General features: G+C 60.7%; 59 protein-coding genes (1 of these 59 only partly in view). 6 read left to right on the plus strand and 53 right to left on the minus strand.

The genetic code is table 11. The annotated features are described in order from the left end of the window. Window positions 1-65 precede the first annotated feature (65 nt). Window positions 66-956: an AraC family transcriptional regulator N-terminal domain-containing protein gene (locus ACW9HX_RS18440; RefSeq protein WP_457381695.1), complete on the minus strand. Its 891-nt coding sequence runs from the start codon at window positions 954-956 to the stop codon at window positions 66-68. Window positions 957-1,147: 191 nt separating this feature from the next. Here ACW9HX_RS18440 and ACW9HX_RS18445 point away from each other — a divergent pair, with 191 nt between their 5' ends. Then, entirely contained in the window at window positions 1,148-2,200 is a 1,053-nt protein-coding gene (locus tag ACW9HX_RS18445) for an NAD(P)-dependent alcohol dehydrogenase (protein WP_457381696.1), read from the plus strand. Between the two features lie 4 nt (window positions 2,201-2,204). Here ACW9HX_RS18445 and ACW9HX_RS18450 read toward each other — a convergent pair whose 3' ends face one another. From ACW9HX_RS18450 to ACW9HX_RS18495, 10 genes are all read right to left on the minus strand, one after another. Continuing rightward, window positions 2,205-3,014 carry an IclR family transcriptional regulator gene (locus ACW9HX_RS18450; RefSeq protein WP_457381697.1) on the minus strand — a complete coding sequence of 270 codons (810 nt, stop codon included), beginning with the start codon at window positions 3,012-3,014 and terminating at the stop codon, window positions 2,205-2,207. A 60-nt stretch (window positions 3,015-3,074) separates the two neighbouring features. After that, a complete protein-coding gene (locus ACW9HX_RS18455) occupies window positions 3,075-4,385 on the minus strand; it encodes an MFS transporter (RefSeq protein ID WP_457381698.1) in 1,311 nt (436 codons plus the stop codon). A gap of 173 nt (window positions 4,386-4,558) precedes the next feature. Further along, window positions 4,559-5,707 carry a galactonate dehydratase gene (gene dgoD / locus ACW9HX_RS18460; RefSeq protein ID WP_007950849.1) on the minus strand — a complete coding sequence of 383 codons (1,149 nt, stop codon included), beginning with the start codon at window positions 5,705-5,707 and terminating at the stop codon, window positions 4,559-4,561. 47 nt (window positions 5,708-5,754) lie between these two features. After that, entirely contained in the window at window positions 5,755-6,375 is a 621-nt protein-coding gene (locus ACW9HX_RS18465) for a 2-dehydro-3-deoxy-6-phosphogalactonate aldolase (RefSeq protein ID WP_457381699.1), read from the minus strand. Window positions 6,376-6,394: 19 nt separating this feature from the next. Then, a complete protein-coding gene (locus ACW9HX_RS18470) occupies window positions 6,395-7,384 on the minus strand; it encodes a 2-dehydro-3-deoxygalactonokinase (RefSeq protein ID WP_457381700.1) in 990 nt (329 codons plus the stop codon). A 148-nt stretch (window positions 7,385-7,532) separates the two neighbouring features. Beyond that, window positions 7,533-8,027: a hypothetical protein gene (locus tag ACW9HX_RS18475; protein ID WP_457381701.1), complete on the minus strand. Its 495-nt coding sequence runs from the start codon at window positions 8,025-8,027 to the stop codon at window positions 7,533-7,535. Beyond that, on the minus strand, window positions 8,020-8,760 hold the full coding sequence (locus ACW9HX_RS18480) for an alpha/beta hydrolase (protein ID WP_457381702.1): 741 nt from the start codon (window positions 8,758-8,760) through the stop codon (window positions 8,020-8,022). Before ACW9HX_RS18480 ends, ACW9HX_RS18475 begins: the two co-directional genes overlap by 8 nt. Window positions 8,761-8,766: 6 nt before the next feature. Continuing rightward, window positions 8,767-9,261 (minus strand): PAAR domain-containing protein, encoded by a 495-nt coding sequence (locus tag ACW9HX_RS18485; protein WP_074688083.1) that lies wholly within the window; start codon window positions 9,259-9,261, stop codon window positions 8,767-8,769. After that, on the minus strand, window positions 9,258-9,920 hold the full coding sequence (locus ACW9HX_RS18490; protein ID WP_457381703.1) for a hypothetical protein: 663 nt from the start codon (window positions 9,918-9,920) through the stop codon (window positions 9,258-9,260). The genes ACW9HX_RS18485 and ACW9HX_RS18490 overlap by 4 nt, the downstream gene beginning before the upstream one ends. 159 nt (window positions 9,921-10,079) lie before the next feature. Further along, window positions 10,080-10,559 carry a GNAT family N-acetyltransferase gene (locus ACW9HX_RS18495; RefSeq protein WP_041475599.1) on the minus strand — a complete coding sequence of 160 codons (480 nt, stop codon included), beginning with the start codon at window positions 10,557-10,559 and terminating at the stop codon, window positions 10,080-10,082. 111 nt (window positions 10,560-10,670) lie between these two features. On the opposite strand from ACW9HX_RS18495, the gene ACW9HX_RS18500 reads away from it, so the two are divergent. Further along, window positions 10,671-11,324 carry an HD domain-containing protein gene (locus ACW9HX_RS18500; RefSeq protein ID WP_457381704.1) on the plus strand — a complete coding sequence of 218 codons (654 nt, stop codon included), beginning with the start codon at window positions 10,671-10,673 and terminating at the stop codon, window positions 11,322-11,324. A 231-nt stretch (window positions 11,325-11,555) separates the two neighbouring features. Then, window positions 11,556-11,894: a hypothetical protein gene (locus tag ACW9HX_RS18505; RefSeq protein WP_134827740.1), complete on the plus strand. Its 339-nt coding sequence runs from the start codon at window positions 11,556-11,558 to the stop codon at window positions 11,892-11,894. Here the strand turns inward: ACW9HX_RS18505 and ACW9HX_RS18510 are convergent. The 27 genes from ACW9HX_RS18510 to ACW9HX_RS18640 all read right to left on the minus strand — a co-directional run bounded on the left by ACW9HX_RS18510 (window position 11,888) and on the right by ACW9HX_RS18640 (window position 36,594). Further along, on the minus strand, window positions 11,888-12,817 hold the full coding sequence (locus tag ACW9HX_RS18510) for a PfkB family carbohydrate kinase (RefSeq protein WP_457381705.1): 930 nt from the start codon (window positions 12,815-12,817) through the stop codon (window positions 11,888-11,890). The two genes, ACW9HX_RS18505 and ACW9HX_RS18510, sit on opposite strands and share 7 nt — an antisense overlap. After that, window positions 12,810-14,276, minus strand: coding sequence for a purine-cytosine permease family protein (locus tag ACW9HX_RS18515; RefSeq protein ID WP_305835954.1), 1,467 nt, complete (start codon window positions 14,274-14,276; stop codon window positions 12,810-12,812). Before ACW9HX_RS18515 ends, ACW9HX_RS18510 begins: the two co-directional genes overlap by 8 nt. Before the next feature lie 220 nt (window positions 14,277-14,496). Further along, window positions 14,497-15,495 (minus strand): ADP-ribosylglycohydrolase family protein, encoded by a 999-nt coding sequence (locus tag ACW9HX_RS18520; RefSeq protein ID WP_457381706.1) that lies wholly within the window; start codon window positions 15,493-15,495, stop codon window positions 14,497-14,499. After that, entirely contained in the window at window positions 15,492-16,205 is a 714-nt protein-coding gene (locus ACW9HX_RS18525) for a GntR family transcriptional regulator (protein WP_457381707.1), read from the minus strand. The genes ACW9HX_RS18520 and ACW9HX_RS18525 overlap by 4 nt, the downstream gene beginning before the upstream one ends. Window positions 16,206-16,488: 283 nt before the next feature. Then, the gene (araH, locus tag ACW9HX_RS18530; RefSeq protein ID WP_085697229.1) at window positions 16,489-17,457 is read right to left on the minus strand and encodes an L-arabinose ABC transporter permease AraH; all 969 of its coding nucleotides are present in this window, start codon (window positions 17,455-17,457) and stop codon (window positions 16,489-16,491) included. A gap of 12 nt (window positions 17,458-17,469) precedes the next feature. Beyond that, window positions 17,470-19,014 (minus strand): L-arabinose ABC transporter ATP-binding protein AraG, encoded by a 1,545-nt coding sequence (gene araG, locus ACW9HX_RS18535; protein WP_007950823.1) that lies wholly within the window; start codon window positions 19,012-19,014, stop codon window positions 17,470-17,472. 56 nt (window positions 19,015-19,070) lie between these two features. Beyond that, a complete protein-coding gene (locus ACW9HX_RS18540; protein WP_457381708.1) occupies window positions 19,071-20,075 on the minus strand; it encodes a substrate-binding domain-containing protein in 1,005 nt (334 codons plus the stop codon). Window positions 20,076-20,218: 143 nt separating this feature from the next. After that, window positions 20,219-21,037: an SDR family oxidoreductase gene (locus tag ACW9HX_RS18545; RefSeq protein ID WP_457381709.1), complete on the minus strand. Its 819-nt coding sequence runs from the start codon at window positions 21,035-21,037 to the stop codon at window positions 20,219-20,221. Between the two features lie 270 nt (window positions 21,038-21,307). Then, window positions 21,308-22,183 carry an SMP-30/gluconolactonase/LRE family protein gene (locus ACW9HX_RS18550; protein ID WP_457381710.1) on the minus strand — a complete coding sequence of 292 codons (876 nt, stop codon included), beginning with the start codon at window positions 22,181-22,183 and terminating at the stop codon, window positions 21,308-21,310. A 25-nt stretch (window positions 22,184-22,208) separates the two neighbouring features. Beyond that, a complete protein-coding gene (locus ACW9HX_RS18555; RefSeq protein WP_457381711.1) occupies window positions 22,209-22,925 on the minus strand; it encodes a FadR/GntR family transcriptional regulator in 717 nt (238 codons plus the stop codon). A gap of 103 nt (window positions 22,926-23,028) precedes the next feature. Continuing rightward, window positions 23,029-23,589, minus strand: a complete 561-nt coding sequence (locus tag ACW9HX_RS18560; RefSeq protein WP_457381712.1) for a DUF1285 domain-containing protein — start codon at window positions 23,587-23,589, stop codon at window positions 23,029-23,031. A gap of 15 nt (window positions 23,590-23,604) precedes the next feature. Continuing rightward, window positions 23,605-24,210 (minus strand): DUF4823 domain-containing protein, encoded by a 606-nt coding sequence (locus ACW9HX_RS18565; protein ID WP_457381713.1) that lies wholly within the window; start codon window positions 24,208-24,210, stop codon window positions 23,605-23,607. Window positions 24,211-24,331: 121 nt separating this feature from the next. Next, on the minus strand, window positions 24,332-25,300 hold the full coding sequence (locus ACW9HX_RS18570) for a GTP 3',8-cyclase MoaA (RefSeq protein ID WP_457381714.1): 969 nt from the start codon (window positions 25,298-25,300) through the stop codon (window positions 24,332-24,334). A 137-nt stretch (window positions 25,301-25,437) separates the two neighbouring features. Further along, on the minus strand, window positions 25,438-26,076 hold the full coding sequence (locus ACW9HX_RS18575) for a TetR/AcrR family transcriptional regulator (protein ID WP_007950805.1): 639 nt from the start codon (window positions 26,074-26,076) through the stop codon (window positions 25,438-25,440). Between the two features lie 341 nt (window positions 26,077-26,417). Next, window positions 26,418-27,203: a TatD family hydrolase gene (locus ACW9HX_RS18580; RefSeq protein WP_457381715.1), complete on the minus strand. Its 786-nt coding sequence runs from the start codon at window positions 27,201-27,203 to the stop codon at window positions 26,418-26,420. A 15-nt stretch (window positions 27,204-27,218) separates the two neighbouring features. Then, window positions 27,219-27,575, minus strand: coding sequence for a PilZ domain-containing protein (locus tag ACW9HX_RS18585; protein ID WP_085710925.1), 357 nt, complete (start codon window positions 27,573-27,575; stop codon window positions 27,219-27,221). 42 nt (window positions 27,576-27,617) lie between these two features. Continuing rightward, the gene (locus ACW9HX_RS18590; RefSeq protein ID WP_457381716.1) at window positions 27,618-28,601 is read right to left on the minus strand and encodes a DNA polymerase III subunit delta'; all 984 of its coding nucleotides are present in this window, start codon (window positions 28,599-28,601) and stop codon (window positions 27,618-27,620) included. After that, window positions 28,594-29,226, minus strand: a complete 633-nt coding sequence (tmk, locus tag ACW9HX_RS18595; RefSeq protein ID WP_457381717.1) for a dTMP kinase — start codon at window positions 29,224-29,226, stop codon at window positions 28,594-28,596. Before tmk ends, ACW9HX_RS18590 begins: the two co-directional genes overlap by 8 nt. A 19-nt stretch (window positions 29,227-29,245) precedes the next feature. Next, on the minus strand, window positions 29,246-30,427 hold the full coding sequence (gene mltG, locus ACW9HX_RS18600) for an endolytic transglycosylase MltG (RefSeq protein WP_457381718.1): 1,182 nt from the start codon (window positions 30,425-30,427) through the stop codon (window positions 29,246-29,248). Window positions 30,428-30,430: 3 nt separating this feature from the next. Continuing rightward, window positions 30,431-31,246: an aminodeoxychorismate lyase gene (gene pabC, locus ACW9HX_RS18605; RefSeq protein ID WP_457381719.1), complete on the minus strand. Its 816-nt coding sequence runs from the start codon at window positions 31,244-31,246 to the stop codon at window positions 30,431-30,433. After that, window positions 31,246-32,490: a beta-ketoacyl-ACP synthase II gene (fabF, locus tag ACW9HX_RS18610; RefSeq protein ID WP_007908259.1), complete on the minus strand. Its 1,245-nt coding sequence runs from the start codon at window positions 32,488-32,490 to the stop codon at window positions 31,246-31,248. The genes pabC and fabF overlap by 1 nt, the downstream gene beginning before the upstream one ends. A gap of 108 nt (window positions 32,491-32,598) precedes the next feature. Then, window positions 32,599-32,835, minus strand: coding sequence for an acyl carrier protein (acpP, locus tag ACW9HX_RS18615; protein ID WP_003175607.1), 237 nt, complete (start codon window positions 32,833-32,835; stop codon window positions 32,599-32,601). A 196-nt stretch (window positions 32,836-33,031) separates the two neighbouring features. After that, window positions 33,032-33,775 (minus strand): 3-oxoacyl-ACP reductase FabG, encoded by a 744-nt coding sequence (gene fabG / locus ACW9HX_RS18620; RefSeq protein WP_007950790.1) that lies wholly within the window; start codon window positions 33,773-33,775, stop codon window positions 33,032-33,034. Window positions 33,776-33,791: 16 nt separating this feature from the next. Further along, the gene (fabD, locus tag ACW9HX_RS18625) at window positions 33,792-34,730 is read right to left on the minus strand and encodes an ACP S-malonyltransferase (RefSeq protein WP_114884744.1); all 939 of its coding nucleotides are present in this window, start codon (window positions 34,728-34,730) and stop codon (window positions 33,792-33,794) included. A 125-nt stretch (window positions 34,731-34,855) separates the two neighbouring features. Beyond that, window positions 34,856-35,866, minus strand: a complete 1,011-nt coding sequence (plsX, locus tag ACW9HX_RS18630) for a phosphate acyltransferase PlsX (RefSeq protein ID WP_074688106.1) — start codon at window positions 35,864-35,866, stop codon at window positions 34,856-34,858. 4 nt (window positions 35,867-35,870) lie between these two features. Further along, window positions 35,871-36,053 (minus strand): 50S ribosomal protein L32, encoded by a 183-nt coding sequence (gene rpmF, locus ACW9HX_RS18635; RefSeq protein WP_003179396.1) that lies wholly within the window; start codon window positions 36,051-36,053, stop codon window positions 35,871-35,873. 13 nt (window positions 36,054-36,066) lie between these two features. After that, window positions 36,067-36,594: a YceD family protein gene (locus ACW9HX_RS18640; RefSeq protein WP_003204262.1), complete on the minus strand. Its 528-nt coding sequence runs from the start codon at window positions 36,592-36,594 to the stop codon at window positions 36,067-36,069. A 106-nt stretch (window positions 36,595-36,700) separates the two neighbouring features. Here ACW9HX_RS18640 and ACW9HX_RS18645 point away from each other — a divergent pair, with 106 nt between their 5' ends. Further along, window positions 36,701-37,279 carry a Maf family protein gene (locus ACW9HX_RS18645; RefSeq protein WP_457381720.1) on the plus strand — a complete coding sequence of 193 codons (579 nt, stop codon included), beginning with the start codon at window positions 36,701-36,703 and terminating at the stop codon, window positions 37,277-37,279. Window positions 37,280-37,327: 48 nt separating this feature from the next. On the opposite strand, the gene sppA is transcribed toward ACW9HX_RS18645, so the two are convergent. Genes sppA through rluC form a run of 3 tightly spaced genes read right to left on the minus strand, consistent with a single transcriptional unit; the run spans window position 37,328 to window position 39,953 of the window. Continuing rightward, entirely contained in the window at window positions 37,328-38,317 is a 990-nt protein-coding gene (sppA, locus tag ACW9HX_RS18650; protein ID WP_457381721.1) for a signal peptide peptidase SppA, read from the minus strand. Window positions 38,318-38,341: 24 nt separating this feature from the next. Then, complete coding sequence (locus ACW9HX_RS18655; protein ID WP_457381722.1) at window positions 38,342-39,004, minus strand: HAD-IA family hydrolase; 663 nt, start codon at window positions 39,002-39,004, stop codon at window positions 38,342-38,344. After that, window positions 38,991-39,953 (minus strand): 23S rRNA pseudouridine(955/2504/2580) synthase RluC, encoded by a 963-nt coding sequence (gene rluC / locus ACW9HX_RS18660; protein ID WP_025113008.1) that lies wholly within the window; start codon window positions 39,951-39,953, stop codon window positions 38,991-38,993. Before rluC ends, ACW9HX_RS18655 begins: the two co-directional genes overlap by 14 nt. Before the next feature lie 697 nt (window positions 39,954-40,650). Between rluC and rne the strand changes: the two genes are divergently transcribed. Next, window positions 40,651-43,887: a ribonuclease E gene (gene rne, locus ACW9HX_RS18665; protein WP_457381723.1), complete on the plus strand. Its 3,237-nt coding sequence runs from the start codon at window positions 40,651-40,653 to the stop codon at window positions 43,885-43,887. Window positions 43,888-43,955: 68 nt separating this feature from the next. Here the strand turns inward: rne and ACW9HX_RS18670 are convergent, their stop codons facing one another. The 12 genes from ACW9HX_RS18670 to ACW9HX_RS18725 all read right to left on the minus strand — a co-directional run bounded on the left by ACW9HX_RS18670 (window position 43,956) and on the right by ACW9HX_RS18725 (window position 55,415). Continuing rightward, the gene (locus ACW9HX_RS18670; RefSeq protein WP_457381724.1) at window positions 43,956-44,552 is read right to left on the minus strand and encodes a nucleotidyltransferase family protein; all 597 of its coding nucleotides are present in this window, start codon (window positions 44,550-44,552) and stop codon (window positions 43,956-43,958) included. Further along, on the minus strand, window positions 44,549-45,526 hold the full coding sequence (locus ACW9HX_RS18675; RefSeq protein WP_457381725.1) for an XdhC family protein: 978 nt from the start codon (window positions 45,524-45,526) through the stop codon (window positions 44,549-44,551). Before ACW9HX_RS18675 ends, ACW9HX_RS18670 begins: the two co-directional genes overlap by 4 nt. Beyond that, window positions 45,526-47,847 (minus strand): molybdopterin cofactor-binding domain-containing protein, encoded by a 2,322-nt coding sequence (locus ACW9HX_RS18680; RefSeq protein WP_457381726.1) that lies wholly within the window; start codon window positions 47,845-47,847, stop codon window positions 45,526-45,528. Before ACW9HX_RS18680 ends, ACW9HX_RS18675 begins: the two co-directional genes overlap by 1 nt. Beyond that, complete coding sequence (locus ACW9HX_RS18685) at window positions 47,844-48,314, minus strand: (2Fe-2S)-binding protein (protein ID WP_096820949.1); 471 nt, start codon at window positions 48,312-48,314, stop codon at window positions 47,844-47,846. Before ACW9HX_RS18685 ends, ACW9HX_RS18680 begins: the two co-directional genes overlap by 4 nt. 246 nt (window positions 48,315-48,560) lie before the next feature. Beyond that, a complete protein-coding gene (gene murB, locus ACW9HX_RS18690; RefSeq protein WP_457381727.1) occupies window positions 48,561-49,580 on the minus strand; it encodes a UDP-N-acetylmuramate dehydrogenase in 1,020 nt (339 codons plus the stop codon). Beyond that, complete coding sequence (locus ACW9HX_RS18695; protein WP_457381728.1) at window positions 49,577-50,041, minus strand: low molecular weight protein-tyrosine-phosphatase; 465 nt, start codon at window positions 50,039-50,041, stop codon at window positions 49,577-49,579. Before ACW9HX_RS18695 ends, murB begins: the two co-directional genes overlap by 4 nt. Further along, window positions 50,041-50,805, minus strand: coding sequence for a 3-deoxy-manno-octulosonate cytidylyltransferase (kdsB, locus tag ACW9HX_RS18700; protein ID WP_064383500.1), 765 nt, complete (start codon window positions 50,803-50,805; stop codon window positions 50,041-50,043). Before kdsB ends, ACW9HX_RS18695 begins: the two co-directional genes overlap by 1 nt. Continuing rightward, window positions 50,802-50,987 (minus strand): Trm112 family protein, encoded by a 186-nt coding sequence (locus ACW9HX_RS18705; protein WP_003174668.1) that lies wholly within the window; start codon window positions 50,985-50,987, stop codon window positions 50,802-50,804. The genes kdsB and ACW9HX_RS18705 overlap by 4 nt, the downstream gene beginning before the upstream one ends. 24 nt (window positions 50,988-51,011) lie before the next feature. After that, entirely contained in the window at window positions 51,012-52,022 is a 1,011-nt protein-coding gene (gene lpxK, locus ACW9HX_RS18710) for a tetraacyldisaccharide 4'-kinase (protein ID WP_457381729.1), read from the minus strand. Then, window positions 52,022-52,450 carry an ExbD/TolR family protein gene (locus tag ACW9HX_RS18715; RefSeq protein WP_007950767.1) on the minus strand — a complete coding sequence of 143 codons (429 nt, stop codon included), beginning with the start codon at window positions 52,448-52,450 and terminating at the stop codon, window positions 52,022-52,024. Before ACW9HX_RS18715 ends, lpxK begins: the two co-directional genes overlap by 1 nt. Further along, complete coding sequence (locus tag ACW9HX_RS18720; RefSeq protein ID WP_162803506.1) at window positions 52,447-53,082, minus strand: MotA/TolQ/ExbB proton channel family protein; 636 nt, start codon at window positions 53,080-53,082, stop codon at window positions 52,447-52,449. The genes ACW9HX_RS18715 and ACW9HX_RS18720 overlap by 4 nt, the downstream gene beginning before the upstream one ends. Window positions 53,083-53,171: 89 nt before the next feature. Next, window positions 53,172-55,415, minus strand: coding sequence for a DNA internalization-related competence protein ComEC/Rec2 (locus tag ACW9HX_RS18725; RefSeq protein ID WP_457381730.1), 2,244 nt, complete (start codon window positions 55,413-55,415; stop codon window positions 53,172-53,174). Between the two features lie 154 nt (window positions 55,416-55,569). Between ACW9HX_RS18725 and ACW9HX_RS18730 the strand changes: the two genes are divergently transcribed. Next, window positions 55,570-55,980: the 5' portion of a DUF2062 domain-containing protein gene (locus ACW9HX_RS18730; RefSeq protein ID WP_457381731.1), read on the plus strand. Its footprint extends 108 nt past the window's final position; 411 of the gene's 519 nt are visible here — the first part of the coding sequence; its start codon is at window positions 55,570-55,572; its stop codon lies beyond the right edge, outside the window.

The raw sequence follows: 55,980 nt of genomic DNA on the forward strand, positions 1-55,980 counted from the left end.
AGCATATCTGTCAACTGACACACTGCATTCGCGAGCAAGCCCGCTCCCACAGGTACTGTGGCAACTCAGGCAGCGCGCTCATCCCCGGGGCTGCGTTCGAAATAGCGCTTGTACTCGCGACTGAACTGCGACGTGCTCTGATACCCCACCCGGTGCGCAACCTGCGCGACACCCAGCCCCTCGGCGATCAATAACGTCTGCGCCTTCAACAAGCGCAAACGCTTCAGATACTGCACCGGCGACAGCAGCGTGCTGCGCTTGAAGTGTTCATGAAAGGTCGAAACGCTCATGTTCGCGCAACTGGCCAGCGTCTCGACGTTCAATGGCTCGGTGTAATGCGCATGCAGATGACTGATCGAAGCCGCCACCCGGGCAAATTGCCCCTGCTGTTCCACCAATGCCCGCAGCACGTCCGCCTGGGGCCCGCGTAATGCGGTGAACAACAATTCACGCACACGCGCCGCCCCGAGAATCTGGCACTCCAGCGGATCGTGCAGGCAGCGCAGCAAGCGTTCGACACAACCGCGCATGTCATCGTCGAGCACTACCGAGGTCATCGACTCCGGTGTCTGCGCCGGAATATGCCGCCCCGGTGCCAGCCCCATGGCCAGCACCAGTTCACCGAGCAACACCCGGTCGATCGCCACCGAAACGCCGAGCAACGGTGCGTCCGGCAAGGCATAGGTTTCGCACTCGAACGGCACCGGCAATGCCTGGATCAGGTAATGCCCCGCGCCGTATTCCATGGTGCGCGGCCCCAGATACGCCAGTTTGCTGCCCTGGGCGATGATCATCAGGCTCGGCTCATAAATGTGCGGCCCACGGGCGACGTCGCAACTGGCGCGCAACACCTGCACGCCCGGCAGCCCGGTCTGGCTGTAACCATCGCGCAGTGCCAGCGGTTCGATCAGCGAAACCAGAGTGGCATTGGCATCAAGGTGACGGGTCAATTGCATCGGGTGGCTCTTCAGAAAAAATCACGGAAAAAGGGACAAAAGCATCATCGCAGATCCTTTTGCCAATGCGACCGATCAACCCCGCATGCCGGAGGATTAGGCATGACACCCGGAGGAATCGCCATGGCCGGACAGCCAGACGGCGCCCAGAATGCGCCGCCTCACTTGTCACTGCTCTTGCGAGGTTTCACATGTACACCGCCATCGGCTATGCCGCTCAAACGGCCACCACGCCCCTCGCCCCGATGAAATTCGAACGCCGCAGCCCTCGTGCCGACGACGTTGCCATCGAGATCCTGTACTGCGGCGTCTGCCACTCCGACATCCACCAGGCGCGCAACGAATGGGGCATCGCCGTTTACCCGCTGATGCCCGGTCATGAGATCGTCGGAAAAGTAACCGCTGTCGGTGCGAACGTCACCAAGCACAAGGTAGGCGATCTGGTCGGTGTCGGCTGTATGGTCGACTCCTGCCGCACCTGCGAAGCCTGCCAGTCGAACCTCGAGCAATACTGCTTCGAAGGCCCGACCATGACCTATGCCACACCCGACCGGGTCGACGGCAGCAACACCATGGGCGGCTACTCGGACAGCATCGTGGTCAGCGAGCACTTCGTGGTGCGCATCCCCGAGAAACTGGATCTGGCAGCCGCTGCGCCGATTCTCTGCGCCGGCATCACCACTTACTCGCCGCTCAAGCACTACGGCGTGAAGGCTGGCGACAAGGTCGGAATTCTCGGCATGGGCGGCCTCGGCCACATGGGCATCAAGTTCGCCAAGGCCATGGGCGCGGAAGTCACGCTGTTCACCCGCTCGGCGAGCAAGGCTGAAGAAGGTCGTCGTCAGGGCGCCGATCATGTGATCGTGTCCACCGACGAAGAGCAGATGAAAGCCGCGGCCGGTCGCTTCGATTTCCTGCTCGACACCATTCCGGTGCAGCACGACCTCAACCCGTACCTGGATACCCTGCGCTTCGACGGCGTGCACATTCTGGTGGGCCTGATCGAACCGATCGATCCGCCGGTGCATGCCGCCAAACTGGTATTGGGCCGTCGGGTACTGGCCGGCTCGTTGATCGGTGGCGTCGCCGAAACCCAGGAAGTGCTGGATTTCTGCGCCGAGCACAACATCAGCTGCGACATCGAAATGCTCGACATCCGCCAGATCAATGAGGCCTACGCCCGCATGATCGCCGGTGATGTGAAGTACCGTTTCGTGATCGATATGGCGACCCTGAAGCTTTAAACCTTCAAACCTGCACTTTTAAACCAAGTTCTGCCGAGAGCCGGGCCGTGACCCCTTTGATCAGGGGAATCAGCTCGGCCATTTTCTCCAGCGGCATATACGGCACGGTGCTGGCGATGCTGATCGCCGCGACGATGCGCTTGCTCGCGTCGCGGATCGGCGCCGCCACGCAGCGGATCGACGGTTCGTTGTCTTCCAGATCGAACGCGTAGCCGCCGGCCACGTACTCGGTCATCCGTTGCTCCAACTGCTCCCACGACTGCTGGGGATGCTGCGGCCAGAACTGACTTTTCCCACCCGCCGGCAGGCTGATGTCGTACAGACGCTGCCAGTCCTGCGGCGCATCGTCCAGCATCAGCGCCTTGCCGATCCCGGTCCGCGCCAGCGGCATGCGATGGCCAACCCGCGAGCGCATTTCCGGGCCATTGCGCCCCGGATTCTTCAACAGGTACAGCACTTCATCGCCTTCGCGAATCCCCAGGTGAACGGTGTCGCCGGTCAGCGCCGACAACTCGTCCAGATAAGGCCCGGCCAGGGTCACCAGCGGCAATTCCTCGCGTGCCTGGAAACCCAATTCGATCAGCTTCGGCCCCAGCAGATAACCCACCTGAGGCACAACGCGCAGGTAACGCTCGTCCACCAGGCAACTGGCCAGACGATGGGTGGTGCTGCGCGTGGTACCGATCAGTCGGGCAATCTCTTTGAGATCGCGGGCGCCACTGGCGACGGCCTGCACCACACCCAACCCGCGAAGCAGGGTCTGGGTGCCGGTCGGCGCGGCGTCCTTGGCGGTTTTCTGGGCGTCTTCCTGCATATCCAGCCTTTAGCGTTGAGCGAGGGAACGGGCGGCATTATGGTCGCCCGACAGGGACGACTACAACTCGATGCGCTCGACCTTGCCCACCAACAGCACGTAGGACAAAGCACCGATCAATGCCAGAACCGCGATGTAGGTAATCGCCGGCGCGAACGAATCACCGCTGGCCAGAAAGCCAATGACAATCGGCGTGGCAATCGCCGACAGGTTGCCGATGAAATTGAACACCCCACCGGTCAAGCCAAGCAGCCGCGCCGGCGCCAGTGTCGACACCAGCGACCAGGTGATCGACGCCAGCCCATTGCCGAAAAACGCCAGGGCCAGGAAAGCAATCACAAGCGGCGTCGATTCGACGAAGTTGGCGCCGATGATCGAGGTGGAAATCAGCAGCCCGCCAATGATCGGCAACTTGCGCGCGAAGCCCACGGTGCAACCACGGCGAATCAGGAAATCGGAAAAGAACCCCGAGCACAGCACGCCGATGAACGCGGCGAGAAACGGCAGCGATGCCAGCAGGCCGGACTTGATGAAGTCCATGCCGCGATATTTCACCAGGTAGGTCGGGAACCACGTCAGGAAAAACCACAGCGTCGAGTTGAGGCAGAACTGGCCGAGATAGATCCCCCACAACTTGCGTTTACTGAGGACGATGCCGAGATCGGTCCAGCTGAATTTCGCCTTCACTTTGGCGGTTTCGGCGGCGATGTCCACCAGCCCGCCACCCTCGCGGATCAGGTCGATTTCGCCTTCGTTGGCACTTTTGAAATCCCGTGGCTCGCGATACACGGCGTACCAGATCGCCGCCCAGACAATGCCCACCGCGCCGGTCACGACAAACACCATGTGCCAGCCAAACTCATGTTGCAGCCAGGCCAGTACCGGAGTCAGGAACGCCAGCCCGACAAACTGCCCGGAGGTGTAGAAACCAATGGCTGTGGCGCGTTCACACTCGGGAAACCAGGTCGTCACCACGCGGCTGTTGATCGGATATGCCGGTGCTTCCAGCGCACCGACCGCCATGCGCAGCACGAACAGCGCGATGAAACTGGCAGCGAAGCCGAGCATCACCGTGGCCAGCGACCACAACAGCAAAGCGGCGCTGTACAGGATGCGCGGCGGCACCCGGTCCACCAGCCAGCCGCCGGGAATCTGCATGGCCGCGTAGGTCCAGCCGAACGCGGAAAAGATCAGCCCGACATGCACCGGGTCGATGCCCAGTTCAGTGGTGAGCGCCGGGGCGGCAATCGACAGATTGCTGCGATCGAGATAGTTGATGACCACGGTGATGAACAGCAACACCATGATGAAAAACCGCTTGCGGCTGGGCGTGACTAACGTCGCTTGCCCGGTGAGGGTTTGCGGTTGCATGGGGAGAACCTCTTGTTATGGTTATTGAGGTCGGTCGTGAAACTTGTACTGCCCACCCTGTGGGAGCTGGCTTGCCAGCGATGACGGCGGCACATCCAACATTGATGTGTCAGATATACCGATATCGCTGGCAAGCCAGCTCCCACAGTGTTTGGTGTCGGGTCAGAAAAGACTCACCACTCGGCAAAACTGCCATCGGCATGACGCCAGATCGGATTGCGCCAGCGGTGGCCGACTGCCGCGCGTTCGATCACGTATTCCTCATTGATCTCGATCCCCAGGCCCGGGCCGTTGGGGATTTTCACGAAGCCCTTGTCGTAGTCGAAAACCCGCGGATCCTTCACATAATCGAGCAGGTCGTTGCTCTCGTTGTAATGGATGCCCAGGCTCTGTTCCTGAATGAAAGCGTTGTAGCAAGCGGCGTCCAGTTGCAGACACGCCGCCAGCGCGATCGGCCCCAGCGGGCAGTGCAGTGCCAGTGCCACGTCGTAGGCTTCGGCCATGTTGGCGATTTTGCGGGTCTCGGTGATGCCGCCCGCGTGGGATGCATCCGGCTGGATAATGTCGACGTAACCTTCGCTCAACACCCGTTTAAAGTCCCAGCGCGAAAACAGCCGCTCGCCGAGGGCAATCGGGGTGCTGGTCAGCGGCGCCAGCTCTTTCAGCGCTTCGTAGTTTTCGCTGAGCACCGGCTCTTCAATGAACATCAGTTTGTACGGGTCGAGTTCCTTCATTAGCACCTTGGCCATGGGCTTGTGCACCCGGCCATGGAAGTCGACGCCGATGCCGACGTTCGGCCCTACCGCATCGCGTACGGCTGCGACGTTGGCCAGCGCCAGATCGACTTTTTCGAAGGTATCGAGGAATTGCAGCTCTTCGGTGCCGTTCATTTTCACGGCGGTAAAACCACGGCCCACCGCTTCTTTCGCGGCCCGCGCGGTGTCCGCCGGACGGTCGCCGCCGATCCACGAATACACACGGATCTTGTCGCGCACCTGCCCACCAAGCAGATCACTGACCGACACGCCCAGCGCCTTGCCCTTGATGTCCCACAACGCCTGATCGATACCGGCCAGTGCGCTCATGTGGATCGCGCCGCCCCGGTAGAAGCCGCCGCGATAGAGCACGGTCCAGATGTCTTCGATATTGCGTGGGTCTTTGCCGATCAGGTAGTCGGACAATTCCTCGACCGCAGCAGCGACGGTGTGGGCGCGGCCCTCGACCACGGGCTCGCCCCAACCGGTCACGCCCTCATCGGTTTCGACCTTGAGGAAGCACCAGCGCGGCGGGACGATGAAGGTGGTGAGTTTGGTGATTTTCATCTGCTTGTCTCTCTTGTTAGATGCAGCGCACGCAGCGCCAAAAAATCTCAGTGAAGGGCTTTCCAGGCCGCCACGTAGGCCCTGGCATTGGCCGCCACTTGCTCAGTCGTCATGCCCGGTTTGAACAACCCGGAACCAAGGCCGAAGCCTTTGACGCCAGCGTCGATGAACGCCTGCATGTTGTCCGGGGTAATGCCGCCGACCGGCGCCAGAATGGTTCCGACGGGCAGCACCGCCAGCCAGGCTTTCACCACCGCCGGGCCCATCTGCTCGGCCGGGAACAGCTTGAGAATGTCCGCGCCCTCCTCCAATGCCGCGAAGGCTTCGGTCGGCGTGGCAACGCCCGGCGACAGATACAGCCCCGCCGCTTTCGCCGCCCGCAACACCTTGGCATCGCTGTGGGGCATGACGATCACCTGGCCGCCGGCCTCCTTCACCAAGTCGACCTGTTCCGGGGTCAGCACCGTGCCGGCACCGATCAGGCAATCGGCGGGCAAGGTCTTACGCAGGATGCGAATGCTTTCGTACGGTGCAGGGGAATTGAGCGGTACTTCGATGACGCGAAATCCGGCCGCATACAGGACTTCTCCGACAGCGGCGGCTTCCTGCGGATGCAGGCCCCGCAGGATCGCGATCAGACCGTTTTGCGCCAGTGCTTGCTTGAGCATGTCAGGCCTCCAGTCAGGGTTAACGGGATGAGGAATCGATCAGTCCGGCGGCGAACGCCAGTTGCCACAGACCACGCTCGGTGGCCTGTTCGGCCAAAGTCACCCGGGCGAAACCGCAGGCATCCAGGGCACGGCTGTAGCGGGCGCACAGCTGCGCGTTGCCGATGAGGATGATCGAAGGAAGAAGTGCGCTATTGCGTCGGCGTCGTTGCACAGCGGCCAGCGCCGTCAGTTCATGGCCGATCAGCAGGCCGGACAGATAGTCCGGTTGCGCGGTGGCGCTGAGTTCACCGGTCAGGCCCAGACTGCGGGCGCTGAACAGGGTCGACAACACGCCGATTTCGCCTTCTGCCGACAACGCCACCTGCACGCCGCGATCGAATGCCTCGGCGTCAAACATCGCGCTGTGCTGTTGGGTACGGCCGAGGATGCTGTGTTCGCTGAGCACGGCGAACACTTCGCCGGTCATGAAGGTGTCGAAACGGGTGATGCAGCCGTCGGCCACTTCCACCCATTTCGAATGACTGCCCGGCAGGCCGATCAGCAGATCGCCGCCCGCCTCGACCGGCAGATTTTGCAGAACACCGAGGACTTGGGTTTCTTCGCCGCGCATGACGTTCGGCAACGCTGAGCGCTGAATCACACCCGGCACGATGTGCACATCGACACCGCGAATGCTGCGAACGGTTTGCAAGGATTTTCCGAGATCGGCGACGTTGGCCGGCGTATCGCGGTAGGACGCTTCGCGCCAGCCCTGAGCGCTGCCGACCATACCGCAGGCAATCACCGGCAAGCCGGGTTGCGCGTCGAGCCAGTCGCCGCAGGCCTCGTCGAACGCCAGTTCAAAACCCTCGGCGCATTCACGACCGTTGATGACCCGCGGCGTCTTCGGCAACTGCATGATCCCGAACGACAGCGACCGCTGCGCCAGCACCTGCCCGCCCGCCGCGAGTTTATAAGCACGTAGGGAGGTCGTCCCCCAATCGAGCGCGATCAATTGCGCCAGCATCGCTTCACCTGTTTTGTTATTGGCAGTGAGTGAGCTGGACTATAGACCTCTCAAGCGTGAAATCTCAATATGTAATTTTACATCCCATATTTTGGGATTCGCATTCCTAGAAAATCGGACAGCGAGCTGAGCAGCAATCGCAGCTCGTTTAAAACTTATCGATCTCTCTTAATAGATCTGCCGTTGGAACTTTCATGTCCTCCGACAAATATATTTTATAGGAGTAGGAATTAATTCTGACCTTACAGACAATAGACTCTCGGCCCACTAATAAAGACCTCAATGCCTCACCTTCAATGATTTTTTCACTGGTATCGTTTTTTCTTTCGAAAAATAAAACATCCGCCCTGAAAACCGGCCCGGCACTTGAAATTTCAGGCTCGATAAAACCCTCTCCATATCTACCCGCAGAGTGAGGTGCGGGAAAATCAAAATCGCCCTCAAAAGAACACAGCAGCGTCTGGCTTATTTTTGATTTGAAAAGATTGACAACATCAACATCAGACGAAAAACGCACCTGATAAATGCCCCTATCCAAATAACGTTCAACACCTACGTATTGTAAATGAGCAATGGGCTTACCATGATTCATCGCACAGGAAGTGCAAAGCAAGAAAGCCATGCATAGAATTATATTACGCACATTTCCGTCCTTTAAAATGAGTAACAACAACCTGCATCAAAGCGTCTCTGGCCGAGATCCCACTTTGCAGGACTGATGTGTAGATAACCCAGGCGTCAGCGTGATTCACATTCACTCGTCCGTTCATATTCGGCCCGCTTTTCATATCCCATTGTTCTCCGAAATCGGCTACGAGATCGGAAAAATTCCAGTCTTTGGCATCGGCTCTGACGTTAACCCAATATTCCGCCTTCGGTTTCGGCTCCTGACGGTAGATGTTAGAAACCCCCCACACGATTTTTCCTTCGCCAACGGGATCGAGTGTAACCAGACACGGAATTCGATACCCCTTATCAGTCAATACAGCTGACAGGTGCGCACCATTCCATCCGCCCAGGCTATGCCCAATGATATATACAGGCGTGGTCAGATCAGTAATTTTTTCCAGCACATTCTTTTTCAGATCATCATCACTAATAAAATAGTTATAACCAATATGGTGGGCGTCATAATTATCAGAACAAATACCCTCAGCCTCCATATCCCTAACGAACACCTTCATGACGTCAGCAACGTTATTATTGGGGCCTGTGCCGTAATAACTTTCTTTATCACCCGCACCACCCACAAAAAACAGAACAATCTTTTTGGGAGTGATCGTGGCCTGCTTGACTGTTCCGTCCGTTTTGCAGGTCAGGTCGTGGGTCACAACCAGCCTTTTACACCCTTTCAGAGCAGGATTTTCAGCGGTCATATCTTCCTACTCCACGAACAGCTTGATCGACTCAGGCAAATGCGAACTCACCGTATGGGTAAAGCCCGCGTCATTGGTTACGCCGTGCTCAACGCTCCCATCAGCGCGTTGAATCGCGTAAGGGTGATTTGGCATGGGCTCACCAGTAATTTCGTTAATCACCTGCATACGATCATTGAAATGCACCGGCATCGGCAACAACCCGCTAAACGCCGCCCCTCCCCCGCTCTGTCCAATAATCACCGTCCCGGACCCACCGACCACGACATTGCCGTGCCCGCCGGTGCTGTCGAGCATCGCGGCGTTCAGGCCGTTGATGAAGACCGTGGCGGAAACACCGCCGGTAATCGGGCTGCCACACGCCGATTTATCGGTCATGCGCGCAGCGGGGAGTCCGTCGAAGAACACGTCCGGCGAACCGGAGACGATCGGGTTGTTGCCGTGGCCTGGCAGTGGGCAGGCGGTCGGGTCGGTGACGCGTGCAGCGGGTTTACCACTCAATTCAAAGCTCCTTGCTTCAGAGGTTCCGGGTGAGGCTGATAGAGGTCGACATCGGTCGCGGCGAAACGCCAGCGGTTGTCGACGGAATCAAACAGCGCGTGACGATGCTCGCGACTGTTCGGGGGTGTGAGGGTTTGCAGTTGTTGCCAGGCTTCGTCGGCATGCCACTTCAACTCGGCAGTTGTGGCATCGTCGAGTTGGTTGAGCCAGGCGTTGTAACCGATCAGTCGATGTTGGTCGTAGGTGGTTTGCAGCAACTCGGCCATTTGCGGGCCGAGGTCCAGATAGCGCTCGGCCGTCCAGCGGCCAGTTTCCGAGTAGACGTACCAGCCCATCGGCGACAGCACGCCTTGGTGGAAAATCGATTGCCCGGCCGGCGCGACAAATCCGCAGCACACGTGCAGGGTCAGCCAGCCTTGATGGGCATCGATGAATCCGTTCGGATCAAACGTTCGCAGCGGTATCACCCGGTAGTCATCGTAGCCCGCGCTACGCGCCATCAACTCGGCATCGAGCCGCGAGACAAACGCACGGATGGCTTTGCCGCCCATGCGGTTGACGGCGCAGAGGATGTCTACCGGTTGGTGGTTCGGGTTGTCGCTGGAGCCGAGGTTTTTGACCAGACCGTACAGGCGGATCGACGCCCGAAGTCCGCTCATCGCCGGTCACTCGTTGACGCAGCGAAGGCTCCACGGGCGTGGAGACAGAGTGCCAGAGGCATTGCAGGTGTCGTCCGTGAGCGCGCAAAAATGGCGCACAGGATGCCGGACTAGAGCGGTTTGGACAATCGAATCAGCAATCAGATCGCCACTATTTACTCAGCCTTCGGCAAACTCGCGCAACACCTTGCCATCCATGCGATACCTCACCCACTCTTCCTGCGGCTGGGCGCCGAGGGATTTGTAGAATTCGATGGCGGGAGTGTTCCAGTCCAGTACGCTCCATTCGAAGCGGCCGCAGTCGTTGGCGCAGGCGATTTTCGCGAGGTGGCGCAGCAGGGTTTTGCCGGCGCCGCCGCCCCGTTGCTCGGGGGTGATGTAGAGGTCTTCGAGGTACAGGCAGTTGCTGCCCAGCCAGGTCGAATAGCTGAAGAAGAACACCGCGAAACCGATCGGCAAGCCGTCGCGCAGGCAGATCAGGCCGTGGGCGGTGGCGCCTTCGCTGAACAGGCTGCGCTCGATGTCAGCGACACTGGCGATGACTTCGTGGCGAGCCTTTTCGAAATCGGCAAGTTCAGTGATGAACGCGAGGATTTGCGGTGCATCGCTGGGGGTTGCCGGGCGGATTTCGATCGTCATGGACGGGCCTTGTCGGAAAAAGGAAAACGCCATACTAAGGCGGCGCGCGGCGCTCGTCACATGGCAATCCAAAGATTAGGCTAGCGCCGCCGAACACTCGAAAGGACGCCCATGAACAACTTCGCTTTCTCGCCCCTTGTGGAACTCGCCACAGAACTGCTGCCCCACGCCCTGCAACCGTCGGAGGACGGCGCTCATGACCTGTCGCACCTGCAACGGGTCTGGCACAACGCGCGCACCTTGCAGGCCGAGGAAGGCGGCGATCTTGAGGTCCTGCTCGCGGCAGTGTTGCTGCACGATTGCGTGGCGGTGGAAAAGAACTCGCCACTGCGTTCGCAGGCTTCGCGTATGGCGGCGGAAAAAGCATCAACGGTGCTGGCAAACCTGAGCTGGCCCGAAGAAAAAACCAGTGCAGTGGTCCACGCCATCGAAGCCCACAGCTTTTCCGCCAACATCACTCCGACCACGCTCGAAGCCCGCCTGATGCAGGACGCCGACCGTCTCGACTCCCTGGGCATGCTCGGTGTCGCCCGCACCTTCTACATCGCCGGGCGCATGGGCAGCGCGCTGTACGACCCGCAGGACCCAGAGGCCCGGGAAAGGGACTACGACGACAAGCGATTCTGCCTCGATCATTTCCAGACCAAACTGCTGCACCTGGCCGACGGTTTCCAGACCGCTGCCGGCCAGCGTCTGGCACAGCTCCGTCATCAACGCCTGAAGGGCTTCATGGAGCAATTCAAGGAAGAAATCGGCATTGCCTGAGGGCATTACTCCGGTCAATGGCGATCCTGAGATCACCACGCTCAGACCTGAGCCCCGAGCCTGTCGTGTTAGATAGATGACGCTCAATGCTTCCGGTCAAGGAACCGCGTCATGCCTCAAGCAACACCGAAAGCGCAATGGCGAACTGAACCGTTCGTCGTTCATCCGGCACCTATGCCACCCGAGGGCAGACCAAGATCAGGTAAGGATTCCAATCACTGGAGACACACCATGATCTCGTCAAGGTTGACTGCTCTCGTTTTTGCCGCCCTGCTCTCTCCCGTGGCGTTCGCCGCGACTGCCACGGGCACCGGCCCCACCGATCCGGTCACGCCACCGCGCGCCCCTGCGATCAACAGCGCGCCGGGCATGAATACCGATGGCTCCGGCGTTCCGCTGATCAATCAGCCGCCGGCCACCGGAACCGATCCGCGCACCCAGGGCAATGACCCTGGTCGTCAGGGCGGAATGAACACGCCGGATTCCCCCACTACCCCCGACAACTCGGGCTCCGGCATCGGTTCGAAAACCACCACCGGAGGCTCGGGTTCTGAAGGCACCGGTCAGTAGGCGGAAGATTCGCGGATCAGCGCATCGACTTCGGCTGTGCCCGGTGCGGTCGCCGGGCCCCAGCGGGTGACGGCCAACGCAGCCGCGGCGTTGGCGCGTCTCGCGGCCTCATCAGCCGCCAGCCCTGACGCGAGGCCGGCAACGAACACCCCGGCATGGGCATCGCCCGCGCCGTTGCTGTCCACGGCCTGCACCTTGAAACCCGGCACATGCCGGCGTTCGCCGTGCTGATGAATCCAGCAGCCTTGCGGGCCGTCGCGCACCACCATCAGCACACCCGGCGGCAAGTGAATGGCCAAGCGGTCCAGCGCTGAATCGATGTCCGCCGCGCCAGTGAAACGCAAGGCTTCGACGCTGTTGCTGGTCCACACATCGATGCGCGGCAGCAACGCCTGCATCATCGGCGAGTCCGGCGATTCCACCAGCGGGCCCGGATCGAACACCACGTTGATCGTCTTCGGCAACGCCAGCGTCCAGTCCAGCAGCGCCTGGGCCTTACCGCTGTGCAGCAGACTGTAGCCGCTGACGTAGACATAGTCCCCCGCCTCAGCGGCGACGCTGTCCAGCTCTGCAGCCGTGACTTCACCTTCGGCGCCGATGTAGGAAATGAAACTGCGCTCGGCCGACGCATCGGTCAGCGCGACGCAGATGCCGGTGTCGCGCTCTGCGGGCTGGTCGATGCCGATGCGGATGCCTTCGGCGTGCATCGCCTGCCGCGCCAGATCGCCGAATCGGCCGTTGCCGTGGCGACCGAGATAGACCACCGACAATCCGTTGCGCACAGCGGCGGCCATCACATTGAAGCCGCCACCGGCTTCGAAACTGGCCGACTGCGCCAGCACGTCACCGCCAATTTGCGGCAACGCATCCACGGCCATGACCAGGTCGATGATGACCTGGCCGGTGTGCAACATCTTAGGCATGAGCATTCTCGGTTTGCGCAGCGCGGCGATCTTTCGCCCCGCCAAGTACGAAGTACAGGCCACCGGCGACCACAAACGTCACGATCCAGCCGAGGCCGTTGTGGCCCAGCCACGAATCGGACAGGAAGCCCTTGAACCAGACGTTCTCGGCGGTGGTGCCGATGGTGGTGAAGCTGAAGCCCAGCACGATGGCAATCGCCCACGCGCCGAATGCGCGCCACTCGATGCCGCCGCTGTACCAATAGGCGCTGCTCGGGCTGACGTCGAGCAGGTCTTTGGGGCTGTAGTAGTGACGGTGAATCAGGTCGACCACGAAGATCCCGACCCACGCCGTGATCGGCACCGCCAGCAGCGAAATGAAAGTAATGAACGGGCCATAGAAACTGTCGGCAATCAGCATGAAGTAAATCGAGCCGGCGAAGATCGCGACGATGTCGACCACCACCGCGTAAACGCGCTTGACCTTCAGGCCGAGAGTCAGCGTGGTCAAACCGGCGGAGTACACCGACAGGTTATTCGACAGCAGCAGGCCACCGAACGCGGTGATCAGGTACGGCACGGCCATCCAGGTCGGCAGCATGTCGCGGATCGCCACGATCGGGTCAGTCGCCGAGGCCAGATCGTTGTTGCCCACCGACAACAAGCCGCCGAGGGTGATCAGCAGCACCAGTGGAATCCCCGCGCCAAATGCTGCCGAAGCGACCAGGCGCACGGCCTTGACGCTGCGATGTTGATAGCGCGACATGTCGGCGCCGGCGTTGGCCCAGCCGATCCCGGTGCCGGCCGCCATGGTGCCGATGCCGATGATCATCGCGCTCATCGGCGCCGGCGTGGCGTTGAACACCGCGCTCCAGTCGATGGTCGCGCAGAGGAAGCCGCCGACCAGAATGTTCAGCGCACCGAACACGTAGGTCGCCCACTTCTGGATAACCAGCAACGTGGCGTGGCCGAGACCGGATACAGACAGGGTCAGCAGCACGAAAATCGCGATGAAGATCAGGGTCAGGACCGGCGCGCTTTTGGCTTCCACCGGCGAGCCGAACAGGATCGAGCACAGCGACAAAAGCACGAACGCCGCCGTGGTGGTGTTGACGGTTTCCCAACCCAGGCGCGACATCAGCGATACCAGCGTCGGCCCGATATTGCCGCGTACACCGAAGATCGCCCGCGACAAAGTCAGGCTCGGCGCACGACCGCGACGGCCGGCAATCGAGATGATCCCCACCACCGCGAACGAACCGGCCGCACCAAGGATCGCGACGATGATCGCCTGCCAGATCGCCAGGCCGCGAAACGCAACCAGCGTGGCGCCCAGCGGCAGGCCGAGGATGGAAATGTTGGCAGCAAACCAGACCCAGAACAGTTGCAGCGGATGGCCGTTGCACTCGCCTTCCGGCACCGGTTCGATGCCACGGGTTTCCAGTTGCCCGGCGCTTTGCCCGGCGTTCGATGAACTCATGAAAAATGCTCCTGTTTGCCTTTATTGTGGTTGTGGCAATGACGCATAACGACAAGACATCCCGCCCTTCCTGGGCCTGTCTGCGCGATCCATTGCGGGTGAATATTCAGGATTAGTGGCGCGCCCATCGCTGGCAGCCAGCTCCCACAGATTCAAGGTGAACCTTGAGGTTTGCACTGTCCCTGTGGGAGCTGGCTTGCCAGCGATGGCGTCAGTTCAATCAGCGCAAGGCCAAAAGCCCCTGCACCAACGGTTCAAGCTCCAGACCATTGACGGCCTTCACCGTCTCGATCATCGACGCCGGCCAGCTCTGCAGGCCCAGGCAGGCCCCGAGCATGGCGCCGAGAATCGCGGCGATGGTATCGGTGTCGCCACCCAGGCTGGCGGCCATGCACAACGCATCGAACGGCGTCATTTCACCGACCGCGACTTGCTGCGCGAGGGCGAACGACACGACCACCGATTCCTGCGACGCCACCGATGTGCCGATGACGTCGTACAGCAGATCCGCGAGCAACACATGATCGCTCTCGACACTGATGCTGCGCGCCCAACTGATCCGCGAGGCGATGCGTCCACCGGCTACCCAGTGTCCGTGTGCTTCCGCTTGCTGGGCGATCTGCTGACCGAGGTTCAGCGCCTCGCCCAGATCCATGCCGTTGATACCGGCCGAGACCACCGCTGCCACCGCCGCCGCACTGGAAATCCCCAGCGTGGTGTTGTGAGTGACCTGACAGGCCTGCACCACCGCCGCGATAAAACGTTCGGGGTCAGAAACATCGGCGGCAATTCCCACCGGCGTGATGCGCATCGCCGCGCCGTTGGTGGTGCCATAGCGCCCGGCCTCTTCCGGTGAATGGCCGGCGAGGATCATTTCTATTGCACGTTTGGTTGACGGGCCGAGCAAGTCCTGGGAGCCTTTGGCCTGCATCTCGGCTTCCCATTCGATCAGCCGTTGCGCGAGCACCGCCGGCTCGATTCGGCCGCGACCTTCGACCAGCAACTCGCCGACCAGAATCGCCTGTTCGGTGTCGTCGGTGATCGAGCCCTTGGGCATGTTCGCGGCAATCGGCTGCAAGGGGCCGGCGTCTTGCAGGTCGGTGATCTGGCCGAAGCGCTGCCGGATGGTTTCGCGGTTCAGGGATTGCGTCGGCATGCCCAACGCGTCGCCGAGGGCCAGGCCGTAAAACGCGCCCAGGGCACGGTCGAGGGCGGTCATTTCGATTCTCCAAATTGCAGGTGCAAACGAAAATGCACCGGGTCGAGCAGGCTTTCGACCTGCTCCATGAAGCGGCCCTGCCGGTCGTAGGTGGTACGCAACGCTTTAAGGAATACCGTGCCTTCCGCGCGCCCGAGCAGTTCGGCATCTGCGGCGTTCAGCGGTTCGGCACCGATCCACTGATCGCCGCGCTCGCCGATATAACCGTAGGCGGCCAGGGTGATGGTCAGGGAGTTATCGATCAGGCCGACTCGCGGCAGGCTTTCCAGGCCTCCGCTGGCGGGCATCAGAGAGCGTTCAAGGGACACCGCCGTGCCATCGTTGGAGCGGCGGCGACGTTCGAGAAGAATGAATTGATCGGAGCCGAAACGAGGAAGCAGATCCGCACGAGTCACGGCTTCCAGGCGCAACACGTCGGTGTTGATCATCGCCCCGCTGTCGGCCAGGGCCTGGGCCCAGCCGCTGCGCTGATCGAGCACCACACCGTCGAATGTGACGATGGAACCGACCCCGCTTTGCGTGGCGATGTAATTGCGCCGCTTCAGTTCGGCCAGCGCTTCGCGCAACGTGCCACGGCTGACGTTGAATTCCTGAGCCAACTGATGCTCGCCGGGCAACAGAAAGCCGTCCTCCATGAGGCCGCTTTCGATGCGTCGGACGAGCTCGTCGACCACCCGTTGTTTCTTGTCAAATCGTACCTGTCTAATCATGTACAAAGTGATAACCGAAAGGGTCGTAAACGGGCAAGGGATTTTTTGGTTGGGTGACGGAAGGCGAGGAAGATCAAAAGCCCCCTCACCCTAGCCCTCTCCCGGAGGGAGAGGGGACTGAATGGGGGATATTCAGGAGGTACGTCGACCTGAAAAGTCTTTGTTGAATCCATAATCGACCGGATTTTTCAGGTCGATGTACAGCGCAAGACACCTCGGTCAGTCCCCTCTCCCTCCGGGCGGTCCGACGTTTCGGGAGGGTTAGGGTGAGGGGCTCTTGATCTTAGCGTTGCTTGAGACGATCGATAACCACAGCCAACAACAAAATCGACCCACGAATAACGTACTGGTAGAACGTGTCGATATTTTTGAGGTTCATCGCATTCTCGATAATCGCCAGAATCAGCACCCCGGCTATCACATGCCGAATCATCCCGATCCCGCCACTCAACGAAACCCCGCCCAGCACGCAGGCCGAAATCACCGTCAACTCAAACCCCTGCCCGATCATCGGCTGCCCGGAAGTCATCCGCGAAGCCAGAATCACCCCCGCCAACGCACCAATCACGCCATGCACCGCGAAGATAATGATCTTCGTGCGATCGACGTTCACCCCCGCCAGCAACGCCGCTTCCTGGTTGCCGCCGATGGCCATTGTGTTGCGCCCGTAGGTCGTGTAGTTCAGCAACCAGCCGAAAAACAGGAAGCAGACGATGGTGATCAGGATCGGTACAGGCACGCCGAACAACTGCCCGTTGCCGAACACGAAAAACGATTCCTGGGAAACGCCCACCGCTTTGCCGTTGGCAAAAATGTAGGCCAGGCCACGGACGATCTGCATGGTCGCCAACGTCGTGATCAGCGCATTGACCCGCAACTTGGCAATCACGATGCCGTTGATCAGCCCGACGATCAGCCCCATCACCAGCGCCGCGCTGACGCCGAGAAACACGCTGTTGGTGTCGCGCATGACCACCGCCGCAACCACGCCGGCGCAGGCAATCACCGAACCCACCGACAAGTCGAAATGCCCCGACGCCAGGCAATACAACATGGTGCACGCAGCAATCCCGGTGGTGGAAATCGCTAGGCCCAGGCCACGCATGTTCAGCGGCGAGAGGAAGTTGTCGATCAGCAACGTGCAGGCAAGGAAGATCCCGACCGCCGCCAGCAACATCACCCAGTCATCAAGGAAGCGCCGCATATCCAGAGGTTTGCGCGCGGTCGGCAGGGTTTCGTTTTGGGTTGTCATCATAGTCACCTCTCAGTTCGCCACGCCGTCAGCGCGGTGGCGCGGCAAAGCCAGTTGCAGCAGGTTGGATTCGTTGGCCTGGTCGCGGCTGACTTCGCCACGCAGGGCGCCCTCGCACAGCACCAGAATGCGGTCGGAAATACCCATCACTTCCATCAGATCGCTGGACACCACGATCACCGAAATACCGTCGGCGGCCAGGTTATGGATGATCTGGTAGATCTCGGCCTTGGCGCCGATGTCGATGCCTCGGGTCGGTTCGTCGAGCAGCAGGACTTTCATTGGCATCGACAGCCAGCGACCGAGAATCGCCTTCTGCTGATTGCCGCCGGAGAGGAACTTGATCTGCTGCCCCGCGTGGGGCGTTTTCACTTTCAGGGCCTTGATCTGTTTGTCGGCGTTGCCCTTTTCCCAGATCCCGCGCAGCAGGCAACCGAGCCCGGAGTTCGCGCCGCGCGCGCTGATGTTGATGTTCTCGGCGACGCTGGCGAGCGGGATGATGCCTTCCTTCTTGCGGTCCTCCGGGCACAGCAGAATCCCGGCGGCAATCGCATCGCGGGGCGAGCGTAGCTTCAGTTCATGGCCGCGCAATTCCAGGCGCCCGGCGGTGTTGCGCTCAAGGCCGCTGAGCAGCCGGAACAGCTCGGTGCGCCCTGCCCCGACCAGTCCGAACAACCCAAGAATCTCGCCTTTGTGCGCATCGAAACTGATCGGCTCGCGCAGCCCCGGGCCGAGCAGTCCATCGACTCGAAGCGCCACCGCGCCACGGGGGCGGCCGCGATAATCGTAGATGTCCTGAATGTCGCGCCCGACCATGCAGGTCACCAGTTGATCGTGGGTCAACTGGCTCATGTCATCGAACGTGCGCACGTAGCGACCGTCCTTGAATACCGTCACCGCGTCGCAGATGCGGAATACTTCTTCCATGCGATGGGAGACGTAGAGCACGACTTTGCCCTCGTCGCGCAGCCGACCGATGATCGCCATTAGCCGGTCGATTTCCCGCGCCGAGAGGCTGCTGGTCGGTTCGTCGAAAGCGATCACGTGGGCGCCACGGGACAGCGCCTTGGCGATTTCCACCAGTTGCCGCTGGCCGAGGGACAGACGTCCGACCTTGGTCTGCGGGTCGATTTCATCGGCCAGGCCCTTGAGGCAGGCCAATGCCTGCTGACGCAGCGCTCCGCGATTGATCAAGCCGAAACTGGCCGGCAGGTGGCCGAGGAACAGGTTCTCGGCCACGGTCATTTCCGGCACCAGATGCAGCTCCTGGTGAATCACCGCCACGCCGCTGCCGATGCTGTCGGCAGTGGACTTGAACGCCATCGTCCGCTCGCCGATCTGCAGCTCGCCGCTGCTCGGGATGTAGGCGCCACCGAGGATTTTCAGCAGGGTCGATTTGCCGGCGCCGTTCTCGCCCATCAAGGCGTGAACCTGCCCGGGGTGGGCGACAAAACTGATGCCGTCCAGCGCCTTCACGCCGGGGAAAGTCTTGCCGATCCCGTTGAAGCGCAGGCTACCGCTGGCGCTGTGTTCTTGTGTCTGTACTTGCGCGTGCATTTAAGCCACCTCATCACACCGTTCAAACGGCCCGGCTGCCCGGGCCGTCGCTGCCGTCAGTTCCACAGGCCGATCTTCTCCAGCTCCTGCTTGAAGTTCTCGCGGGTGATCAGGGTGACGTCGTCCATCGCGGTGTACTTCGGCGGCTCTTTGCCGGTGGTGACCCACTCGTACATCATCTCGGCTGTCTTGTAGCCTTCGATGTGCGGGCTCGGCAGCATGGAACCGAAGAAGCCGCTGTTGGGCTTTTTCAGTTCGCCGATGGCGTCGGTGCCGTTGATGCCGATGCCGATCACGTTGGCCGCGGCAAACCCGGCGGCTTCAGTGGCACGCACGCCGCCGAGCACGGTGTTGTCGTTCATGCCGCCGATGATCAGATTCTTCGCCGCACTCGGCAGCTTGACCAGCGCCGAATTGGTGGCGTCCATGCTGCCCGGTACGTCGAGGGTTTTCAGGGCAGCGGTCAGAATGTGATCTTTCGGCAGGCCGGCATCCTCGAGCGCTTTCATCGAACCGTCGGTGCGCTTCTTGCCGGTATCGAGTTCGTTGTAGGTGTTGACCACCGCGTAGGTGTCTTTCCAGTCCCAGTTACGCTTTTTCGCCTCGGCGGCCATGGCGGCGCCCTGCTTCTGGCCGACTTCGAACGCGGCCATGCCGAGATACGGCACGTCTTCCATGAACTTGCCGCTGGCGTCGACGAAGCGGTCATCGACGGCAATCACTTTCAAGTCATTGAGCTTGGCCTTGGCCATGATCGCCGGGCCGAGGGACACGTCCGGCGGGCAGATCACGAAACCCTTGGCACCGTTGGCCGCGAGGCTGTCGATGGCCGAGAGGGTTTTCTCGCCGTCCGGCACGGCGATCTTGATCAGCTCGAAGCCTTTGTCCTTGGCAGCTTTCTCGGCGAAGGCCCATTCAGTCTGGAACCACGGCTCTTCGGCCTGCTTGACCAGAAAACCGATCTTCACCGGATCGGCGGCCAGCAGCGCACTGCTCAGGCTGAACGCAGTGACCGCCAGCGCGGCACTGCACAGGGTACGAATCCCGAAACGACGTTTCATAAGCAGACTCCTTGTTATTTTTCTTGAGCGTTATTTGAAAAGCGTTACAGCGGTCGAAGCGTTTCCCGCGAATCATGACGATAATAGTCATATCGTATGATGATTGGATTTCAGGCGGACCTTTCCACCTGGAATCCGTTTTTTCAGTCGTGGTACATCACCGAGCGACCACCATCGATGGTGATGCACGAGGCATTGATGAACGGCGCTTCATCACTGGCCAGGAACACGGCGGTCATCGCCACCTCAATCGGCTGACCGATGCGTTTTGGTGGATGCAGATCGAAAGCACGCTGGCGTTCTGCGTGCGGGTCGGGAAAACCGTTCCAGTAATCAACGTTGAGCTGGGTTTCGATGTAGCCCGGGGCGATGGCGTTGACGCGAATGCCCTTCGGCGCGTACTCGATACCCAGCGCGCGGGTCAGCCCGAGCAGGCCGTGCTTGGCCACCGGGTACGGGAAGCAGCCTGGGATGATGTTCGTGGAATGGGTCGAGGCAATGTTGATGATGCTGCCGATGCCCTGCTCGATCATCTGCGGCAACACGGCCTTGCAGCCATACCAGGCGCCGTCGAGGTCGATCGCGAAGCAGCGTTTCCAGTCTTCTTCGGTCATTTGCAGCGGGTCGCGGAACACGTTGACCCCGGCGCAATTGACCAGCACGTCGATGCGACCGTGCAGTTCGATGGCCAGTTTGGCCATGGCGTGCAGATCCTGCTGACGCGATACGTCGGCCTTGATCGCTTGCACATCGGCGCCCTGCTCGCGCCAGTGGGCGGCGACTTTCTCGACCTTTTCGGCCTGGATATCGCTGATCACCAGTTTGGCCTGCTGGGAGGCGAAGGTCGCGACGATGGCTTCGCCGATGCCTTGGGCGGCGCCCGTCAGCAGCACGACCTTGTTTTTAAGACGCTCACCCTTTGGCGGTGCGGGAACCGGCGGCAAGGAAAGAGGTTCAGCCATGGATCAGGACTCCTGTTCGAAAGCATAAAAAAACCGGGCATCTGACGATGTCCGGTCTGGAAGGCTTCTGGAACAAAACAGGCAAGCGCACGCCACGGCACCGAAACGGCCCGAAGCGCTGACTCCGCTGTGGAGTGCGATGGAAATTCGCTGCATCACTTCACCTGTTTTGTTCTTTTTAAGTGTGAGTGCGTGTTACTGCTGGAGCCGACTATAAACCCGACCGCCAAATAATCTCAATATATAATTTTGCATCCCATATTTTGGGATTTATCCTGCGAAACGCGTACAGAGCTTTCCGGCGACATCAACCCGCAGCGACAGCACGGCCCCGTCCAACGGATGGTTCAGGGGACTTTTGGCGCTGGTGATGTACAGGGTTTTCAGGTCTTCGCCGCCGAACACACAACTGGTGGGGCGACTGATTGGCAGGTCGATCTTGCGGTCGATCTGGCCATCCGGCGTCAGGCGAAGCAGGCAGCTGCCGTCCCAGCGGGCGTTCCACACGTAGCCTTCGGCGTCCATCGCCGAACCGTCCGGGCCGCCGTGCTGATCGGCGCTGTACCAGGGCTGGGCGTTGTCGAGGTTGCCGTCGGTGCGAATGAAATAGCGATACAAGGTGCTGTCGAGGCTGTCGCCGAACAGCAGCGTGGTGCCGTCGTCACTCCAGAGCAACGTGTTGGGAATGCCCAGGTTCCGCAGCAATGGCGTGACCCTTTTATCCGGATCAATCCGGAACAACCCGCCGGACCGACGGGTGATCGGCAGATCTTCGCCCTGCTCGCCGATGTTGTTTTGCATGGTGCCAAGCCACAAACGACCCTGACCATCGCAACGCGCTTCATTGGCGCGGTTGCCCGGTTGCGGATCGGCGACGCAGAACAGCGTCAGTCGTGGCTCAAGTCCGGGGGAATCGAGATCCAGCCGGTAGACACCGCTGCTCAGGGTCACCAGCGCGTCGCCGCTGGCGCAGGGAATGAACGCCGAGACGTGCTCCGGCATCTGCCAGATCTGCACGTTCTGCCCGATCAGCCGTAGTGCCTGCCTGCCGGCAATGTCGACCCAGTACAGCGCCTGAGTCGGCGCGTCCCAGAACGGGCCTTCGCCCAGTTGCGCCCGATGCTCTGTCACCGCAGTCCACGTCATGCAACCTCCTGTCTTGTTGTTTTTGTCAGCTGGCTTTCTTGTCGGCCATCACCTGCGGGTAAAACCGCTTGATGGCCAGGTCGGCATTGTCGATCAGGGTCATACAGGCCCATACCCCGCGCGCGGCATCCCGGGCGGCGATGGCGTCGGCCATGTCTTTGTGGATGGGTAAGGTGCGGCGTAATTCGTCGGGGTCGGCAGCGGAAACTTCGAAGGATACGGCGAGCAGCGCGCCAAGCGCCGGCACCATTTGCTCGATGAATTGATTGTGGCTGGCAGCGAGAATGCATTCGTGGAAGAACTGATCGGCGCGGTTGTAATCGATGCCGCTGTCCACTGCCCGTTCCAACGCGTTGTAGGCCAGCTGCACCGCTTGTACCTGTTCGACGGTCGCCCGCTCGCAGGCCCAGCGCACCGCCATCGGTTCGATGGTGCGGCGCAGGTCGAGCAGGTCATCGACGAAGTTTTCCGGCAGGCCGCTGCGTGACAGCCAGCCCACGACTTGCGGGTCGAACAGGTTCCAGCGCTTGATCGGCAGCACCCGCGTGCCGACTTTCGGCCCGACTTCGAGCATGCCTTTGGCAACGAGAGTCTTGATGGCTTCGCGGATCACGGTGCGGCTGACGCCGAGTTGCTCGCCCAGATCGGCCTCGACCTTGATCGCCTGCCCCGGTTTTACCTGGCCGGCGGCAATCCAGGCGCCCAGCCAGTCAACCGTTGACGCGTGAAAACTGCTCGACATGGACACCCCGAAACCGTTCGCTGTGGTTGCCTACGCTAATCATCATACGATTGGGAGTCAACGACAAAAAACCGCAGCCTGCTTTCACAGACTGCGGTTTGTCTTAAGGTTCGAGGCCGATGGGGAAGAACTCGCCGCCACTCCAGACGCCTAGCCAACGCTGGCCATCGATTTCACGGCTGACTGCCAGCTCGACCAATTGGTAGAACACGTTGCGGTGGATCAGCGCTTCGAGGTTGGTGCGGACATGCACATAAGGGGCAGGTTCTTGCGTCGTTGGGTCGATCTCGACGCGGATCGGATGCTCCGGGCCGGCCTCGGCGGTTTCATCAACGTTGGTGGTGAAGCGCAGCAGTTGCGCCTCACCCTCGCCTTCCACCTCGACGGCAATCGCCACGAAGGGCGCGTCATCGACTTTGATCCCGACTTTCTCCACCGGAGTAATCAGGAAGTAGTCATCGCCATCGCGGCGGATGATGGTGGAGAACAGCTTGACCATGGGCTTGCGCCCGATCGGCGTGCCCAGGTAATACCAGGTGCCGTCGCGGGCGATGCGCATGTCGATGTCGCCGCAGAAATCCGGGTTCCACAAGTGCACCGGCGGCAAGCCTTTGGTTTTGGGGATTTGTCCCAACAGGTCATTGGCTTTTTGCGGGCCACTCATGGCGTACTCCTTGAATTACTGGTCCCCGACGCCCAACAGGCTGCGCGCATACTGCGCAAGCGGTGGGCCGATCAGGTCTTCGGGCTTGTTGTCGTGGAACGTCAGTAAACCGCCACGACTCTTGATCCGTGCAGTATCAATCAAATACTGGGTGCTGGTCTCGATCAACATGATCTGAATCACGCCGCCGTCGATACCGAGACGATCCACGGCTTCCTGATCGAGCCACTCATCAGTGTTGCCGATGCGGTCGTCGGCCTTGGCGAAACGGGTGTACAGCAGATAGTGAGCACCGGCGTCGCGGGCTTCGCCCATCGCCTGGTCGAGGCCTTCCGGCGCACGGGCGCGGCGGACCATCGGGAAGTATTCGACGAAACCTTTGAAAGCCTCTTCGGCGACTACGTTGGGACGCGGGTAGGAACCACCCGGCGGTGCGAACGAACCCTGCGCAATATAGATGAACGAGTCCGGCTGAATGCGGAAATTGTTTACGCGGCGGCTGTCGCTGTGATCCAGCAGACCCGCGTCGCTCATCTGGTAGCGAGTCCCTTCGGCCATGTCACTGACAGTCATACAGCCGCCCAGCGCCAAAACGGCCAGCAGCAAAACCAGGCTACGCATCCTAATCCTCCAGAAGCCGGTGACGGAAAACCGGCGAATGGCCGTAGGATGCAGCTTTTGCGCCAGTCCTTGGAAATGTGCAGGTATCCGGTTTGAAACAGGGCTCTTTGTGGCGAAGGGCTTAGCCGCCGATGATTTTCATGACGGTCGCGCCGCCGGAGAATGCGACTTCCTGCTTGTCGCCTAAAGCCTTGACCAGCAATCGTTGCAACGCCGGCAGCGCCTCGTGGCGAGGCTTGTCGAGCAGGTCACCGACGTAGTGACGGTTACTCGATGACAGGCAGCCATGCAGCCATCCGGTGGACGACAGGCGCAGTCGCGAGCAGGTTCGGCAGAACGGCACACTTTCGTTGGCGATCACGCCGAAATTGCCGAGACCGGGAATCGCATAGCGAACAGCCGTTGCGTCCACCGGGGCGTCGGTTTGCGCGTACTCGTAATGCTCGCCGATCAAACTCAGCAACTGTTGCAAGCTGACGAACTGTTGCAGGAACGCATTGGAGTCATTGGCCAGGTGGCCCATGCGCATCAGCTCGATGAAGCGCAGTTCAAAGCCACGCTCAAGACAATAATCGAGCAGCGGCATCACCTGATCGAGGTTCTGCCCGCGCAACGGCACCATGTTGACCTTGATCTTCATCCCCGCCGCTGCCGCCTGATCCATGCCGTCGAGCACGGTGGCCAGGTCGCCGCCACGGGCAATGCTGCGGAACGCGCCGGCGTCCAGGGTATCGAGGGAAACGTTGAGGCGTCGCAGACCGGCATCGACCAGCAACGGGAGTTTTTTTGCCAGGAGCTGACCATTGGTGGTCAGGCTGATGTCTTCCAGGCCCATCTTGCCGACGGCGCTCATGAAAGATTCGAGTTTGGGGCTGACCAGCGGCTCACCACCGGTGATGCGCAGGCGCTCGATGCCGGCGGCTTCGATCAGATAGGCAACGCCGCGAGCCATGGCCTCGGCCGACAGTTCATCCTGCGCAGCCACCAGCCGCTTGCCGTTGGGCACGCAGTAGGTACAGGCGTAATTGCAGGCAGAGGTCAGACTGATCCGCAAATTGCGAAAACGCCTGCCTTGACGGTCAACGATCATGATCACTCCGGCGATGGAAAATCGAGCGGCTAAAACTTGACTCACAATTCAAGTTTTAGCAAGCCCTATGCCTGAGTATATTCCTGCGGTACTGCGCCATGTAGAGAAAAACACGGCGCATAAAGCGACTGAATGATTCAGCTGCTTGGCGTTTCAGGGTCGCGCTTGCGCTTGTTGCCCATGCGCACGCCGATGTCCATCAGGAACTGGAAGAAACCTTCCTGATCTTCCAGCACATTGCTCCAGAACGGCGAGTGATACAGCGCGACTGCGCCATGCACCAGTGCCCAGGATGCGCAGTAATGGAAGTACGGCGGTACGTCTTCGAGCTTGCCTTCGCTGATGCGGCCCTTGATGAGCAGGGTCAGACGTTCGAAGTTCGAGGCACGGATCTTGTGCAGCTCCTCGACCATCTCAGGGACCTGATTGCCCTTGACCACCTTCTCTTCCAGGCGATCGAACAGGCGATAGCGCTGCGGGTCGCGCATGCGGAATTCAAAGTAGGCACGGGACAGTGCTTCCTTGTCCTTGTCGACATCGGCCGAATGCAGCAGCTCGTTCAAGTCGCGCTCGTAATCGAGCATCAGGCGCAGATAGATTTCCGCCTTGGACTTGAAATGCTTGTAGATCGTGCCTTTGCCGATACCCACGGCATCAGCAATCATCTCGACGGTGACACTGTCTTCACCTTGTTCGAGGAACAGCTTGAGCGCGGTATCGAGAATTTCTTGCTCGCGGCGACGAAACTCACGGACCTTACGAGGTTCTTTGTGCATAAGAAAAGGTCTGTAGGGGTCAAAATTCGAAGCCGCGTATTATGCCTAACTTGCGCAAAAATGCACGGATCATCCGACCATATCTGTGTTTCTTGTTCATTTCACGAACGTTTCGGGGGGAATGAGAACATAACCGAAGCGAACGTATTCCAAATTTGTTTAAAAACCCCGACCGGCCAACTGGACTGAACGCCAGACTGATCAATACTTGAACTGTCGGGCGGCATCTCCCCCAAGTGTCGCGCCGGTAAAGGTACCAAGGGACCGCGTGCCTTTGTTTTACTCCTAATGGTCTTAACCCGGATTCACCCCCCAGAACCCGGGTTTTTTTTGCCTGCGATTCAGGCTTTTACGTGCGCCAGCGGAAACAGTCGCTTGAAGTTCTCGGTGGTCTGCTCGGCAAAGCGCTCGTAGTTCTCGCCCCGCAGCATCGCCAGAAACTCTGCCACTTCCCGCACGTATTGCGGCAAGTTCGGTTTGCCACGATACGGAATCGGCGCCAGATACGGCGAGTCGGTTTCCACCAGCAGGCGATCCGCCGGGACTTTGCTCGCGACATCACGCAAGGCATCGGCATTGCGGAACGTGACGATACCCGACAGGGAAATGTAATACCCCATGTCCAGCGCAGCCTTGGCCATATCCCAGTCTTCGGTGAAGCAATGCAGCACACCGGCCTGGGGCAACGCGGCTTCGCGCAACAGCTCAAGGGTGTCGGCACGGGCGCCACGGGTGTGGATGATCACCGGTTTGCCGGTCTGCTGCGCGGCCTGCAGGTGCAGTCGGAACGACTCCTGCTGCAACTTCGCGGCTTCCGGCTCGTAGTGGTAGTCCAGGCCGGTTTCGCCGATCGCCACCACTTTCGGATGATTGAGCTCATGCAGCAGCCAGTCCAGCGCCGGCGCCGCGCCCGGCTGTACATCCAGTGGATGCACGCCAACCGAGCAATCGACGTCGTCGTAACGCTCGGCGAGGGCTTTGACATCGGCCGCGTTATCGGCGCTGACGCCGATGCACAGGAAATGCCCGACGCCACGCTGGCGGGCCGCATCCAGCGCGGCATCCAGGGAACCGTCGTGAACGGCGAGGTCGAGGCGATCAAGGTGACAATGGGAATCTACGAGCATAAAAAGGACTGCAACTTACATCGTATGAGTGGGACGGTCGGATTTAAGGGCTCCGGCCAGATGAGTTTCGATGCGACTGCGCGCGGTGTTGTCGCCATCGTTGAATTGCACGCCGACGCCGGCAGCGCGGTTGCCCTGGGCGCCTTTGGGGGTGATCCAGGCGACTTTGCCGGCCACTGGAATCTTTTCCGCTTCGTCCATCAGGTGCAGCAGCATGAACACTTCGTCGCCCAACTTGTAGCTCTTGTTGGTCGGGATGAACAGACCACCGTTGCGGATGAACGGCATGTATGCGGCGTAAAGGACAGACTTGTCCTTGATGGTCAGGGACAAAATGCCATTGCGCGGCCCCGGGCTGACGGGTTCATTCATGTTGACCTCCACTGCTGATGTTCAGAGTCTAGGTACACATTCTTATCTTTGGCCAGGCAGACTCGCCCATTGCACCAATAACGCTTCCAGCAGCAAGGCCGCATTGAGGTTGGCCTTGCTCAGGACTTTCTGGCGCTGGGCGAGAATCCAGTCCTGGATATCGAGGACTTTACGCTGCGCGCTTTTCTGCGCCAGGTACTGCACGACCTTGCGCATGTCGGTCAGGCCGAGACCCGCTTCATCCTGGGTCAATTGATAACGCAGGATCAGGCTCGACCAGTCGCAGAACCAGTCGAACAGGCGCAGCATCGGAATGTTTTTCCACTCTTCGGCCAGTTGCGTCGGCGATTGCTGCTGTTTGAGCAGCTTCTTCACGCCTTCGACCACTTGTGCCCGCTGTTCACGCACGCCCTGCCCCTGCAACGTGACGGCCGCCAACGGCGAGCCGGCGGCCAGAGTCAACAGCTCGACACGTTCCTCTTCGGAGCATTCCGGTAGTGCCTGAGTCAGCCATTGCAGACTCATGGCCTCGCTCGGCAGCGGACAGGCCTGTTGCACGCAGCGACTCTTGATGGTCGGCAACAAACGGCTCGGCTGGTGACTGACCAGCAGCAGCACGGTATTGCCCGACGGCTCTTCAAGGCTCTTGAGCAAGGCGTTGGCGGCGTTGATGTTCATCGACTCCACCGGCTCGATCAGCACCACCTTGCGCCCTCCCAGTTGCGCGGTCTGTACCACGAAACTGACCAGATCGCGCACCTGGTCGACCTTGATCGCCTTGTCCGCTTCTTCCGGTTCGAGAATGTAATTGTCCGGGTGGCTGCCGGCCTTGAGCAGCAGACAGGATTTGCACTCGCCGCAGGCTTCAGGCGTCGGACGCTGGCACAGCAGGCTGGCCATCAGACGCTCGGCCAGTGCACGCTTGCCGATTCCGGCCGGCCCGTGCAGCAGGTACGCGTGGGCGTGCTGAGTGCGTCCGGCCAGTTGTTGCCAGAGACTGTCCTGCCACGGATAGGCCTCAGCCACGGCAAAGCTCCAGCAAGTTCGGAATCAGGGTATCCAGCGATTGTTGAACCTTGGCCAACGGCTGACCGGCATCGATCCGCACATAGCGCGCAGGATCGGCCTCAGCACGCTCGAGGAACGCATTGCGCACCGCCTCGAAAAACGCCCGGCCTTCCAGTTCGAAGCGATCCAGCCGACCCCGAGCGCTGGCACGGGCCAGGCCGATTTCCACCGGCAGATCGAAAATCAATGTCAGATCGGGGCGCAGATCACCCTGAACGAACGTCTCCAGCGCAGCGATTCGCTCCAGGGACAAACCGCGACCGCCACCCTGATAGGCGTAAGTCGAATCGGTGAACCGGTCGCACAATACAACGGCACCGCGGGCCAGCGCAGGGCGAATGACTTCGGCCAGATGCTGGGCACGGGCGGCGAACACCAGCAACAGCTCGGTGTCCGGGTTCATCACTTCGTCGACCGGGGCCAGCAACACTTCGCGAATGCGCTCGGCCAGCGGCGTACCGCCGGGCTCGCGAGTCAGCACCACTTCGATACCGGCGGCGCGCAGGCGCTCGGCCAGGTATTCGCGATTGGTGCTCTTGCCGGCGCCTTCCGGGCCTTCCAGGGTAATAAACAAGCCAGTCACAGGCAGTCCTTAATCAAAGTCATTGCGCGTTTTGCGGTGCGGCCGCTTCGGTTTCCGGCGTCGGTGCGGACTCTTGGGCAGGAACCGGCGGCAACGATTCTGGCGCAGTGTCGGGTGATGCGGCAGGAACGGTTTCGCCGGTTGTCGGCGCGACCTCCGGTGCCGTAGCTGGTGCAGGGCTCGAACGGTAATCCGCGCGCCGCTTGAGTTGGAATTCCCGTACGGCACTGTTGTGCGCATCGAGGTCGTCAGAGAACACGTGGCTGCCGTCGCCACGAGCGACAAAGTAGAGACTGGTGCCTTCCACCGGGTTCAACGCGGCGTGAATCGCCTCGCGGCCGACCATCGCTATCGGCGTCGGCGGCAACCCCGGAATAACATAAGTGTTGTAAGGCGTGGCTTCCTTGAGATGAGCGCGAGTCAGCTTGCCGTTGTAGCGATCACCCAGACCATAGATCACCGTCGGGTCAGTCTGCAGCTGCATGCCCAGCGCCATGCGACGCACGAACACGCCGGCAATCTGGCCACGCTCCTGTGGAACACCGGTTTCCTTCTCAACCAGTGACGCCATGATCAGCGCCTGGTAAGGCTCGGTGTAGGGTGCATCGGTGGAGCGATTTTCCCATTCCTTGGCCAACACTTCGTCGAGGCGATCGAAGGCCTTTTTCAGCAGTTCGGTGTCGGAGACCCCGCGCACGAAACGGTAGGTATCGGGGAAGAACCGACCTTCGGGAAACACGCCCTTGTGGCCGATTTTGCTCATCACATCGCTGTCGCTCAAACCGGTCAGGGTCTGCTCGATCTTTTCATCTTTCGCCAGTGCGGCGCGCACCTGATGGAAGTTCCAGCCCTCGACGAGGGTCAGGCTGTACTGAACCACTTCGCCACGCTTCCACAGCTCGATCAGGCCCTTGACGGTCATGCCTGGCTGCATGCGGTACTCGCCCGTATGAATCGGGGTGCCGGCCAGATTGAAGCGCCAGTAGATACGCAGCCAGAAAGCGTCCTTGATCACGCCATCGGCTTCAAGACCGAGAATAGTGCGGGTCGGCGTGGAGCCCTTGGGCACATCCAGCAGTTCTTCCTGCGTAATGTTCAGAGGCTGTTCCAGTGCCGAATGAATCTTCCAGGCGCTGGCGCCCAGCAGCAGCCCTGCCAGAACCAGTCCGGTTTCCAGCAGCAGCAAAAGTTTACGTCTCACGAATCAGGCATCCAGTAGCGTGCGGGCAATGGTTTGCAGTTTACGGGTGAGCGGCCCAACGGGCCAGCTCAGTGCAGCGTACGCGCGTACCGGCCAGACGCCATACACGCTGTTGCAGACAAAGACTTCATCGGCCCATTGCAGCTGTTCAAGGCTGATATCGGTGATTTGTACGGGGATACCCGATGACGCTGCCTGAAACAATAATTCGGCGCGCATCACACCGGCCACGCCGCAGCGTTTCAGATCCGCCGTGACCAGCACGCCATCGCGCACCAGAAACAGGTTGCTGAACACACCTTCGATCACACGCCCCGCCTGGTCGAGCATCAAGCCTTCAGCGTGTTCGCTGTCTTGCCATTCGGCGCGAGCAAGGACTTGCTCCAGACGATTGAGGTGCTTGAGCCCTGCCAGCAAAGGCTGAACAGATAAACGTGTCGTACACGGAAACAGGCGAACGCCTTGCTCGCCATGGACGGCAGGATAAGCAGCAGGGGGATTGCCTTGCAGAATGCGTCGGCCCGGCGCCGATGGGTCCGGCGCATAACCGCGCAGACCGTCGCCACGGGTAAGGATGAGCTTGAGCACACCCTCGCCCATGGCCGCCGCATAGGATTGCAGCTCAATACGAATCAGCTCGATATCGGCCGCGATGGCCAGGCGTGAACAGCCTTCGGCCAGCCGCGCCACGTGACGGTCCAGCAGCAATGGCTGGCCGCTACGCACGGCGATGGTCTCGAACAGACCGTCGCCGTAAGCCAGGCCGCGATCTTTCAGCGACAGAGCGTCAGCCGGTTGACCGTCGACCCAGCAGTCCATCAGCCGGCGAACCGACGGAACGCCAACGTGCCGTTGGTGCCGCCAAACCCGAACGAGTTGGACAACACGACATCGATGTCCATGTTGCGCGCGGTATGCGGCACGAAGTCGAGATCGCAACCTTCATCCGGCTCATCAAGGTTGATGGTCGGTGGCGCCACCTGGCTGTTGATCGCCAGCACGCTGAAGATCGCCTCGACCGCGCCTGCGGCACCGAGCAGGTGACCGGTCATGGATTTGGTGGAGCTGACCGCCAGTTTGTAGGCGTGATCACCGAACACCGACTTGATCGCGTTGGCTTCGGCAAGATCGCCGGCCGGAGTCGAGGTGCCGTGGGCGTTGATGTATTGCACTTGATCAACGTTGATCTTCGCGTCGCGCAGCGCATTGGTAATGCAGCGTGCAGCACCGGCGCCATCAGCGGGAGGCGACGTCATGTGGAACGCGTCGCCACTGGTACCGAAGCCGATCAGCTCGGCGTAGATGGTCGCGCCACGAGCCTTGGCGTGCTCGAGTTCTTCAAGCACCAGTGCGCCGGCGCCGTCGGACAGGACGAAACCGTCACGGCCCTTGTCCCACGGACGGCTGGCACGGGTCGGCTCATCGTTGCGGGTCGACAGTGCACGGGAGGCGCCGAAGCCACCCATGCCCAAGCCGCACGCGGCCATTTCGGCACCGCCGGCAATCATCACGTCGGCTTCGTCGTACATGATGTTGCGCGCTGCCATGCCGATGCAGTGCGTACCGGTGGTACACGCCGTGGCGATAGCGTAGTTAGGCCCCTGTGCACCCAGGTGGATGGACAGGAAACCGGAAATCATATTGATGATCGAGCCAGGCACAAAGAACGGAGAAATCCGACGCGGGCCGGTTTCGTGCAGAGTGCGACTGGTTTCTTCGATGTTGGTCAGACCGCCGATACCCGAACCCATGGCCACGCCAATGCGTTCACGGTTGGCATCGGTGACTTCCAGACCGGCATTGCGTACGGCTTGAAAGCCAGCCGCCAGACCGTACTGAATGAACAGGTCGAGCTTGCGCGCTTCCTTGACCGACAGGTATTCCTCGACATTGAAGCCCTTTACCGAGCCGCCAAAGCGGGTGGAATAGGCAGAAAGGTCGGTGTGTTCGATCAGACCAATGCCACTGCGGCCAGCCAGAATGCCCTGCCAACTGCTCGGCACATCCGTGCCCAGTGGCGACAACATACCCATACCGGTGACTACGACGCGTCTACGCGACACAGCACTCTCCTTTTTCAAATGACGACTTTGCATCAGGCCTAAAGAAAAAACCGCACGCCATGATGGCAGTGCGGTTTTTCCATGACAGCAAGCAACGATTACAAACTATTACGCCTGGTGGCTAGTAACGTAGTCGATTGCAGCTTGTACAGTAGTGATCTTCTCAGCTTCTTCGTCAGGGATTTCGGTCTCGAATTCCTCTTCCAGAGCCATCACCAGCTCAACGGTGTCAAGGGAGTCGGCACCCAGGTCTTCTACGAAGGAAGCAGTGTTTACCACTTCTTCTTCTTTAACACCCAGTTGCTCGGCAACGATTTTCTTGACGCGCTCTTCGATGGTGCTCATACCTTGTTTTCACTCCTAATGGACAAATTCAGGCAGCTGGCCAGTGGGTAAGTGTATAGAAAGACTTTTCAGCTTTTCAACTGAAAGCTTCACTCCTCAAACCCTGCGGCCCTCTGCCTATAAATAGATTGCAGCTTTATAACGGATTTTAGACAGCTCGTATGACATTTTTTTGAAGCAATCCGTCACATTTGAATTACATGTACATCCCGCCGTTAACCGGGATTGTAGCCCCGGTCACGTATGCCGCACCGTCGGATGCAAGAAAAGCGACCACGGACGCGATCTCTTGAGCTTGTCCCAGACGGCCCAGCGGAATCTGCGTCTGCAAGGCTTCACGCTGTGCTTCAGGCAGCTCGCGAGTCATATCGGTGTCGATGAACCCAGGGGTTACCGAGTTGACCGTAATCGAACGCGAACCGACTTCACGCGCCATGGCACGGCTGAAACCTTCCAGACCGGCCTTGGCGGCTGCATAGTTTACTTGGCCAGCGTTGCCCATGGCACCCACCACCGAGCCAATACTGATAATTCGGCCCCAACGCGCCTTGGTCATGCCACGCAGAACGCCCTTGGACAGGCGATACAGACTGTTCAGGTTGGTATCGATCACGTCGTACCACTCGTCGTCTTTCATGCGCATCATCAGGTTATCGCGGGTGATGCCGGCATTGTTGACCAGGATCGCCACCGGCGCACCGAACTGCTCCTGGATGCTCGCGAGGACCTTGGTGACCGATTCGTCACTGGTGACGTTCAGTTCGAAACCTGCGCCCTGAATGCCGTTTTCCTTCAGGGTCGCAGCAATGCGCTCGGCGCCCGAAGCGGAAGTCGCGGTACCAACAACGATGGCGCCCTGACGACCCAGTTCCAGTGCGATAGCCTGGCCGATACCACGGCTTGCGCCGGTGACCAGTGCAACTTTACCTTGCAGACTCATGCAAGCTTCTCCTGATTCAGACAGCCGCTGCGCGAGCAGCAGCGAACGCGTCTGGGGTATTGAGGTTGGAAGTCGAAACGCCTTCGGCGCAACGTTTGTTCAGACCGGCCAGCACCTTGCCAGGGCCGCACTCGACCAGATTGGTCGCGCCTTTGGCGGCCAGAGTCTGTACGGACTCGACCCAGCGAACCGGCTTGTAGAGTTGTTCCAGCAGATCGCGCTTGAGGGTTTCCAGATCCGCCGGCACCTGAGCGCTGACGTTCTGTACCACAGGGATCTGCGGCGCCTGCCAGTCAATGGCGGCGATGGATTCGGCGAAACGCTCGGCAGCCGGGCGCATCAGCTCGCAGTGCGACGGCACGCTGACCGGCAGCGGCATGGCACGCTTGGCGCCACGGGCCTTGCAGCCTTCGATGGCGCGCTCGACAGCAGCCTTGGCACCGGCGATCACGACCTGGCCCGGGGAGTTGAAGTTCACCGCGCTGACCACGTCGCCTTGCGCCGCTTCGGCACAGGCTGCCAGCACGTCGGCATCTTCCAGACCGAGGATGGCAGCCATGCCACCCTGCCCGGCCGGAACGGCTTCCTGCATCAGCTGGCCACGGCGCTCGACGAGCTTCACCGCGTCCGCCAGGCTCAGGCTGCCCGCAGCGACCAACGCGCTGTACTCACCCAGGCTGTGACCGGCAACGAACGCCGGGCGCGCACCACCTTCCGCCAGCCACAGACGCCACAGGGCGATCGAAGCGGTCAGAATGGCCGGTTGGGTTTTATCGGTTTGATTGAGCAGCTCTTCCGGGCCCTGCTGGGTCAGCGCCCACAGGTCGTAGCCCAGAGCATCGGATGCTTCTTTGAAAGTTTCGAGGATCAGCGGATGTTGCGCGCCCAGCTCGGCCAGCATGCCGAGGGACTGCGAACCCTGTCCTGGAAAGACGAATGCGAGGGAAGCAGACATGTAACAAGCCCCTAATGATCTTGTCGTCGGAAAAATGGCATCCCGCTAGAGGGACGCAAGAAACTGACAGTTGGATGGCCCTTTGAACCGGGCGGTCACATTTAAGCATTGTCCGACGAAAACGCCTAAGACAACAAATCCTCCAGACGGCCGTGCAGGCGTTCGGGAAGATTCTCCTGAATCTCGATCAACGCTCGCTGAATGGCGCTCTGAAACCCCTGAACCCCGGCGGAACCGTGACTTTTCACCACGATCCCCTGCAAACCGAGGAAGCTTGCACCGTTGTGCCGCGCCGGCGCCAGATCAGCCTGCAGACGCTTCATCAAGGGCAGCGCCAGAGCGCCGACAGCGCGGGAGGCGAGGTTTTTCTTGAACAAGGCCTCGATGCGCGCCGCGATCATCGTCGCCAGGCCTTCGCTGGACTTGAGCAGGATGTTGCCGACGAAACCGTCACACACCACCACATCCGCCTCGCCGCGATACAAGCCGTCGCCTTCGATGAAACCGATGTAGTTAATGCCCCGGGCCGCCTGAAGCAACGTCGCAGCCAGTTTGACCTGCTGATTGCCCTTGATGTCTTCAGTGCCGATATTCAGCAGCGCAACACGCGGACGTGCAATGCCAAGGGTTTGCGCCGCCACTGAACCCATCACGGCGAACTGCAGCAAGTGCTCGGCACTGCAATCGACGTTGGCGCCGAGATCGAGCAACTGGCAGTAACCCTTCTGAGTAGGGATCGCCGCGACCATGGCCGGACGATCAATCCCCGGCAGGGTCTTGAGCACAAATCGCGACAGGGCCATCAACGCACCGGTATTGCCGGCACTGACACAGGCCTGAACCTTGCCATCACGCAACAATTCAAGGGCGACACGCATCGACGAGTCCGGCTTGCCACGCAGAGCCTGGGCAGGTTTTTCGTCCATGGTGATGACTTCGGACGCCGGAACAATCGTCAGGCGCGCGCGATCGGCAGCCGATTGACCGGTGATCAATTCTTCAAGAAGGGAGGGTTGACCGACGAGGGTCAGGTGCAGCGAGGGCGTAGCAGAAAGGCAAGCAAGACTGGCCTGAACAATGCTGCGGGGACCGAAGTCCCCGCCCATTGCGTCAATCGCGATGACTTGAGCGGACAAGTGATTACTCGTCAGCGCCCTTGTCGATCACTTTACGGCCACGGTATACGCCTTCTGGCGATACGTGGTGACGCAGGTGAACTTCACCAGTGGTTTTTTCTACAGACAGGGTGCTAGCCTCGAGAGCGTCGTGCGAACGGCGCATGTCACGGGCAGAGCGGGATTTTTTGTTCTGCTGAACAGCCATAATTGATTAACTCCTAAACGTTTGGGTCACGCTTTAACTGCGCCAATACACTGAACGGGTTGGACCGCGTTACCTCGTCCTCGCTCGGTTCGGGCTCATCTGCTCCCGCCGGCTGCTGGCATTCTTCCGGATGATGAGCAGGCACAATGGGCAAGGCGAGCAGAAGCTCCTCCTCGATCAGTGACTGCAGATCCAATGGATCTTCGCCCAGTTCCAGCACGTCATAACCTTTCGGTAACGACTGGGTATTCGCACCCTCCTTCACTACAGCGTAACTGCATTCGCTGTGGATCGGCAGGGTGACCAGCTCAAGACAACGCTGGCAAACCATTTTGACTTCGGTGTCGATAAAGCTGTGGATCACCACAGATTTACGTTCATCTCGTTCAAAAACGAATTTAGCCTGCACCGTACCGACATCGTCGGAAAGCGGGTCGCAGAGTCTCTTCAAATCGGCCAGCAGCAGTTCACCTTGAAGGGTGGTGCCACGGTCAGCCAATTTGCGCGGGTCAACGTGAGGTGGAATCGGGTCATTCAACATAGGCGCAGCATTATAGGGATGCACCCGCCCATGTCAAAGGAAATTGCGCCCTGTCCGTCACTTACGCGGCTCCGCTAGAATCTGCCACCTGCCTCTGGAGATCCGAATGCTGCCTTTATTACTTGCTTCAAGCTCTACCTATCGTCGGGAATTACTCAATCGCCTGCGCTTGCCGTTCGTCTGCAGCTCACCGGATATCGACGAAAGCCATCGCTCGGGCGAGCCAGCAATCGAACTTGTCAAACGCCTTGCCGAACAGAAAGCTCGCGCCCTGGCCGACAGCCACCCTGCTCATCTGATCATCGGCTCCGACCAGGTTGCAGTACTCGGCGAGCGAATCATCGGCAAGCCCCACACTTTTGAAAACGCCAGAGAACAACTGATGGCCGCCAGCGGCGCCAGTGTGACCTTCCTCACTGGCCTGGCCCTGCTCAACAGCCAGACAGGCCACTGCCAGGTCGACTGCGTGCCTTTCACCGTGCACATGCGCGCACTGGATCAAGCCCGCATCGAGCGCTACTTGCACGCCGAACAACCCTACGACTGCGCCGGCAGTTTCAAGGCCGAAGGACTGGGCGTGAGCCTGTTCCAGTCCACCGAAGGCCCGGACGCCACAAGCCTGATCGGCCTGCCGCTGATTCGCCTGATCGACATGCTGCTGGCGGAAGGCGTACAGGTTCCCTGATCAACAAAAAACCGGCCACGAAGGCCGGTTTCTTTATGCATCAAGCGATCAACGCAACGATGGCCCGTGGAAACCCATCCACATTGCCAACTGCTCGGCCACACTGGCGCCCAGTTTTTTCGAGAAGCGGTCGAACGGCGATTCCTGAACGGTGAAGTCCACCAGTTCCTTTTCGCCAATCACGTCACGCGCCACCGAACTGGCATTGCCCAGACCATCGATCAACCCCAGCGGCAGCGCCTGCTCACCCGACCAGACCAGACCGGAGAACAACTCTGGATGCTCCTTGTCCTTCAGTCGATCGCCACGCCCCTGCTTCACGCTGTTGATGAACTGCTTGTGCGTGGTATCCAGCACGCTTTGCCAGAACGCCGTTTCTTCCGGCTTCTGCGGCTGGAACGGGTCGAGGAACGACTTGTGTTCGCCGGAGGTGTAAGTGCGACGCTCGACGCCCAGCTTCTCCATGGTGCCGACAAAGCCGTAACCGGCCGCTGTCACGCCGATGGAGCCCACCAGGCTCGCCTTGTCGGCGTAGATCTGATCTGCGGCGCTGGCAATGTAATAGGCCCCTGAGGCACCGAGATCGGAAATCACCGCATACAACTTGGTATCCGGATGCAGGCCGCGCAGGCGCTTGATCTCGTCATACACGTAACCCGACTGCACCGGACTGCCGCCAGGACTGTTGATGCGCAGGATCACGCCCTTGACCTTCTTGTCCTCGAACGCTGCGCGCAGACTGCCGACGATATTGTCGGCACTGGCCGGCTCCTTGTCGGCAATCATGCCGGTGACGTCGATCAACGCGGTGTAGTTCGGACCGCGAGTGGCGCTTTTTTCCATGTCCATCAACGGCGTGAACAGGATCAGCGCAACAAACAGATAAACAAACGTCAGCAGCTTGAAGAAGATCCCCCAACGCCTGGAACGACGCTGCTCTTGCACACCGGCCAGCAAAGTCTTTTCCAGCAGCTTCCAGCTTTTCGCGTCACCGTCATCGGCAGTTGCCCTGGCCGGTGCTTTCCATTCGTCGGTCATGCCATCCACCCCAGCAAAAACGTATTAAGCCTGCTGCGCAAGCCAGGCATGCAATTCACAAAATCGGTCAATCGACAGCCGCGGCTCGAACTGCTGCAGCGATTCGATCGATTGCGCGCCATAACTGACCGCCACCGAATCCATCCCCGCATTGCGTGCCATCAGCAGATCGAAGGACGAATCGCCGACCATCAGCGCTTGTTCGGCACGCACACCGCAATGCGCAAGAATCTGCTCCAGCATCAGAGGGTGAGGCTTGCTCGCCGTTTCATCGGCCGCGCGAGTGATATCGAAATAATCTTCCCAACCATTGGCCTTGAGCACCCGATCCAGCCCGCGACGATTCTTGCCGGTCGCGACCGCCAGTTGGTAACCCTGCTCGCGAAAAGACGCCATCGACTCGACTACACCTTCGAACAACGGTGAAGGCACGGCTTCCGCAGCGATGTAATGATCCGCGTAATACTCGCGAAACAAGGTCATTTCGGCATCGCTGATTTCCGGATACAAGGTACGGATCGCCTCGGGCAAGCCCAGACCGATGATGCCTTTGACGGCAAAATCATCACGCAACTCGAAACCTGAACGCCCGGATGCCGAGTGCATTGCCTCGACAATCCGATGAATGGAATCGGCCAAGGTGCCATCCCAATCGAAGATCAGCAGTTTGTAATCAGATGGGCGCACTCAATCGCTCCACAGTCTTGGCCCACATTTCATCGACCGGCGCCTGCAACTTGAGTTCACCGCCATCGGGCAGCGGCACGGTCAGCATGTAGGCGTGCAGGAACAAACGCTTGCCGCCCAGATCACGGATTTCCTTACTGAAACTGTCATCGCCGTATTTGGTGTCACCGGCAATGCAGTGCCCGGCGTGCAACGTGTGGACGCGGATCTGGTGCGTGCGACCGGTGATCGGCTTGGCTTCGATCAGAGTGGCAAAATCGCCAAAGCGACGCAGGACCTTGAACACGGTCACAGACTCCTTGCCCTCCTCCTCGTCGACCTCGACCATGCGCTCACCGGAGCGCAGATTGCTCTTGCCGAGCGCCGCACGGACTTGCTTGATCGAGGTTGCCCAGTTGCCGCGAACCAGTGCCATGTAGCGCTTATCGACACCATCACCGCGCAACGCGGCATGCAAGTGACGCAACATGCTGCGCTTCTTGGCGATCATCAGCAGGCCGGAGGTATCACGGTCGAGACGGTGAACCAGCTCGAGCTCCTTGGCATCGGGGCGCAACTGACGAAAGGCTTCGATAACGCCGTAATTCAAGCCGCTGCCACCGTGAACCGCAATGCCGGCGGGCTTGTTGATCACGATCAGGGCTTTGTCTTCGTAGACAATCGAGGCTTCCAGGCGCTGCAACAGGCCTTGGGCCAAAGGCACCGGCTCGTCACGCTCAGGCACGCGAACCGGCGGCACGCGCACGATATCGCCGGCCTGCAGCTTGTATTCGGGCTTGATCCGACCTTTGTTAACCCGCACTTCGCCTTTGCGCAAAATGCGGTAAATCAAGGTCTTGGGCACGCCTTTGAGCCGGGCGAGGAGAAAATTGTCGATTCGTTGGCCGGCATATTCCGGCGAGACCTCAAGCAATTGAACGCCTGGAGTCGAAGGGGCAGTAGTCGTCATGGCGCGGATGATAACAATTTTTATGGAATTGAAGCACTTAATCATTGCTGCTATAGTCGCGAACGCCGCCAAAAGCGGCCTGGACAGCGGAACCACGGTCAAAAACCGGCCCTGACCAACGCAATTCACCAGGACGCGAGGCCGTCCTACGGGGCTTTCGCTACGTAACGGTGGAGTTTGCAGCTGTAACAAGCGCAGGTGACATGAGGCCTGAATCACGCCGCAAAGCAGAGTTTTGACTCGCCACGCGAGCCATATTCACGGCCAGTTCACAAAGTGCAGTCAGCCGCAGATGACCCCGAGCGAAAGCGCCGGAAACACCGCCTGAATTAGCCATGATGCGTGACCTCCCCTTTCGGAGCTCACGGTAAATGCCAACCCGCTGCGGATTCTGCGCGCGGCAGCACCCGAATTATCAGGGATACGTGTAGGGTGGAGATGCACAACCGCTGGACTGTGTAGCAACAGGTTTTATCAAGACGCTTCATCTCGTCCACAGCCGCGGTTGATTCCTCCTCCTGACTGAGTGCTTAAGTAGCCACAGCAAGCAGGACGCGTACGTCGCGATAACGGCCCAATTGGCCGGACATCGCTGGACACGGGAATGGCCAACCACTCCCGACGCACCTGACACCGACCGTGAGAAGTCGTGTGTGCCGAACGCCGTTTCCGGCAGCCCGGAAACCGACGGTACTACATGAAAAGAATGCTGATTAACGCAACTCAACCCGAAGAGTTGCGTGTTGCACTGGTAGATGGCCAGCGCCTCTACGACCTGGACATCGAATCCGGTGCACGCGAGCAGAAAAAGGCCAACATCTATAAAGGCCGTATCACTCGCATCGAACCAAGCCTTGAGGCTGCCTTTGTCGATTTCGGCTCCGAGCGCCACGGCTTCCTGCCCCTCAAAGAAATCTCCCGCGAATACTTCAAGAAAGCCCCTGAAGGCCGCGTCAACATCAAGGACGTCCTGAGCGAAGGCCAGGAAGTCATCGTTCAGGTCGAAAAAGAAGAACGTGGCAACAAGGGCGCAGCCCTGACCACCTTCATCAGCCTGGCCGGTCGTTACCTCGTTCTGATGCCGAACAACCCGCGTGCCGGCGGTATCTCCCGCCGCATCGAAGGCGAAGAGCGCAACGAACTGCGTGAAGCGCTGAACGGCCTGGTCGCTCCAGCCGACATGGGCCTGATCGTGCGCACTGCCGGCCTGGGCCGCAGCAGCGAAGAAATGCAGTGGGACCTCGATTACCTCCTGCAACTCTGGACCGCTATCAAGGAAGCCTCGCTGGATCGTTCCGCGCCATTCCTGATCTACCAGGAAAGCAACGTCATCATTCGCGCCATCCGCGATTACCTGCGCCAGGACATCGGCGAAGTGCTGATCGACAGCGTTGAAGCCCAGGACGAAGCCCTGACCTTCATCCGCCAGGTGATGCCGCAGTACGCCAGCAAGATCAAGCTGTACGAAGACAGCGTTCCGCTGTTCAACCGTTTCCAGATCGAAAGCCAGATCGAAACCGCTTTCCAGCGCGTCGTCGAACTGCCTTCCGGCGGCTCCATCGTCATCGATCCGACCGAAGCCCTGGTGTCCATCGACATCAACTCGGCGCGCGCCACCAAAGGCAGCGACATCGAAGAAACCGCCCTGCAGACCAACCTTGAAGCGGCTGAAGAAATCGCCCGTCAGTTGCGCCTGCGCGACATCGGCGGCCTGATCGTCATCGACTTCATCGACATGACCCCTGCCAAGAACCAGCGCGCCGTGGAAGAGAAAGTCCGCGAATGCCTGGAAGCCGACCGCGCCCGCGTGCAGATCGGCCGCATCTCGCGCTTCGGCCTGCTGGAAATGTCCCGTCAGCGCCTGCGTCCTTCGCTCGGCGAAAGCAGCGGCATCGTCTGCCCGCGCTGCAGCGGCACCGGCATCATCCGTGACGTTGAGTCGCTGTCCCTGGCGATCCTGCGCCTGATCGAAGAAGAAGCCCTGAAAGACCGCACCGCCGAAGTTCGCGCCCAGGTGCCGATCCCGGTGGCCGCGTTCCTGCTCAACGAAAAACGCAACTCGATCACCAAGATCGAACTGCGCACCCGCGCCCGCATCGTCATTCTGCCGAACGATCACCTCGAAACCCCGCATTTCGAAGTTCAGCGCCTGCGTGACGACAGCCCGGAAGCCGCGACCAACCAGTCCAGCTACGAAATCGCTGCCGCTGCCGCCGATGTCGAAGACGTCCAGCCAGCCGCCGCGACCCGCACCCTGGTTCGCCAGGAAGCTGCGGTCAAGACCGCTCCGGCCCGCGCCAACGCTCCGGTTCCGACCGAAGTTGCCGCACCGGCTCCAGCACCTGCTCCGGTTGCCGCGCCAGAGCCAAGCCTGTTCAAAGGCCTGGTGAAGTCGCTGGTCAGCCTGTTCGCCACCAAGGAGGAGCCAGCAGCTCCGGTTGTGGTTGAAAAACCTGCCGCCGAGCGTCCGGCCCGCAACGAAGAGCGTCGCAACGGTCGTCAGCAGAGCCGCAACCGTAACGGTCGCCGCGATGAAGAACGCAAGCCGCGCGAAGAACGTGCACCGCGTGAAGAACGCGCACCACGTGAGCCGCGTGAAGAGCGTCAACCGCGCGAGCCACGTGAAGTCCGCGAGCCACGCGAGTCCCGCGACGAAGCGCCGGCAGCCCGCGAAGAACGCGCACCACGCGCACCTCGTGAAGAACGTGCACCACGAGCTCCGCGTGAAGATCGCAAGCCGCGTGGCGAACGTGAAGAGCGCGTACGTGAACTGCGTGAACCTCTGGATGCCGCACCAGCCGCCGCTGCCGCTGTTGCTGCCACCACTGAAGAGCGTCCAGCTCGTCAGCCGCGTGAAGAGCGCGCACCACGTCCACCGCGTGAAGAGCGTCAACCGCGTGCCGAACAAGCCGCTGCCGCTGTTGCTGAAGAAGAAGTGAACACCAATGAAGAACAACTGCCGGAAGACGGTTCGGAGAACGCCGAAGGCGATCGCCCACGCCGCCGCTCCCGTGGTCAGCGTCGTCGCAGCAACCGTCGCGAGCGTCAGCGCGATGCCAACGGCAACGTGATCGAAGGTTCGGAAGAATCCGCCGAGAACGCTGAAGGCGTCGAGCCGAGCACTGCCGATCTGGCTGCTGGCCTGGCTGTGACTGCCGCTGTTGCCAGCACCGTGATCAGCGCTCCGGCCGAAGCTCAGGCCCACGAGCAAGCTGAACGCGCTACCGCTGCAACGCTGGAAACCGCTCCAGTTGAAGCTCCGGTCGTTGAAGCAACCACTCCGGTTGAAGTAGCTGCTGCTCCGGAAGTCGAAGTGGCTCCGGTTCGCGAAGCTCAGCCTCAGGTTGAAGTCGCTGCCGAACCTGCTTTCGTCGCCCAGGAGCCTGTTGCAGTTGCAGAGTCGGTTGTTGAAACCGTCGCTGAAACCGTGACCGAAACCGTGCGTGAAGTTCGCGAAGAACAGACCGCATTCAACTGGGTAGCCGAACCGGCTGTCGCTGAAACGCCAGCACCAGTGGTCGAAGCACCTGTAGCCGAAGAAGCCAAGGCTGCCGAGCCAGTGGTGGTTGCTGAACCGGCACCTGTCGTTGAAGTGCCGGTCGTAGAAGCGCCAGTCGTAGCCGAAGCACCAGCCCCTGTAGTTGAAGCGGCTCCGGTGAGCGCCCTGACGCCAAGTGGCCGCGCGCCGAACGACCCACGTGAAGTGCGTCGCCGCAAGCGTGAAGAAGAGCGTCTGCAGAAGGAAGCCGAACTGGCTGCCGCTGCCGCCGCTGCTCCAGCCGTTGCCGAAGTGGTCGAGGCAGCCCCTGCCCCGGTCGCTGAAGAAGTTGCAGTGGAAGCCGTGATTGCCAAAGCACCACGCTCCGTTCAGGACGCGGTCGAGCACCACGAACAGGCCCAGGAAAAAGAACACGAGCCTAAACCTCTCGTCTGATTCCGACCGCCAATGAAAAGCCCCGCCTGGTAATCCAGGCGGGGCTTTTTTTTACCTCGTGGTTTGTATCAGGCCGGCGGAAAAACCAGCGCCTGCGGCACATCGATATCCCACAGCACGCCAGGATCATCCACGGTAACCTCGACCACCCGCCCCTGCTTGAACAAAGGTCTGGCCCCGTGATCACCGGACAATGCCATCAACCCTGGCCCAAATGACCGACCAAATCCAACCGGATGCCCGTATTCACCTTTGAGCACCAGCACACTGACCGCATCGTCGGCAATCGCCGCCACTACCCGCTCAATGCTCGACGGCAGGATAAACGGCATATCGCCCAGCACGATCAGCCAGCCATCGAGATCCGGGCAAGCCGCGACGCCCGCCGCAATGCTGTCACCCATCCCGGTGGACTCGATAGAGACAACATCACACCCGTAAGCCTGCGCCATCCGCATCGCCTGCGGCCGTGCTTCGGTGGTCACCAGCACTCGCTTGTCGAGACTCGCCGGCAGGTTCACCAGCGTCTGCTCGATCACCGAGCGCACCGCTCCGTCGCGCCCCGTGCAGTCGGCCAACAGCTTGTCCTTGTCGGCCCCGGCCACTTCGCGAAAGCGGCTGCCTTCGCCCGCCGCCAGCACAATCACTCCGATGGATCGACTCATGCGCGCTCTGCCCTCTTCTGCGTCAACTCGACACCATTCTTGATCGCGACGATTTCCGCCAACAGCGACAAGGCGATTTCCGCCGGGGAATGACTGCCGATCGGCAGACCGATCGGCCCGTGCAATCGAGCGATGGCCGCTTGCGACAAGCCTAGCTCAGCCAGATACTCCCGGCGCTTGAGGCTGTTGACGCGCGAGCCCAGGGCGCCGACGTAAAACGCCTTGGAATCCAGCGCCGTCAGCAGCGCCATGTCATCCAGACGCGGATCATGGGTCAGGGCAACAATGGCCGTGCGCTCGTCGGTTTGAATACTCAGCACCGCCTCATCCGGCATGCCGGGGACAAAGCGGCCATGCTGCTCTTCCCAGTGATACACGAATTCGGTTCGGGGATCGCAGATCAGCACTTCGAAATCCAGCAGCCGCGCCATTTCTGCCACATAACGCGACAACTGACCGGCACCGATCAGCAGCAGGCGCCAGCGCGGGCCGTAGATAGCACGCAAGGTCTTACCATCAAAAACCAATGAATCCGTTTTACTAGCCGGCGAAAGAATCACTTCACCGCTTTCAAGATTCAGCTCGCGGGCAACGATTTCGTGAGCCTCACAACGAGCCAACAACTCGGCGACCCATGCCGGATCGCCGACTCGCTCTTCGGTCAGGCGTAAAGTGCCGCCACAAGGCAGGCCGAACCGCGCAGCTTCCTCCCGCGTCACGCCATAGGTGATCAACTGCACCGGCGGCCCGTCGGCAGGAATCCGCCCATCATGCAAGCGGGCGATCAGATCGTCCTCGACACAACCGCCGGACACCGAGCCGATCACCACGCCGTCCTCGCGCAACGCCAGCATCGCGCCGGGGGCCCGGGGCGCGGTGCCCCAGGTCTGCACCACGCTGAACAACACCACCCGCTGCCCGGCGCGGCGCCATTCGAGCACGCTGCGCAGAACATTGAGATCAGCGCTGTCCATCACGCTTGCGCCTTTTGCCAGCCCTGCAACTGGTAACGCACCGGCAGGTTGCGAATGCGCTGACCGGTGGCCGCGAAGATCGCGTTGCACAGTGCCGGCGCGATCGGAGGCACGCCCGGCTCACCAACACCACCCAACGGCACTTCGCCCGGCGGCGTCACCAGATGCACCGCAACCTCCTTCGGCGCCAGCGACATGCGCGCCACTTCATACATATGGAAGTTGTCCTGTTGCACCTTGCCGTCCTTGAAGCTGATTTCGCCCCACACGGCATTACCCAGGCCCATCACACAAGCGCCTTCGAACTGCGAACGGATCCGCTCGGGGTTGATCTGCGGGCCGCAATCCACGGCGATATCGGCCTTGTGCACGATCAGCGTGCCGTCGTCCTTGACCTCGACTTCGATCACCGCCGCCACATAAGTCACGAAGCTGTAATGCACTGCCAGGCCGAGGCCACGGCCCTTGGGCAATTTCCGCCCCCAACCGGCGGCCTTTGCTGCGGTTTCCAGCACCGTGCGCATGCGCCCGGTGTCGATGGGATAACGCTCAGGGGATTCGCCGTAGTTCCATTCTTCACTGAGCGTGCGCGGGTCGATCTGCCGATCCGGGCCGAGCAACTTGATCTGATACTTAAGCGGGTCTTGCTTGGCTTTGTGCGCCAGTTCGTCGACAAAACTCTGGATCGCAAAACCATGGGGAATGTTCGACACCGAGCGATACCAGCCGACCCGCGTATGGACGGTGGCCTCGGGGTTTTCCAGGCGCACGTTGGGAATCGCGTAAGCCATGTTGGTGAAGCCCATGCCCAGCTCGAACGCAGCTTCATGATTCATGCCCGGCGCGAACAGCGCGGTGATGCTCGGGGCCACCGTGCGGTGCAGCCAGGCGGACGGCAAACCGTCCTTGCCTACACCGGCCTTGAGATACTCGGCCGACACGGTGTGGAAATACGAATTGTGGATGTCGTCTTCTCGCGTCCACTGGACTCGCACTGCCTTGCCGGGAAACTCCTTGGCAAGGATCGCGGCTTCGACAACGAAGTCCGGTTTGGACTTGCGACCGAAACCACCGCCGAGCAGGGTCACGTTGAAGGTCACGTTATCGAACGGCAGGCCAAGGCGCTCGGCGATCCGCTCACGGGTGACCTGCGGCGCCTGACTTGGCGCCCAGGCCTCGCACACGCCCTCTTTATAACGAGCGATGGCCACCATCGGCTCCATCGGCGCCTGTGCCAGATGCGGCAAGTAATAAGACGCCTCGAGGGTACTGGCAGCGCTGCCAATGGCCTTTTCGATGTCGCCGGTATTGCGCACCACCTTGCCCGGTTTCAGCGAAGCGGCTTCCAGATCCTTGCGATAGGCGATCGAGTCGTAACTGGCGTTAGGGCCGTCGTCCCATTCGATCTTCAGCGCCTCGCGCCCCTTGAGCGCCGCCCAGGTGTTGCTGGCGACTACGGCCACGCCGCCCAATGGCTGAAACTCCGAAGGCAGCGGCCGGGGCTCGATCTGAATGACTTTCAGCACGCCCGGCACTTTCAGCGCGGCGCTGTCATCCACCGACTTGACCTTGCCGCCGTAAACCGCAGGACGAGCGATCACGGCGTACAACATGCCGTCAAAATGCACGTCAGCCCCGTACACGGCACGACCGTTGACGATGTCATCGCCGTCGATGGCCTTCGTACCTTCCTTGCCGATGTAGCGGAATTCCGACGGCTGCTTGAGCCGCAGGCTCTCACGGCCCGGGACCGGCAACGCACTCGCGGCAGCGGCGAGCTCGCCATAACCCAGCTCGCGCCCGGACGGTGTGTGAATGACTTTGTGCAATTGCGCGCGGCATTCGCCGACCGGCACCTTCCACTGCGCGGCGGCTGCCTGCTCCAGCATGGTCCGGGCAGCGGCGCCACAACGACGCATCGGTTCGTACCAGTGACGCATGCTGCGTGAGCCGTCGGTGTCCTGGTTGCCGAAACGCACTTCATCGCCCGGCGCCTGCTGAACCTTGACGTGGGCCCAATCGGCTTCCAGCTCATCGGCGACCACCATGGTCAGGCTGGTGCGCACGCCCTGGCCCATTTCCGAGCGGTTGCAGACCACGGTCACCGTGCCGTCTGCGGCAATGCTGACGTAGACCTTCGGATCGTCGATCCAGCCGTTGGGCATGCCATCGGCGCCGAACTTCTTCGGTTTGTCTTCGGCCAGTGCATCCTGCCAGCCCCAACTTGCGGCCAGTACCAGCGCGCCGGTGGCGCCAACACCCTTGAGGAAGCCCCGGCGACTCAGGTTGCTCAGGGCAAAATCGTTCGGTAGACGGCTCATGCCTTGGCCTCCTTCAGGTGAGTGGATGCCTGACGGATCGCAGTCTTGATCCGGTTGTAGGTGCCGCAACGACAAATGTTGCCGACCATCGCCTCTTCGATCTGCTCGTCGCTGGGATTCGGGTTGGTCTTGAGCAACGCGGTGGCAGACATGATCTGCCCACCCTGACAGAAGCCGCACTGGGCCACGGCGGTGTCGAGCCAGGCTTGCTGGACGATCTGGCCAATCGGATCAGCGTGCAGGTTGTCGATGGTGGTCACATTCTGCCCGGCCACAGAGCCGATCGGCGTGATGCAACTGCGCGCCGGCGAGCCGTCGATATGAATGGTGCAGGCGCCGCACAGGCCCATGCCGCAGCCGAACTTGGTGCCGTTGTAACCGGCGACGTCACGGATCGCCCACAGCAGGGGCATGTCTTCGGTGACATCGAGTGGATGGTCTTGACCATTGAGTTTCAGGGTAATCATGGGCACGCCCGCATATTCATGGAGGTTATGGGGTCGAGCAATCTGCCGCCGGAAAATCAGCGGTGGGTTCACGCAGATCGACTCAGGCTAATGAGGCTCTCTTGTACCGACGGAAACGTCTGCACCGGGCCTTTGGTGGAGCAAAAGGTTGTATCGTTAGCTCGCTAAGTTAACCCGGGATTAACAAAAAAGCCCTGCACTTTTTAAATAGTGCAGGGCTTTGGATTGAGCCTTGAAAGCTTAGCCTCAATAACGGTTGGGCTCCATTTCCAGCTCGACATTGAAACGTTCTGCAATGTCTTTCTGGATACGTTGCGCCAGATCGAGCAATTGCAGCCCGGTCGCCGCGCCGTAATTGACCAGCACCAGCGCCTGCAATTTATGCACGCCGGCATCGGCCTCACGAAAGCCCTTCCAGCCGGCGCGCTCGATCAACCAGCCGGCCGCCAGTTTCATCTGCCCGTCCGGTTGCGCGTAGGCCACCAGATCCGGGTGCTGCGCCTTGATCTGTGCGACCACGGCCGCCGACACCAGCGGGTTCTTGAAGAAGCTGCCGGCATTGCCGAGCACCGCCGGATCCGGCAGCTTTTCGCTGCGGATACTGCAAATCGCTCGACTGACGTCTGTCGGCGTCGGCTGCTCGATGCCCTGCTCGGTCAGGCGTTGACGCACCGGGCCGTATTCCAGGTGCAGATGGGCGACTCGATCAAGCTTGAAGCGCACTCGCAGAATCAACCAACGACCCGGCTGCTGCTTGAACACGCTGTCGCGGTAGGCGAAGTTGCACTCTTCCAGACTGAAGTCGCGCAGCTCGCCGGTCTGGCGATCCAGCGCCGTCAGGCCGGCGAACACATCCTTGATCTCGACACCGTAGGCGCCGATGTTCTGCATCGGCGCGGCGCCGACAGTGCCGGGGATCAGACTGAGGTTTTCCAGCCCGGAAAAACCCAGCGCCAGCGTGTGCTGGACAAATGGATGCCACGGCTCACCCGCCTCGGCTTCGATCACCACGCGATTACCATCGTCGCTAATGACGCGGATGCCACGGCTGGCCATGCGCAGCACCAGTGCCGGAATGTCCGCTGTCAGCAGCAGATTGCTGCCGCCACCGATCACCAGCAACGGCACATCGTGGGCGGTCGCATAAGCCAGGGCTTCGCGTACGTCGCCGTCACTGTGGGCTTCGGCAAACAGTTGCGCGCGAACGTCCACACCAAAGGTGTTGAACGGTTTCAGGGAAACCTGGGGGTGTACCTGCAAACTCATAACCGACCCTTCACTTCAATCAGCAACCGGTCGCAGGCGCGCTCGATCAGATCCAGCACCTGCTCGAAACCCTGATCGCCGTCGTAATACGGATCCGGCACCTCATCGACTTCGCCTTCATAGCGGCGCAGGAACAGATCCAGTTCGGCCTTGCCAGTAGACGGTTGCAAGGCCTTGAGGTTGCGCAGGTTGCTGTTGTCCATGGCGAGGATCAGGTCGTAGCTGGCGAAATCGGCGCGGCTGACCTGCTGCGCCCGTTGCGCCGACAGGTCATAACCACGCAGCTTGGCTGCTGCCTGACTGCGCTTGTCCGGCGGATTGCCGACGTGCCAGTCGCCAGTGCCGGCGGAAGCCACTTCGACCCGCCCTTCCAGTCCGGCTTCACGCAATTTGGCGCGCAACACGCCTTCGGCGGTGGGCGAACGGCAGATGTTGCCCAGGCACACGAACAGAACGCGCATCAGGCCTCCAGCAGGCGACGGACGCGCTCGAGGTCTTCGGCGGTGTCGACTCCGGTCGGCGGCGCGATCAACGCGTCAGCCACGTGAATCCGCACGCCATGCCACAGGGCACGCAGTTGTTCGAGGGATTCGGTGTTTTCCAGCCAGCACGGGCCCCAGCTCACGAAATCCTGGAGGAAGCCTGCGCGGTAGGCATAGATGCCGATGTGGCGGCGATACGGCACGCCTTCTGGCAGCACGTCGCGGCTCTTGGCGAACGCATCGCGGGCCCACGGCAGGGTCGCACGACTGAAGGTCAGCGCCAGACCGTTGAGGTCGCTGACCACCTTGACCACGTTCGGGTTGAACAGGGTTTCCACGTCCTCGATCGGCTCGGCCAGAGTGGCCATGCGCGCTTCGGTGTGCGCCGCAAGATTCGCGGCAACCTGATCGATCACGCTTGGCGGAATCAGCGGTTCGTCACCCTGGACGTTGACCACGATGGCATCCGGCTCCAGGCCCAGTTTGGCAGCCACTTCGGCCAGGCGGTCGGTGCCGGAGTTGTGATCTTCACGGGTCAGCACCACTTCGGCGCCGAAGGCCTTGCAGGCTTCGACGATGCGCGCATCGTCGGTGGCCACGACCACACGGCTGGCGCTGCTTTTGCTGGCCTGTTCCCAGACGTGCTGGATCATTGGCTTGCCGGCGATATCCAGCAGCGGTTTCCCCGGCAGACGGGTCGAGGCGTAGCGCGACGGGATGACAACGGTGAAGGCTGTGGTCATTTATCCAGACGCTCGTCGGTGGTCAGGGTGCGGGCTTCGCTTTCCAGCATGACCGGGATGCCATCACGGATCGGGTACGCCAGGCCGGCGCCCTTGCTGATCAGTTCGGTCTTGTCGGCGCTGAGCTTGAGCGGGCCTTTGCAGATCGGGCAGGCGAGGATGTCGAGCAATTTGGTGTCCATGAACATTCCCTGGATAAAAACGGTTTAAGGCAAAAGGCGGTCCGGCAACAGGCGCATCAGTTGCGTGTCGAACCAGGCCACGAAGGCCGGCGACGGCACGGCATCGACCGCCAGGTACCACCAGTCGGCGGCAGCGAAGGCGCGGCACTTCACCGCGTCCTTTTCGGTCATCACCACTGGCAATGACGGCGTGAAACTCAAGGCCTGCACGCTGTATTCGGCGTGGTCGGCAAACGCGTGGGGCACAGGCCGCCAGTCTAGCGCTTCGAGGGTATTGAAGAAACGTTGCGGATTGCCGATCCCGGCCACTGCGTGCAGTGCCTGACCGGGCGGAAACTGATCGAGGGGCCGACGTTCACCGCTGAGCAGATTGACCAGCGCCGTGGGTTGCAGACGGAAGGCGAAACCGCCGTCGCGATCCTCGGGAGCGCCGTTGAACAACACGCCATCGACGCTTTGCAGGCGCTCGACCGGTTCACGCAACGGACCGGCAGGCAGACAGCGCTTGTTGCCCAAACCTCGGGCAGCGTCAATCAGCACCAGTTCAAGATCCCGCGCCAGACGATAGTGCTGCATGCCGTCATCGGACAGGATCAGATCCAGCGGCTCGCTGGCCAGCAAGGCTTTGACGGCGGCGGCGCGGTTCGGGTCGATCATCAGCGGCACACCGGTGCGCTGCACGATCAGCAGCGGCTCGTCGCCTGCGACATCCGCAGCCTGATCGGCTTCGACCCGCCACGGCAATTGCGGTGGCTTGGCGCCGTAACCGCGACTGACCACACCGACCCGCAGCCCGCTGCGACGGCAGTGCTCGATCAACCACAGGATCATCGGCGTCTTGCCGGTGCCGCCGACGGTGATATTGCCGACCACGATCACCGGCACGGGTGACTGATAGATCTCACCCTCGCCGTCGAGAAAACGTTGACGTTTGCTGGCCACAACGCGACGGTACAGCCACTCCAGCGGCCGCAACAGCGTCAGGGCCGGATGCCCCTGATACCACGCGGCGAGCAGACGATCGGACATGGCCATCAGGATTTGGGCGCCGCCTCGACCGTGGTCATGCGCAAATGGCTGAAACCGAGCTTGCCGGCCGCGTCCATGGCGGTGATAACGGATTGATGTTGGGTCTTGCCGTCAGCACTGATCGACAACGGCATGTTGGTGTCGCCGTTGGCTTCTTTCTGCATGGCTTCCATCAGGGTCGCCAGGTCGTTCTTCGGCAGAATCTTGTTGTTCACCGAGAACACGCCTTCCGCGCTGATGGCCACGTCCAGTTGCTTGACCTGCTGATCCTCGGCCGGCGAGCCGCTGACCGCTTCCGGCAAATCGACGCGCAGCTGGGTTTCGCGGGTGAAGGTGGTGGTCACGACGAAAAACAGCAACAGAATGAAAACCACGTCGATCAACGACGCAAGGTTGATGTCGATCGTTTCCCGGGGTTTGCGACGGAATTTCACGCTTTGCCCCCGGCCAGATCGACGTCACGGTCGCCCTGCACCACTTCCACCAGCTTGATCGCTTCCTGCTCCATGCCGACCACCAGTTCATCGATGCGGCGTTGCAGGAAACGGTGGAAGAACACCGACGGAATACCGACCATCAGGCCCGCCGCCGTGGTGATCAGCGCCTTGGAGATACCACCAGCCAGCACCGAAGCGTTGGTGGTCATGCCGGAACCGGTGAAAGCGCTGAAAATATCGATCATGCCCAGCACCGTACCCAGCAGCCCCAGCAGCGGCGACATGGCGGCGATGGTGCCCAGCGCGTTGACGTAGCGTTCCAGCTCGTGAATGACGCGAGCGGCAGCTTCTTCGATGCACTCTTTCATGATCTCGCGACCATGCTTGGAGTTGGCCAGGCCGGCGGCGAGGATTTCACCCAGCGGCGAGTTGGCGCGCAATTCCTTGAGTTTTTCCTTGTTGAGCTGCTTGTCCTTGATCCAGACCCAGACCTGACCCAGCAGATGCTCGGGGGTGACGCGACTGGCGCGCAGCGTCCACAGGCGTTCGGCGACGATCGCCATGGCGGCGATGGAACTCAGAATGATCGGCAACATCATCCAGCCGCCGGATTTGACCAATTCCCACACAGTGACAGCCCCCTCGAAAAAGTGCGCCACTTTACCATACCGGTTCGCGATAAAGACCCGTCGCCCCGACGACCGTGCGCTGCCTGTGCTCAACGGTACTCCGCCCCCGACAGCGGCGGGTCGCGCCAGAACCGACGCTGCTGACGCATCGACCGGGCCGGCTGGAATCTGCCCAATTGCAGATGAATGGCACCCTGCTCGGCACTGTCATGAATGCGCAGGCCCAGCTTGCGGTAACGGGCGATGACCGTCGAATGCGGATGCCCGAACGAGTTGCCCTGTCCCCGGGAGATCAGCACGTCAATGGGCTGCAAAACCTTGAGCAAGGCCATCGAGGAAGAACTGCGGCTGCCATGGTGGGGGGCTTGCAGCCACTGAGTCGGGACCGCCAGTGCGCTGTTGAGCAAATCCCGTTCGGCAGCGGTGTCGATATCGCCGGTCAGCAGCAACCGCTCACCGTTGGCTTCGATCTGCAGGACGCAGGACCTCTGGTTGCTGTCATGGGCATCGCCCCATTGCCATAAATGAAAGGCGACGCCATCCCACTGCCATTGCCGTCCGCTTTCACAGTCCTCAGCGTTCAGCGCCTCGGGCAGACCCGGCGGATCGCCGCTGATCACCCGACTGACCGGCAATCCTTTTGCCACGGCCAATGCCCCTCCGGCATGGTCGGCGTCTGCATGACTGAGCAGCATCAGATCGAGTCGCTCCACCCCCAGTTTGTGCAAGGCGGGCAAGACCACTCGCTCGCCGACATCGAAGTCACCGAAGCGTGGGCCGCTGTCGTACAGCAATGTGTGGTTACGGGTGCGGATCAGAATCGCCAGCCCCTGGCCGACGTCGAGTTGCCAGACATCCGCTACACCTTCGGCCAGCCGCTCCCGGGGCGGAAATGCCAGCACCAGCAACAACGGCCAGCCCAAAGGTCGCAATGGAACGCCTCGGGGCAGCAATAACAGCAGTGCACCGATGCAACCCAGCGCCAGAGCCCAGCCCGGCATCGATGGCGCAATCCATGCCGGCCAACGCCCGGCGATCAGAGCCAGAGCCTGGAACAATCCGTCGACCAGCCCGCCCGCCAGCCACAACAAACCTTCGCCGACATAGGGAATCGGCAGCAACAAAGTGCCGAGCAACGCCGGCGGGAGCACCGCAAAACTGATCCACGGCACCGCCAGCAGATTGGCCAGTGGTCCGCTGAGGCTGATCGGCAGGCCGAGGATCAGCAACACCGGGCACAGGCCGATCGCGATCAGCCATTGGGCTCGCGTCCAGGTCTGCCACCAGCGCCACGGCCCCAGACGACCGCCGAAAGTGAAAATCAGCACAGCCACCGCCGTGAAGGACAACCACAATCCCGGACGCAGACTGGCCAGTGGGTCCATCAACAACACACCGTTGAAGGCCAGCAGCAACGGCCACCAGGCACCGAGATGACGAAAACGCAATCGCCACAGCAGCACCAGCGCAACCATCAAACAGGCCCGCCGGACCGGCACATCGAATCCAGCCAGCAGCCCGTACCCCAACGCAGCCGCGAATGCGAGGCCGCACGCCCACGGCAGCCATGGCCAACGTAACGGCCATAAACCCAATCGCGCCACCCCGGCGACGACCCCATACATCACTGCCGCCAGCAGACCGATGTGCTGCCCGGAAATCACCAGCAGATGGACAGTGCCGGTGTCCTGCAAAATCTGCCAGTCCTCGCGATCGAGTCCCGAGCCATCGCCGAGCACCAAGGCCGCCAGCGCGGCACCCCGGCCCTGAGTGCCCACTTCCAGCAGACGCTGACGGATGCTGTCCCGCCAGGCCCATTGCGCCACCGCCAGCCGACGGCCGTCTTTCACCGTGCCGGTGGCACCGATGCGCTGGGCCAGCAACCAGGCCTCGTAATCGAAGGTATCGGGATTGAGCAACCCGCCGGGACGCTTGAGTTTGGCCGCCAGCCGCCAGCGCTCACCGCTGTTGACGGGTGGCCCGTCGTACCACGCCAGACGCATCAGCGATGGAAGTTTCTCGTGCCGCGAATGGGCATCGGCCAATTCGAAGCGCACCACCCCATCGCCATTTTGCGGCAGACCGACCACTCGCCCCTCGACCCACCGCGTCTCGCCATCCAGCTTCGATGGCAATCGATCATCCAGCGCCCACTGCGCACCGATGCACGACCAGGCGAAGCCGAACAGCAAAAATGCCAGCGGATAACTGCGAAACGGCAATAGCATCAGCGCCACGACCGGCAGTAAAACCATCAACCCGACCGGCGGCAACGCCGGCAAAAAAACCGGAACCAGCAGACCGATCGCCAGCGCCATCATCCCTGTGCGCATACGCTCGTCCTTGATTGCGACTTTCCAGAAAAGTCTCCCCTCTCAAGGCATAGCGCTTGTTGCCTGGCGCCGTCGTTATCAATTGTCACAAAGTCTGAATGGGCGGTTCGTAGAATCCAGACATACTTGCCGCCTTAACCGACCGAGAAGCCTTATGCCCCGGCGCTTATTCAAACGTTACATGCCCGACCCGACGAGCATCAGGGAACACAAATCCTTACGCTTTCTCGGCACGTTGCTGCATGATCCGAACCTCTGGCACCTCAACCGTCACTCGGTGGCCCGAGCCATGGCCGTCGGCCTGTTCGCTGCGTTCCTGCCGATTCCTGCACAAATGCTGGTGGCAGCAGCACTGGCGGTCACGGTACGCGGCAACATGCCGATTGCCGTCAGCCTGGTCTGGCTGACCAATCCGATCACCATGCCGGCGGTGTTCTACTGCACCTACAAGGCCGGTGCCTGGCTGATGGACATCCCCGCCCGCACCCTGCCGGACTCATTGACCTGGGAGTGGATCAGCGGCGAACTCTCGACCCTGTGGCAACCCTTCCTGCTAGGTTCAGTG

This window comes from Pseudomonas sp. SDO52101_S400, assembly GCF_054071635.1.

What these genes read in the sequence shown, in the direction of transcription:
- rne (WP_457381723.1), top strand. Translation starts at nt 40,651, where the DNA reads ATGAAAAGAATGCTGATTAACGCAACTCAACCCGAAGAGTTGCGTGTT.
- ACW9HX_RS18500 (WP_457381704.1), top strand. Translation starts at nt 10,671, where the DNA reads ATGAACAACTTCGCTTTCTCGCCCCTTGTGGAACTCGCCACAGAACTG.
- araH (WP_085697229.1), bottom strand. Translation starts at nt 17,457, where the DNA reads ATGACAACCCAAAACGAAACCCTGCCGACCGCGCGCAAACCTCTGGAT.
- fabD (WP_114884744.1), bottom strand. Translation starts at nt 34,730, where the DNA reads ATGTCTGCTTCCCTCGCATTCGTCTTTCCAGGACAGGGTTCGCAGTCC.
- fabG (WP_007950790.1), bottom strand. Translation starts at nt 33,775, where the DNA reads ATGAGTCTGCAAGGTAAAGTTGCACTGGTCACCGGCGCAAGCCGTGGT.
- rluC (WP_025113008.1), bottom strand. Translation starts at nt 39,953, where the DNA reads ATGACGACTACTGCCCCTTCGACTCCAGGCGTTCAATTGCTTGAGGTC.
- araG (WP_007950823.1), bottom strand. Translation starts at nt 19,014, where the DNA reads ATGCACGCGCAAGTACAGACACAAGAACACAGCGCCAGCGGTAGCCTG.
- ACW9HX_RS18505 (WP_134827740.1), top strand. Translation starts at nt 11,556, where the DNA reads ATGATCTCGTCAAGGTTGACTGCTCTCGTTTTTGCCGCCCTGCTCTCT.
- ACW9HX_RS18540 (WP_457381708.1), bottom strand. Translation starts at nt 20,075, where the DNA reads ATGAAACGTCGTTTCGGGATTCGTACCCTGTGCAGTGCCGCGCTGGCG.
- ACW9HX_RS18685 (WP_096820949.1), bottom strand. Translation starts at nt 48,314, where the DNA reads ATGATTACCCTGAAACTCAATGGTCAAGACCATCCACTCGATGTCACC.
- ACW9HX_RS18570 (WP_457381714.1), bottom strand. Translation starts at nt 25,300, where the DNA reads ATGATCGTTGACCGTCAAGGCAGGCGTTTTCGCAATTTGCGGATCAGT.
- ACW9HX_RS18580 (WP_457381715.1), bottom strand. Translation starts at nt 27,203, where the DNA reads ATGCTCGTAGATTCCCATTGTCACCTTGATCGCCTCGACCTCGCCGTT.
- ACW9HX_RS18440 (WP_457381695.1), bottom strand. Translation starts at nt 956, where the DNA reads ATGCAATTGACCCGTCACCTTGATGCCAATGCCACTCTGGTTTCGCTG.
- ACW9HX_RS18465 (WP_457381699.1), bottom strand. Translation starts at nt 6,375, where the DNA reads ATGCTCAAGCAAGCACTGGCGCAAAACGGTCTGATCGCGATCCTGCGG.
- ACW9HX_RS18520 (WP_457381706.1), bottom strand. Translation starts at nt 15,495, where the DNA reads ATGACCGCCCTCGACCGTGCCCTGGGCGCGTTTTACGGCCTGGCCCTC.
- ACW9HX_RS18560 (WP_457381712.1), bottom strand. Translation starts at nt 23,589, where the DNA reads ATGAGTGGCCCGCAAAAAGCCAATGACCTGTTGGGACAAATCCCCAAA.
- ACW9HX_RS18725 (WP_457381730.1), bottom strand. Translation starts at nt 55,415, where the DNA reads ATGCGCACAGGGATGATGGCGCTGGCGATCGGTCTGCTGGTTCCGGTT.
- ACW9HX_RS18470 (WP_457381700.1), bottom strand. Translation starts at nt 7,384, where the DNA reads ATGCTGGCGCAATTGATCGCGCTCGATTGGGGGACGACCTCCCTACGT.
- ACW9HX_RS18675 (WP_457381725.1), bottom strand. Translation starts at nt 45,526, where the DNA reads ATGGACAGCGCTGATCTCAATGTTCTGCGCAGCGTGCTCGAATGGCGC.
- ACW9HX_RS18490 (WP_457381703.1), bottom strand. Translation starts at nt 9,920, where the DNA reads ATGAGCGGACTTCGGGCGTCGATCCGCCTGTACGGTCTGGTCAAAAAC.
- ACW9HX_RS18645 (WP_457381720.1), top strand. Translation starts at nt 36,701, where the DNA reads ATGCTGCCTTTATTACTTGCTTCAAGCTCTACCTATCGTCGGGAATTA.
- ACW9HX_RS18575 (WP_007950805.1), bottom strand. Translation starts at nt 26,076, where the DNA reads ATGCACAAAGAACCTCGTAAGGTCCGTGAGTTTCGTCGCCGCGAGCAA.
- ACW9HX_RS18510 (WP_457381705.1), bottom strand. Translation starts at nt 12,817, where the DNA reads ATGCCTAAGATGTTGCACACCGGCCAGGTCATCATCGACCTGGTCATG.
- ACW9HX_RS18450 (WP_457381697.1), bottom strand. Translation starts at nt 3,014, where the DNA reads ATGCAGGAAGACGCCCAGAAAACCGCCAAGGACGCCGCGCCGACCGGC.
- ACW9HX_RS18515 (WP_305835954.1), bottom strand. Translation starts at nt 14,276, where the DNA reads ATGAGTTCATCGAACGCCGGGCAAAGCGCCGGGCAACTGGAAACCCGT.
- acpP (WP_003175607.1), bottom strand. Translation starts at nt 32,835, where the DNA reads ATGAGCACCATCGAAGAGCGCGTCAAGAAAATCGTTGCCGAGCAACTG.
- kdsB (WP_064383500.1), bottom strand. Translation starts at nt 50,805, where the DNA reads ATGACCACAGCCTTCACCGTTGTCATCCCGTCGCGCTACGCCTCGACC.
- ACW9HX_RS18670 (WP_457381724.1), bottom strand. Translation starts at nt 44,552, where the DNA reads ATGAGTCGATCCATCGGAGTGATTGTGCTGGCGGCGGGCGAAGGCAGC.
- lpxK (WP_457381729.1), bottom strand. Translation starts at nt 52,022, where the DNA reads ATGGCCATGTCCGATCGTCTGCTCGCCGCGTGGTATCAGGGGCATCCG.
- ACW9HX_RS18565 (WP_457381713.1), bottom strand. Translation starts at nt 24,210, where the DNA reads ATGCGTAGCCTGGTTTTGCTGCTGGCCGTTTTGGCGCTGGGCGGCTGT.
- pabC (WP_457381719.1), bottom strand. Translation starts at nt 31,246, where the DNA reads ATGGACTGCTGGGTCGACGGTCAACCGGCTGACGCTCTGTCGCTGAAA.
- rpmF (WP_003179396.1), bottom strand. Translation starts at nt 36,053, where the DNA reads ATGGCTGTTCAGCAGAACAAAAAATCCCGCTCTGCCCGTGACATGCGC.
- ACW9HX_RS18545 (WP_457381709.1), bottom strand. Translation starts at nt 21,037, where the DNA reads ATGGCTGAACCTCTTTCCTTGCCGCCGGTTCCCGCACCGCCAAAGGGT.
- ACW9HX_RS18555 (WP_457381711.1), bottom strand. Translation starts at nt 22,925, where the DNA reads ATGTCGAGCAGTTTTCACGCGTCAACGGTTGACTGGCTGGGCGCCTGG.
- ACW9HX_RS18640 (WP_003204262.1), bottom strand. Translation starts at nt 36,594, where the DNA reads ATGTTGAATGACCCGATTCCACCTCACGTTGACCCGCGCAAATTGGCT.
- ACW9HX_RS18525 (WP_457381707.1), bottom strand. Translation starts at nt 16,205, where the DNA reads ATGATTAGACAGGTACGATTTGACAAGAAACAACGGGTGGTCGACGAG.
- ACW9HX_RS18445 (WP_457381696.1), top strand. Translation starts at nt 1,148, where the DNA reads ATGTACACCGCCATCGGCTATGCCGCTCAAACGGCCACCACGCCCCTC.
- sppA (WP_457381721.1), bottom strand. Translation starts at nt 38,317, where the DNA reads ATGACCGACGAATGGAAAGCACCGGCCAGGGCAACTGCCGATGACGGT.
- ACW9HX_RS18705 (WP_003174668.1), bottom strand. Translation starts at nt 50,987, where the DNA reads ATGGACACCAAATTGCTCGACATCCTCGCCTGCCCGATCTGCAAAGGC.
- ACW9HX_RS18455 (WP_457381698.1), bottom strand. Translation starts at nt 4,385, where the DNA reads ATGCAACCGCAAACCCTCACCGGGCAAGCGACGTTAGTCACGCCCAGC.
- dgoD (WP_007950849.1), bottom strand. Translation starts at nt 5,707, where the DNA reads ATGAAAATCACCAAACTCACCACCTTCATCGTCCCGCCGCGCTGGTGC.
- ACW9HX_RS18480 (WP_457381702.1), bottom strand. Translation starts at nt 8,760, where the DNA reads ATGACCGCTGAAAATCCTGCTCTGAAAGGGTGTAAAAGGCTGGTTGTG.
- murB (WP_457381727.1), bottom strand. Translation starts at nt 49,580, where the DNA reads ATGAGTTTGCAGGTACACCCCCAGGTTTCCCTGAAACCGTTCAACACC.
- ACW9HX_RS18495 (WP_041475599.1), bottom strand. Translation starts at nt 10,559, where the DNA reads ATGACGATCGAAATCCGCCCGGCAACCCCCAGCGATGCACCGCAAATC.
- ACW9HX_RS18585 (WP_085710925.1), bottom strand. Translation starts at nt 27,575, where the DNA reads ATGAATGAACCCGTCAGCCCGGGGCCGCGCAATGGCATTTTGTCCCTG.
- ACW9HX_RS18680 (WP_457381726.1), bottom strand. Translation starts at nt 47,847, where the DNA reads ATGAGCCGTCTACCGAACGATTTTGCCCTGAGCAACCTGAGTCGCCGG.
- ACW9HX_RS18695 (WP_457381728.1), bottom strand. Translation starts at nt 50,041, where the DNA reads ATGCGCGTTCTGTTCGTGTGCCTGGGCAACATCTGCCGTTCGCCCACC.
- ACW9HX_RS18550 (WP_457381710.1), bottom strand. Translation starts at nt 22,183, where the DNA reads ATGACGTGGACTGCGGTGACAGAGCATCGGGCGCAACTGGGCGAAGGC.